Source organism: Streptomyces sp. NPDC043854, assembly GCF_056436005.1.
The window spans coordinates 1-52,971 of the sequence record NZ_JBWKDK010000042.1 but is presented as its reverse complement, the minus strand read 5'-3'; the positions used below and the strand labels follow the sequence as shown (position 1 = coordinate 52,971).

General features: G+C 71.7%; 53 protein-coding genes, 1 rRNA gene and 1 pseudogene. 37 read left to right on the top strand and 18 right to left on the bottom strand.

Annotated features, from left to right (window positions below; translation table 11 throughout):
- Nucleotides 1–70: ribosomal RNA gene (gene rrf / locus AC068A_RS29195) — 5S ribosomal RNA — on the top strand; the annotation flags it as partial.
- A gap of 86 nt (nt 71–156) precedes the next feature.
- Here rrf and AC068A_RS29190 read toward each other — a convergent pair.
- Nucleotides 157–351: a hypothetical protein gene (locus AC068A_RS29190; RefSeq protein ID WP_478589247.1), complete on the bottom strand. Its 195-nt coding sequence runs from the start codon at nt 349–351 to the stop codon at nt 157–159.
- A gap of 79 nt (nt 352–430) precedes the next feature.
- Between AC068A_RS29190 and AC068A_RS29185 the strand changes: the two genes are divergently transcribed.
- The 8 genes from AC068A_RS29185 (at nt 431) to AC068A_RS29150 (ending at nt 7,220) form a co-directional block, all read left to right on the top strand.
- Nucleotides 431–1,084 (top strand): HAD family hydrolase, encoded by a 654-nt coding sequence (locus AC068A_RS29185; protein WP_478589246.1) that lies wholly within the window; start codon nt 431–433, stop codon nt 1,082–1,084.
- Between the two features lie 43 nt (nt 1,085–1,127).
- Complete coding sequence (locus tag AC068A_RS29180; protein WP_478589245.1) at nt 1,128–2,342, top strand: MFS transporter; 1,215 nt, start codon at nt 1,128–1,130, stop codon at nt 2,340–2,342.
- The gene (locus tag AC068A_RS29175; protein WP_478589244.1) at nt 2,293–3,462 is read left to right on the top strand and encodes an acetoin utilization protein AcuC; all 1,170 of its coding nucleotides are present in this window, start codon (nt 2,293–2,295) and stop codon (nt 3,460–3,462) included. Before AC068A_RS29180 ends, AC068A_RS29175 begins: the two co-directional genes overlap by 50 nt.
- Nucleotides 3,463–3,579: 117 nt before the next feature.
- Nucleotides 3,580–4,410: a phosphatase gene (locus tag AC068A_RS29170; RefSeq protein ID WP_478589243.1), complete on the top strand. Its 831-nt coding sequence runs from the start codon at nt 3,580–3,582 to the stop codon at nt 4,408–4,410.
- Nucleotides 4,411–4,524: 114 nt separating this feature from the next.
- Nucleotides 4,525–4,734 carry a helix-turn-helix domain-containing protein gene (locus AC068A_RS29165; protein WP_214940968.1) on the top strand — a complete coding sequence of 70 codons (210 nt, stop codon included), beginning with the start codon at nt 4,525–4,527 and terminating at the stop codon, nt 4,732–4,734.
- Nucleotides 4,735–4,896: 162 nt separating this feature from the next.
- Nucleotides 4,897–4,995 (top strand): 30S ribosomal protein bS22, encoded by a 99-nt coding sequence (locus AC068A_RS29160; protein WP_003948845.1) that lies wholly within the window; start codon nt 4,897–4,899, stop codon nt 4,993–4,995.
- Nucleotides 4,996–5,097: 102 nt separating this feature from the next.
- On the top strand, nt 5,098–6,162 hold the full coding sequence (locus AC068A_RS29155; protein ID WP_478589242.1) for an NAD-dependent epimerase/dehydratase family protein: 1,065 nt from the start codon (nt 5,098–5,100) through the stop codon (nt 6,160–6,162).
- The gene (locus AC068A_RS29150) at nt 6,162–7,220 is read left to right on the top strand and encodes a lysophospholipid acyltransferase family protein (protein WP_478589241.1); all 1,059 of its coding nucleotides are present in this window, start codon (nt 6,162–6,164) and stop codon (nt 7,218–7,220) included. Before AC068A_RS29155 ends, AC068A_RS29150 begins: the two co-directional genes overlap by 1 nt.
- Before the next feature lie 72 nt (nt 7,221–7,292).
- On the opposite strand, the gene AC068A_RS29145 is transcribed toward AC068A_RS29150, so the two are convergent.
- The 3 genes from AC068A_RS29145 to AC068A_RS29135 all read right to left on the bottom strand — a co-directional run bounded on the left by AC068A_RS29145 (nt 7,293) and on the right by AC068A_RS29135 (nt 10,939).
- On the bottom strand, nt 7,293–8,501 hold the full coding sequence (locus tag AC068A_RS29145; protein ID WP_478589240.1) for a DUF5667 domain-containing protein: 1,209 nt from the start codon (nt 8,499–8,501) through the stop codon (nt 7,293–7,295).
- Nucleotides 8,502–8,785: 284 nt separating this feature from the next.
- Complete coding sequence (locus tag AC068A_RS29140) at nt 8,786–9,580, bottom strand: ECF subfamily RNA polymerase sigma factor, BldN family (protein WP_478589239.1); 795 nt, start codon at nt 9,578–9,580, stop codon at nt 8,786–8,788.
- 399 nt (nt 9,581–9,979) lie between these two features.
- Nucleotides 9,980–10,939: an HAD family hydrolase gene (locus tag AC068A_RS29135; RefSeq protein WP_478589238.1), complete on the bottom strand. Its 960-nt coding sequence runs from the start codon at nt 10,937–10,939 to the stop codon at nt 9,980–9,982.
- A 107-nt stretch (nt 10,940–11,046) separates the two neighbouring features.
- Here AC068A_RS29135 and AC068A_RS29130 point away from each other — a divergent pair, with 107 nt between their 5' ends.
- The 9 genes from AC068A_RS29130 (at nt 11,047) to AC068A_RS29090 (ending at nt 21,071) form a co-directional block, all read left to right on the top strand.
- Nucleotides 11,047–11,325, top strand: a complete 279-nt coding sequence (locus AC068A_RS29130; protein ID WP_478589237.1) for a glutaredoxin family protein — start codon at nt 11,047–11,049, stop codon at nt 11,323–11,325.
- Between the two features lie 273 nt (nt 11,326–11,598).
- Nucleotides 11,599–12,438: a redox-sensing transcriptional repressor Rex gene (locus AC068A_RS29125; RefSeq protein ID WP_478589236.1), complete on the top strand. Its 840-nt coding sequence runs from the start codon at nt 11,599–11,601 to the stop codon at nt 12,436–12,438.
- Nucleotides 12,435–14,285 (top strand): glutamyl-tRNA reductase, encoded by a 1,851-nt coding sequence (locus AC068A_RS29120; RefSeq protein WP_478589235.1) that lies wholly within the window; start codon nt 12,435–12,437, stop codon nt 14,283–14,285. Before AC068A_RS29125 ends, AC068A_RS29120 begins: the two co-directional genes overlap by 4 nt.
- Nucleotides 14,282–15,250: a hydroxymethylbilane synthase gene (hemC, locus tag AC068A_RS29115; protein ID WP_478589234.1), complete on the top strand. Its 969-nt coding sequence runs from the start codon at nt 14,282–14,284 to the stop codon at nt 15,248–15,250. The genes AC068A_RS29120 and hemC overlap by 4 nt, the downstream gene beginning before the upstream one ends.
- Nucleotides 15,247–16,920: a bifunctional uroporphyrinogen-III C-methyltransferase/uroporphyrinogen-III synthase gene (locus AC068A_RS29110; RefSeq protein WP_478589233.1), complete on the top strand. Its 1,674-nt coding sequence runs from the start codon at nt 15,247–15,249 to the stop codon at nt 16,918–16,920. The genes hemC and AC068A_RS29110 overlap by 4 nt, the downstream gene beginning before the upstream one ends.
- 299 nt (nt 16,921–17,219) lie before the next feature.
- The gene (gene hemB, locus AC068A_RS29105) at nt 17,220–18,221 is read left to right on the top strand and encodes a porphobilinogen synthase (protein ID WP_478589232.1); all 1,002 of its coding nucleotides are present in this window, start codon (nt 17,220–17,222) and stop codon (nt 18,219–18,221) included.
- Between the two features lie 1,163 nt (nt 18,222–19,384).
- Entirely contained in the window at nt 19,385–20,062 is a 678-nt protein-coding gene (locus AC068A_RS29100) for a hypothetical protein (protein ID WP_478589231.1), read from the top strand.
- A gap of 34 nt (nt 20,063–20,096) precedes the next feature.
- Nucleotides 20,097–20,288 carry a hypothetical protein gene (locus tag AC068A_RS29095; RefSeq protein WP_478589230.1) on the top strand — a complete coding sequence of 64 codons (192 nt, stop codon included), beginning with the start codon at nt 20,097–20,099 and terminating at the stop codon, nt 20,286–20,288.
- A gap of 510 nt (nt 20,289–20,798) precedes the next feature.
- Nucleotides 20,799–21,071: a DUF1876 domain-containing protein gene (locus AC068A_RS29090; protein ID WP_478589229.1), complete on the top strand. Its 273-nt coding sequence runs from the start codon at nt 20,799–20,801 to the stop codon at nt 21,069–21,071.
- 217 nt (nt 21,072–21,288) lie between these two features.
- On the opposite strand, the gene AC068A_RS29085 is transcribed toward AC068A_RS29090, so the two are convergent.
- Nucleotides 21,289–22,095 (bottom strand): VOC family protein, encoded by an 807-nt coding sequence (locus AC068A_RS29085; RefSeq protein ID WP_478589228.1) that lies wholly within the window; start codon nt 22,093–22,095, stop codon nt 21,289–21,291.
- Nucleotides 22,096–22,314: 219 nt separating this feature from the next.
- Nucleotides 22,315–24,084: an arginine--tRNA ligase gene (gene argS, locus AC068A_RS29080; protein WP_478589227.1), complete on the bottom strand. Its 1,770-nt coding sequence runs from the start codon at nt 24,082–24,084 to the stop codon at nt 22,315–22,317.
- Nucleotides 24,085–24,323: 239 nt separating this feature from the next.
- On the opposite strand from argS, the gene lysS reads away from it, so the two are divergent.
- Complete coding sequence (gene lysS, locus AC068A_RS29075) at nt 24,324–26,048, top strand: lysine--tRNA ligase (RefSeq protein ID WP_478589226.1); 1,725 nt, start codon at nt 24,324–24,326, stop codon at nt 26,046–26,048.
- 107 nt (nt 26,049–26,155) lie between these two features.
- On the opposite strand, the gene AC068A_RS29070 is transcribed toward lysS, so the two are convergent.
- From AC068A_RS29070 to AC068A_RS29060, 3 genes are all read right to left on the bottom strand, one after another.
- A complete protein-coding gene (locus AC068A_RS29070) occupies nt 26,156–27,565 on the bottom strand; it encodes a DUF2637 domain-containing protein (protein ID WP_478589225.1) in 1,410 nt (469 codons plus the stop codon).
- A gap of 125 nt (nt 27,566–27,690) precedes the next feature.
- Nucleotides 27,691–28,467 (bottom strand): DUF3558 family protein, encoded by a 777-nt coding sequence (locus AC068A_RS29065; RefSeq protein WP_478589224.1) that lies wholly within the window; start codon nt 28,465–28,467, stop codon nt 27,691–27,693.
- A 128-nt stretch (nt 28,468–28,595) separates the two neighbouring features.
- On the bottom strand, nt 28,596–29,504 hold the full coding sequence (locus tag AC068A_RS29060) for a DUF3558 domain-containing protein (RefSeq protein ID WP_478589223.1): 909 nt from the start codon (nt 29,502–29,504) through the stop codon (nt 28,596–28,598).
- A 192-nt stretch (nt 29,505–29,696) separates the two neighbouring features.
- Here AC068A_RS29060 and AC068A_RS29055 point away from each other — a divergent pair, with 192 nt between their 5' ends.
- Nucleotides 29,697–30,890, top strand: a complete 1,194-nt coding sequence (locus AC068A_RS29055) for an RtcB family protein (RefSeq protein WP_478589222.1) — start codon at nt 29,697–29,699, stop codon at nt 30,888–30,890.
- A 39-nt stretch (nt 30,891–30,929) separates the two neighbouring features.
- On the opposite strand, the gene AC068A_RS29050 is transcribed toward AC068A_RS29055, so the two are convergent.
- The 5 genes and pseudogenes from AC068A_RS29050 to AC068A_RS29030 form a co-directional block, all read right to left on the bottom strand.
- The gene (locus AC068A_RS29050; RefSeq protein ID WP_478589221.1) at nt 30,930–31,685 is read right to left on the bottom strand and encodes an SDR family NAD(P)-dependent oxidoreductase; all 756 of its coding nucleotides are present in this window, start codon (nt 31,683–31,685) and stop codon (nt 30,930–30,932) included.
- 51 nt (nt 31,686–31,736) lie between these two features.
- Nucleotides 31,737–31,865 (bottom strand): annotated as a pseudogene (locus AC068A_RS29045) (YnfA family protein); the annotation flags it as partial.
- A gap of 753 nt (nt 31,866–32,618) precedes the next feature.
- Nucleotides 32,619–33,107 (bottom strand): hypothetical protein, encoded by a 489-nt coding sequence (locus AC068A_RS29040; protein WP_478589220.1) that lies wholly within the window; start codon nt 33,105–33,107, stop codon nt 32,619–32,621.
- A gap of 893 nt (nt 33,108–34,000) precedes the next feature.
- The gene (locus tag AC068A_RS29035) at nt 34,001–34,735 is read right to left on the bottom strand and encodes a Mut7-C RNAse domain-containing protein (RefSeq protein ID WP_478589219.1); all 735 of its coding nucleotides are present in this window, start codon (nt 34,733–34,735) and stop codon (nt 34,001–34,003) included.
- Between the two features lie 196 nt (nt 34,736–34,931).
- Nucleotides 34,932–35,543, bottom strand: a complete 612-nt coding sequence (locus tag AC068A_RS29030; protein ID WP_478589218.1) for a hypothetical protein — start codon at nt 35,541–35,543, stop codon at nt 34,932–34,934.
- Between the two features lie 134 nt (nt 35,544–35,677).
- Here AC068A_RS29030 and hemL point away from each other — a divergent pair, with 134 nt between their 5' ends.
- The 7 genes from hemL (at nt 35,678) to AC068A_RS28995 (ending at nt 42,528) form a co-directional block, all read left to right on the top strand.
- Nucleotides 35,678–37,012 (top strand): glutamate-1-semialdehyde 2,1-aminomutase, encoded by a 1,335-nt coding sequence (hemL, locus tag AC068A_RS29025; protein ID WP_478589217.1) that lies wholly within the window; start codon nt 35,678–35,680, stop codon nt 37,010–37,012.
- Nucleotides 37,009–37,683: a histidine phosphatase family protein gene (locus tag AC068A_RS29020; RefSeq protein ID WP_478589216.1), complete on the top strand. Its 675-nt coding sequence runs from the start codon at nt 37,009–37,011 to the stop codon at nt 37,681–37,683. The genes hemL and AC068A_RS29020 overlap by 4 nt, the downstream gene beginning before the upstream one ends.
- Before the next feature lie 67 nt (nt 37,684–37,750).
- On the top strand, nt 37,751–38,377 hold the full coding sequence (locus tag AC068A_RS29015; RefSeq protein ID WP_478589215.1) for a TlpA family protein disulfide reductase: 627 nt from the start codon (nt 37,751–37,753) through the stop codon (nt 38,375–38,377).
- A gap of 4 nt (nt 38,378–38,381) precedes the next feature.
- Nucleotides 38,382–39,161: a cytochrome c biogenesis CcdA family protein gene (locus AC068A_RS29010; protein ID WP_478589214.1), complete on the top strand. Its 780-nt coding sequence runs from the start codon at nt 38,382–38,384 to the stop codon at nt 39,159–39,161.
- Nucleotides 39,162–39,174: 13 nt separating this feature from the next.
- The gene (gene resB, locus AC068A_RS29005) at nt 39,175–40,917 is read left to right on the top strand and encodes a cytochrome c biogenesis protein ResB (RefSeq protein WP_478589213.1); all 1,743 of its coding nucleotides are present in this window, start codon (nt 39,175–39,177) and stop codon (nt 40,915–40,917) included.
- Nucleotides 40,914–41,999, top strand: coding sequence for a c-type cytochrome biogenesis protein CcsB (gene ccsB / locus AC068A_RS29000; protein ID WP_478589212.1), 1,086 nt, complete (start codon nt 40,914–40,916; stop codon nt 41,997–41,999). The genes resB and ccsB overlap by 4 nt, the downstream gene beginning before the upstream one ends.
- Before the next feature lie 25 nt (nt 42,000–42,024).
- The gene (locus AC068A_RS28995) at nt 42,025–42,528 is read left to right on the top strand and encodes an SRPBCC domain-containing protein (RefSeq protein WP_478589211.1); all 504 of its coding nucleotides are present in this window, start codon (nt 42,025–42,027) and stop codon (nt 42,526–42,528) included.
- 48 nt (nt 42,529–42,576) lie between these two features.
- On the opposite strand, the gene AC068A_RS28990 is transcribed toward AC068A_RS28995, so the two are convergent.
- A complete protein-coding gene (locus AC068A_RS28990; protein WP_478589210.1) occupies nt 42,577–42,930 on the bottom strand; it encodes a PLD nuclease N-terminal domain-containing protein in 354 nt (117 codons plus the stop codon).
- Between the two features lie 90 nt (nt 42,931–43,020).
- On the opposite strand from AC068A_RS28990, the gene AC068A_RS28985 reads away from it, so the two are divergent.
- The 3 genes from AC068A_RS28985 to mqnP are packed head-to-tail and all read left to right on the top strand — an operon-like array spanning nt 43,021 to nt 45,868.
- Nucleotides 43,021–44,478, top strand: a complete 1,458-nt coding sequence (locus AC068A_RS28985) for a menaquinone biosynthesis decarboxylase (RefSeq protein WP_360623981.1) — start codon at nt 43,021–43,023, stop codon at nt 44,476–44,478.
- Entirely contained in the window at nt 44,475–44,945 is a 471-nt protein-coding gene (locus AC068A_RS28980; RefSeq protein ID WP_478589209.1) for a hypothetical protein, read from the top strand. The genes AC068A_RS28985 and AC068A_RS28980 overlap by 4 nt, the downstream gene beginning before the upstream one ends.
- On the top strand, nt 44,945–45,868 hold the full coding sequence (mqnP, locus tag AC068A_RS28975; RefSeq protein WP_478589208.1) for a menaquinone biosynthesis prenyltransferase MqnP: 924 nt from the start codon (nt 44,945–44,947) through the stop codon (nt 45,866–45,868). The genes AC068A_RS28980 and mqnP overlap by 1 nt, the downstream gene beginning before the upstream one ends.
- A 165-nt stretch (nt 45,869–46,033) precedes the next feature.
- Here the strand turns inward: mqnP and AC068A_RS28970 are convergent, their stop codons facing one another.
- Nucleotides 46,034–46,654: a rhomboid family intramembrane serine protease gene (locus AC068A_RS28970; protein WP_478589207.1), complete on the bottom strand. Its 621-nt coding sequence runs from the start codon at nt 46,652–46,654 to the stop codon at nt 46,034–46,036.
- Between the two features lie 97 nt (nt 46,655–46,751).
- On the opposite strand from AC068A_RS28970, the gene AC068A_RS28965 reads away from it, so the two are divergent.
- Nucleotides 46,752–47,462 carry a UbiX family flavin prenyltransferase gene (locus AC068A_RS28965; RefSeq protein WP_478589206.1) on the top strand — a complete coding sequence of 237 codons (711 nt, stop codon included), beginning with the start codon at nt 46,752–46,754 and terminating at the stop codon, nt 47,460–47,462.
- On the opposite strand, the gene AC068A_RS28960 is transcribed toward AC068A_RS28965, so the two are convergent.
- Entirely contained in the window at nt 47,459–47,599 is a 141-nt protein-coding gene (locus tag AC068A_RS28960; protein ID WP_361090989.1) for a hypothetical protein, read from the bottom strand. The genes AC068A_RS28965 and AC068A_RS28960 overlap by 4 nt on opposite strands.
- A gap of 124 nt (nt 47,600–47,723) precedes the next feature.
- Between AC068A_RS28960 and AC068A_RS28955 the strand changes: the two genes are divergently transcribed.
- From AC068A_RS28955 to AC068A_RS28930, 6 genes are all read left to right on the top strand, one after another.
- Nucleotides 47,724–48,179, top strand: coding sequence for an Lrp/AsnC family transcriptional regulator (locus AC068A_RS28955; RefSeq protein ID WP_478589205.1), 456 nt, complete (start codon nt 47,724–47,726; stop codon nt 48,177–48,179).
- Nucleotides 48,180–48,276: 97 nt separating this feature from the next.
- Nucleotides 48,277–49,440, top strand: coding sequence for an aminofutalosine synthase MqnE (gene mqnE / locus AC068A_RS28950; protein ID WP_478589204.1), 1,164 nt, complete (start codon nt 48,277–48,279; stop codon nt 49,438–49,440).
- Nucleotides 49,441–49,603: 163 nt separating this feature from the next.
- Complete coding sequence (locus tag AC068A_RS28945; RefSeq protein ID WP_478589203.1) at nt 49,604–50,128, top strand: N-acetyltransferase family protein; 525 nt, start codon at nt 49,604–49,606, stop codon at nt 50,126–50,128.
- Between the two features lie 141 nt (nt 50,129–50,269).
- Complete coding sequence (locus tag AC068A_RS28940; protein WP_478589202.1) at nt 50,270–50,581, top strand: DUF4229 domain-containing protein; 312 nt, start codon at nt 50,270–50,272, stop codon at nt 50,579–50,581.
- 178 nt (nt 50,582–50,759) lie between these two features.
- A complete protein-coding gene (locus AC068A_RS28935; protein WP_478589248.1) occupies nt 50,760–50,867 on the top strand; it encodes a putative leader peptide in 108 nt (35 codons plus the stop codon).
- Nucleotides 50,868–50,921: 54 nt separating this feature from the next.
- Nucleotides 50,922–52,229, top strand: a complete 1,308-nt coding sequence (locus tag AC068A_RS28930; RefSeq protein ID WP_478589201.1) for a dicarboxylate/amino acid:cation symporter — start codon at nt 50,922–50,924, stop codon at nt 52,227–52,229.
- A gap of 76 nt (nt 52,230–52,305) precedes the next feature.
- Here the strand turns inward: AC068A_RS28930 and AC068A_RS28925 are convergent, their stop codons facing one another.
- Nucleotides 52,306–52,629: a hypothetical protein gene (locus tag AC068A_RS28925; protein ID WP_478589200.1), complete on the bottom strand. Its 324-nt coding sequence runs from the start codon at nt 52,627–52,629 to the stop codon at nt 52,306–52,308.
- Nucleotides 52,630–52,971 lie beyond the last annotated feature (342 nt).

Here is a 52,971-nt window from a genome sequence, read left to right as displayed (position 1 = left end):
GGAAGCTAAGCCTTTCAGCGCCGATGGTACTGCAGGGGGGACCCTGTGGGAGAGTAGGACGCCGCCGAACAATCATTGCGGGAAGCCCCGCACCAGCCCCCTTCGGGGGTTCTGGTGCGGGGCTTTTCTGCGTTCACCGGCAGGGTGCCACCACGCCTACCAATCGGCGGGGTAGCCCTTGAGGCTGCTCGTGTCGAGAGTCCAGCGGCCGGCGGTGACGGTGTCTCCGAACGCGTAGGGGACTTCCTTGCGGTAGCGGATACCGTCGGGTCCCCGTGAGGGGTCACTGTGCACCGTGACCGTCTTCTTGTTCTTGCGGGGGTCCACGACGACATACAGCGGCACCCCCATCTTCGGGTAGTCGTGGAGTCCTGGTTGCTGCCCTCACCAGCGTATCCAGCCTGACTGGGGCGTGTGCTTACGTTGTCGCATGGGCTATGACCTCGTCATCTTCGACAACGACGGCGTGCTGGTGGACAGCGAGCCGGTTGCCAACAGCATCCTCGCCGGGTACCTGACCGAGCTGGGGCATCCGACCGGCTACGAGGACTCGATCCGCGACTACATGGGCGCCGCCGTGCACCGGGTGCACGACCTCGTCCTGGAGCGGACCGGGCAGCGGCTGCCCGACGACTTCGACGAGACGCTGCACGCACGGACGTTCGCCGCGTTCGAGCGCGAACTCCTGCCCGTCACCGGGGTCGTCGACGTCCTCCAGGCGCTTGCCGCGCAGCGCGTCCCCTACTGCCTGGCCTCCTCCGGCAGCCACGAGCGGATCCGCGTCGGGCACCGGGCCGCCGGGCTCACCCGGTGGTTCGGCGACGAGGTCGTCTTCAGCGCCCAGGACGTCGGCCGGGGCAAGCCCGCCCCCGACCTGTTCCTGCACGCCGCCCGCACCATGGGCGCCGACCCGGCGCGCTGTGCCGTCGTCGAGGACAGCCCGCTCGGGGTCCGGGCCGCGGTCGCCGCGGGCATGGACGTGTACGCCTTCACCGGCATGATGCCCGTCGAGCGGCTCGCCGGGGCCACCGCCCACTTCGCCGACATGAAGGAGCTGCCCGGGCTGCTCGAACTGCCGGTGTGAGTTCTCTACCCACCGGTAGGGCCCGCGCCTACGCTGTGCCGCCATGGCGGACGATCTGCGGTTGCGGCGCGGGCGCGGTGCGCTGGGGTTCAGCTTCTTCGTACAGGGCGTCACCTTCGCCCTCCTCGTGACGCGGATCCCCGCCATCCAGGACCGGTACGGGATATCCGACGGCCTGCTGCCCGTGTTCCTGGCCGCCGTGCCGGTCCTGGCCGGTGCCGCCAGCGTCGGCACCGAGCACCTCGTGCGACGCGTCGGGCCGGCCGCCGTCCTGCGGTGGTCGCAGCCGCTGGTCCTGCTGGCCCTCCTCGGCGTCGGCGCCGGGAACTCCCTGTGGCACGTGGCCGCCGCCCTCGGGGCGTTCGGGCTGGCCGTCGGCGCGCTCGACGCCTCGATGAACATGCTCGGTGTCAGCCTCCAGCGGGCGTACGGCCGCAGCATCATGCTCGGCTTCCACGCCGCCTACAGCCTCGGCGGGATCGTCGGGGCCTCCGCCGCCTGGGCCGGGGCGCACTGGCACCTGGGGCTGTTCGCCTCCTACCTGCCCGCCGTCGCCGTGCTGCTGCCGCTCGCCTTCGCCGGCAGCCGCTTCCACGCCACCGGCCAGGAGGTGGCGGCGCCTCCCGAACAGGAGACGGAGGTCCACGGGTTCCGGCCGCTGCTGCCGCTGTGCCTGGTGATGGCGTGCGCATACATAGGGGACTCGACCGTCTCCAACTGGAGCGCCAAGTACCTCCAGGACGTCCTGGGCAGCTCCGAGCAGTTGGCGACCCTCCCCTACAACGTCTACATGGTCACCACGCTGGCCGGGCGGGCCGTCGGCGACCTGGGCGTGCGCCGCTTCGGCGCGGCGGCCGTCGTACGGGCCGGGACGCTGCTCGCCGCCGGCGGGTTCGCGGTCGTCGCTGCGGCGCCCGGCCCGTGGGCGGGGATGGCCGGGTTCACGCTGCTCGGGCTCGGGCTGTGCGTGATCGTGCCGCAGACCTTCGCGGCCGCGGGGCGGATGTTCCCCGGATCCTCCGACACGGCCGTCGCACGGCTGAACATCTTCAACTACGTGGGCTTCCTGATCGGTTCGCCGCTCGTCGGTGCGCTGGGCGACGCCTGGAGCCACCGGGGGGCGATGCTCGTGCCGGCGGCGCTGGTGCTGGGGACGCTTCTGCACGCCCGTTCGTTCGGCGCGGAAGGCGCCCGATACGGTGTTCCGCATGAGCAGCCGCGGGTTGTTGATGTGGGACGAGGCGGTCACGGGGTATGACTTCGGGCCGAGCCATCCGATGGATCCGGTGCGCCTGGCACTGACCATGGGCCTGGTACGGGCCTTCGGGCTGGACCGGGAGGTGGAGGTGCGGTCGGCCCCGGCGGCCGGCGACTCCACGCTGCGGCTCGTGCACCGGGAGGACTACGTCGCCGCCGTGCGCGGGGTGTCCGCCGACCCGGGGACCGCCGACGGCTCGTACGGGCTCGGCACGGTCGACGATCCGGCCTTCCCCGGGATCCACGAGGCGTCCGCGCTGATCGCCGGCCAGTCCGTGGCGGCCGCGGAGGCGATCTGGCGCGGAGAGGCCGAGCACGCGGTGAACTTCGCGGGCGGGCTGCACCACGCGATGCCGGGTGGGGCCTCCGGGTTCTGCGTGTACAACGACGCGGCCCTGGCGATCGCGCGGCTGCTGGAGCTCGGCGCGGAGCGGGTCGCGTACGTGGACGTGGACGTGCACCACGGGGACGGGGTGCAGGAGGCGTTCTGGGACGACCCGCGGGTGCTGACCGTCTCCCTGCACGAGCACCCCGCCACCCTGTTCCCGCAGACCGGCTGGCCGCAGGAGACGGGCGGGCCGGGCGCCGAGGGCTCCGCGGCGAACGTGGCGCTGCCCGCCGGGACCGGGGACGAGGGCTGGCTGCGCGCCTTCCACGCGACGGTGCCCGAGCTGCTGGCCGATTTCCGGCCGCAGGTGCTGGTGACCCAGCACGGGGCGGACACGCACTTCGAGGACCCCCTCGCGCACCTGGCGGTGTCGCTGGACGCGCAGCGGGCCGTGCAGGAGTCCTGCCACCGGCTCGCGCACGAGCACGCCGGCGGGAAGTGGCTGGCGCTGGGCGGCGGCGGGTACGCGGTCGTGGACGTCGTCCCGCGGTCGTGGACCCACCTCGTGGGGATCGCGGCGCACCGGCCGGTGGACCCGGAATCGGCCGTGCCGGCGTCCTGGCGGGGCGAGGTGTACGCGCGGACCCGGCAGCTGGCGCCGGGCCGGATGACGGACGGGCGGACCGTCGCCTGGCGGGACTGGGAGGCGGGCTACGACCCGGCCGACCGGGGCGACCAGGCGGTTCTGGCGACCCGGCGGGCGGTGTTCCCCCTGCGCGGCATGCTCGCGTAGCAGCCCCGGCCCACCCGGGCCCACCCGGGCGCCGTAGTCTGCCGCATCGTTACGCCAACGGTGGGGCCCTCGGTCGGAATTGAGGATCCGGCAGAGGTGTTGCGGCAGCATCGGAGCGTGTTGAGCACCGGCGCGCTGCGTGCGCATCTGCTGGCCGCCCGCCTGGCCGGGCCCGTCGCCACCTCGCGGGAGGAGAGCCTGCGCAGCTACCGGCTGTTCGCGGCCCGGGATCCGCGCGTGCTGCTGGGGCTGGATCCGGAACGCTGCTGGGGCGAGGGTGATCTGCTGGGGCTGATGGCGCAGAAGTGCGGGGTCTCGGCGGATCCCGCGCACGTCAGCGGGCCGGACGTAATTGATCCGGAACGGACGCTGGCCGCGTTACGGGCCTTCGCGGAACGGCTGCGGGCGGCGGCCGCGGCGCGGGCGCCCGTACTGTTCGGCACCGGTCACCCTCACCGTCTCCTGGGGTTCTACGCCAGTTTGGCGCGGGCGATGTCGGCGGCGGGCTGTGATGTCCTCACCCCGGCGCAGGGGGCGAGTGTCGACATGGCGACCCGGTTCGGGGTACGCACGCACAGCCTCGATTACGTACAGGGGGTTGCGCTGGTGCGAGAGCCCGGCGCGCGCCCCCCGGGCAGTGCCACCGGCGCGCACACCCATTCACCGCTGCCGATTCGGATCGCGCTGGGAGCGCTTGCGGAGGCCGGCGGACCGCTGCCGGAACTGGTGGTCGGGGACCACGGGTGGGTCTGCGGCGCAGGTCAGCTGGGTGTGGAGGCCATCGGGCTGGCGGATACGGACGATCCGGCGATGTTCGTCGGCGAGGCCGAGGGACGCGTATCGGTCGCGGTTCCGCTTGATGATGCGGTGCGCGCGGACTACTACCGGCCGCTCACGCGGTATCTACTGGACCGGGCGCGCCTGCCGGGCGCGCAGGAGTGGCCGTAGCTCCTCTTCCCCACTCGTATCACACGCCCCTACTCTGGGGAGTGAGCGTGCGACGACGAGGAGTAACCGGAGGGGAAGCCGGTGCCCGTCATGCGCGGAAGGTCAAGGTGTGTCATGGCTGCTGGCGAGAGGCCTCTCAGTGAGGTTCAGTTCCTGACCGTGGCGGAGGTCGCCTCGGTGATGCGAGTGTCGAAGATGACCGTGTACCGCCTGGTGCACAACCGTCATCTGCCCGCAATCCGGGTGGGCCGGTCCTTCCGGGTCCCCGAGAACGCGGTCCACGAGTACCTCCGAGAGTCCTATGTGGGGGTGGAGTCAGCCTGAGAGTGGGGCCCGCGACACCTTCGGGTCACCTTCGGGACGCCTCGGATTACAAGCTCGGAGCTCGGGCGGGTAGGCTAGGCCGACGTAGGTCGTGTGGGCCCAGACGCCCCGCACCGATCCCCGCGGGCGCGGGGATGTTCCGAGAAGTGAGCGAGGGTAGTCGTGGGCTCTGTTATCAAGAAGCGGCGCAAGCGGATGGCTAAGAAGAAGCACCGCAAGCTGCTCAAGCGCACCCGCGTCCAGCGCCGTAACAAGAAGTAAACGGCAGCTGTACGTGTTCTCCGCAGCCCCTCCACCATCCTTGGGTGGAGGGGCTGCGGTGTAGCCGGGACAGGCGGGGACGACGAGGGAGGCGCTGAGCTCGTGGGGAAGGTCGTGCTCGTGACCGGGGCTGCCCGGCAGTTGGGGGGCCGCTTCGTGCGGCGCATCCAGCGGGACCCCGAGGTCGAACGGGTGATTGCGGTCGACGCGACCCCGCCGCCCCGCAGCCTGGGGTCGGCCGAGTTCGTCGTTGCGGACATCAGGCAGTCCTCGATCGCCCGGGTCCTCGCCGAGCACGCCGTGGACACGGTGGTCCACCTCGCGGTCACCGGGGGCAGCGCCGGCACCGGCGGCATGGGCAGTGCCGTCAAGGAGACCAACGTCATCGGGACGATGCAGCTGCTGGGTGCCTGTCAGAAGTCGCCGACGGTGCGCCGCCTGGTGGTGAAGTCCAGTACGAGCGTGTACGGGGGCGCCCCGCGGGATCCGGCCGTTTTCACGGAGACCACGCAGCCGAAGAGGCATCCGCCGGGCGGCTTCCCGAAGGACGCTGCCGAGGTCGAGTCGTACGTACGGGGCTTCGCGCGCCGGCGGCCCGACGTGGCCGTGTGCGTGCTGCGCTTCGCGAACATCCTGGGCCCGCACGCGGACTCCGCGCTCGCCGAGTACTTCTCCATGTCCGTCCTGCCGACCGTGCTCGGCTACGACCCGCGGCTCCAGTTCGTCCACGAGGAGGACGTGCTGGAGGTGCTGCGGATGGCGGCGCAGGAGCCCCGGCGCGGCACCCTCAACAGCGGGACGTTCAACATCGCCGGGGACGGCGTGCTGCTGCTGTCGCAGTGCGCGCGGCGGCTGGGGCGGCCGACGGTGCCGCTGGTGCTGCCCGCGGTGACCTGGGTGGGGGCGGCCCTGCGGGCGGTGGGTGTCACGGAGTTCTCACCCGAGCAGATCAGACTTCTCACGCACGGGCGGGTCGTGGAGACCACGCAGATGCGGGAGGTGCTGGGATTCAAGCCCGTGTACACGACCGCCGAGACCTTCGCCGACTTCGCGCGCAGCCGCGGGAACGGGCTGCTGCCGCCGGAGCGGGTGGGGCAGGCCGTCGACCGGTTCGCGGAGATGCTGAACGTCGGGGTTGCCGGCGCCGAAGAGGGAGCGCAGCGATAGTGGCGGACGCCAAGGTCATTCCGTTCGACGAGGACCGGCCGCGCCGGCGGGCCGTCGGGACCCGGCGGGTCCGGGCGGTGCCCGCTCCGGCGTCCGCGCCGGAGGCGGCCGTACCGGAGGCCGCCGTACCGGTCGCGGCGGCCGGGGAGCCCGCCGGGGGCGCGACCGGCGTGGACGGTGGGACCGGCGGTCAGGCAGGCCAGGGCGGGGCCGGGCGGCCGGTCTGGGACCGGCGGATCGCGGGCGGGCTGGCGTTCCTGCGGCGGCGCATCACGGGGGAGTACGAGGTCGACGAGTTCGGCTACGACCGGGAGCTGACGGACCAGGTCCTGATGTCCCTGATGCGGCCCCTGTTCGACAAGTACTTCCGTGTCGAGGTCCGGGGCATCGAGAACATCCCGGCCGAGGGCGGCGCGCTGATCGTCGCGAACCATTCCGGGACGCTGCCGCTGGACGGGCTGATGATGCAGGTGGCGGTGCACGACCACCATCCGGCGCGGCGGCACCTGCGGCTGCTGGCGGCGGACCTGGTGTTCATGCTGCCCGTCGTCAACGAGCTGGCCCGCAAGGCCGGGCACACCCTGGCGTGCGCGGAGGACGCCCAGCGGCTCCTGGAGGCCGGGGAGCTGGTCGGGGTCATGCCCGAGGGCTTCAAGGGGATAGGGAAGCCGTTCGGGGACCGGTACCGGCTCCAGCGGTTCGGGCGGGGCGGGTTCGTGTCGACGGCGCTGCGGGCCGGCACGCCGATCGTGCCGTGCTCGATCGTCGGCGCGGAGGAGATCTACCCGATGGTCGGCAACGCGAAGACACTGGCGCGGCTGCTGGGGATCCCGTACTTCCCGATCACGCCGACGTTCCCGTGGCTCGGGCCGCTGGGTGCCGTGCCGCTGCCGACGAAGTGGACGATCCAGTTCGGGGAGCCGATCGCGACGGACGGCTACCCGCCGGAGGCGGTGGAGGACCCGATGCTGATGTTCAACCTCACGGACGAGGTGCGCGAGCAGATCCAGCACACGCTCTACAAGCTGCTGGTGCAGCGCAGATCTGTCTTCTTCTGATCTCTTCCGGTACGACGAGGTGCCCGGCCCCACGGGGCCGGGCACCTCGTCGTACCGGATGCCGGGTGTGCCCTACTCGGCATCCTCCGCCTTCAGGCCCAGGCCCGGGAGGAGGCCGGGGAGCAGGGGCGGGAGGGTGATCTCCGGCTGTGCCGCCTCCGGCGAGGACGACGGGGCAGCGGGGCTCTGGCCCGTCGGCGGGTGCAGCAGGTCGCCTGCGCCGCCGAGGAGGCCGCCCGTGGCCGGAGACGACTTTCCGGCGGCGGGCGGTGCGACCGGTGCCGGGCTGGCCGCGGGCGCGCTGGCGCCCGCGCCGGGCGCGGAGTGCTGCTGCCCGGCCGGTGCGCTCGGCTGCGGGGGCCCACCGCCCGGGCCCCGGCTCGGCTCCGGGGGCTTCGGGAGCAGGCCCTGGAGCGGCGCCACGTTGTCGTCTATGGCCTGGAACACCGACTCGACCTCGCCGCCGACGTCGGTGAGCTGGGCGGGGAGTTGGTCGCGCAGCTTGCCCCACACATCGCGGTGCGAGCGGGAGAACGTGGACAGCGTCTGGATCGGGCCGAGCGAGCCGTCCCTCTCGTAAGCCGCCTGGAGCAGCCGGTGGCCCTCCGCCGCGTCGTGCCTCATGCCGGAAAGGGCACGGCGGATGGCTCCCAGGGATTCGTGGTCGAGCGCGCCCGAGCGGCCGCGCTCCATGAGTCTGCGGGCCTCCGACAGGCGGTTGGACGCCTGGTCGAGGTAGAGCTCGCCCCGGTCGGCGTCCTCGTCGGCCATGCCGAGCTTGAGGTCCTCCATGCCCCGTTTGACGGGGTAGAGGGTGTCACCGGGCAGGGCGTCCGTACTGGCAGCGGCCACGCCGCTGAAGGCCCCCGCGGCCACACCCACGGTGAGGCCGCCTGCTGCGATGCCCTTGGACCAGCGGGAGCGGGGCCGCAGTTTCCGGAGCGGGGTCGCCCGGTGGGCGCCGCGGCCGGCCCGCTGCTCGGGCAGCTGAGGGCCCGAGGCGGCACCGCCTCCCGCCCTCTCCTCCATCACCATGGCCTCCATGGCGGCCACGAGCTGCGCTCGCTGCACCACTTTGACCTCGGGGTCCAACACCGGGCGCGGCATATCGCCGAGCACGCTCGCCAGGGCCAACAACCGTTCGTGGTCGGCAGGTTCGGCAGGTGCCTCGGACTGCTCGGCCGCCGGGTCCCGTTCGGAAAGGTCGGACGCTGGGTTCCGATCCTCCAGAGCCTGGGCGAAGGCGTTCGCCCGCCGGTGCGGAGTCACGTTCGCGATCACTGGCGGCACCTCCTCTCGTCATGACGATCGACTCCCCAAGGTGTCCGGAAGGTTGCCTTCCTTGAGCACATCCACACTTTCGAGTGAGTGGCTTCGGGCGAGGCGTGTCCAAAGGGAGCCTGCATCACGCACAACGAGCGGCGCGGCAGTTGGGTTACGGACGAAGGATGATCGGACCACAGCGTCATCGAGGGGTCACCGGTTGTGTGGATGGTGCGACGGTCGGGGTGGGTGGGGGGAGGGAGCACTGCGGGCGGGGCGGGCGCGGTCTGCGGCGGACGGGGTCAGCGGGCGTCGTCGGGGAGCAGGCGGGCCAGCGTGCGCACCGCCCGGTACTGGAGGGTCTTGATGGCGCCTTCGTTCTTCCCCATCACCCGGGCGGTCTCGGCGACCGACAGGCCCTGGAGGAAGCGGAGGGTCACGCACTCCTGCTGCTGGGGGTTGAGCTTGCGCACGGCTTCCAGCAGGGCCGCGTTGGAGAGGGACTCCAGGACCGATTCCTCGGGGGACCGTTCCACCTCGTTGGCGTCCAGCATCTCGCCCGTGGTCACTTCCAGGCGGAAGCGGCTGGACTTGAAGTGGTCGGCGACCAGGTTGCGGGCGATGGTCACGAGCCAGGCCCCGAAGTCGCGGCCCTGCCAGGTGAAGGTGGAGATGCGGCGCAGCGCGCGCAGGAAGGTCTCACTGGTGAGGTCCTCCGCGGTCGCCTTGCCGCCGACGCGGTAGTAGATGTACCGGTAGACCGTGTCGCTGTACTGGTCGTAGAGCCGCCCGAACGCCTCGGCCTCGCCGGCCTGGGCGCGTTCGACCAGGTCCATCATGCGGGCCTGGTCGCTGTCCGCGGTGGGGCGGCGCGCGGCCGGTGTGCTCGTGCCGGTCGCGGTGCCGCCGCCGGTGCGAGCGCGTCTGCCCACCGTCGCTCCGCCGTCGGCCAGGGCATAGCAAGGGCCGGCCGGGCCGAGGCCGGCGGCGAAGGCGGGGGCGGCGTACGCGGTGGGGACGAAGCCGCGCAGGTGGCCGAGGACCGTTGCGCGCAGCGTAGCCAGGCCCGAGGCGTCAACCCCGACAGGTGGGTACACGGGACTCCCAGAGGCAGAGCTTCCATCACGTGCAGTGCGAGGCCGTTCACCCGTCGTGGCGACAGATGGGCGGCGGCATGCGTCTGAGGAGAATAACGCTTCGTACAGGCGGCACTACACCCAGTTGCTCAAATCATCGATTCCGACACTTCTGTTGCGTGTCGAAGGCGTTTTCGGTCGCAATTGCTGATCGGTTGGCGATCACTTGGCGACCCGGAATGGGCGGTTCCGCGCTGGCTCGCGACCGAGTCGGGCATGCGTGCGTGCCCTCCCGCGGGTGCGGGTAAGGGTGAGGGAATGTCCGCCGGGCGGCGGACAGGGAACCGCCCGGCGGGGCCGCCGCGCGGCCCCGGACCTGCTCCGACGCGGGCGGCGGCCGGGAGTCCGGCCTGCGCCGGCCTACTTGCGGCGGCGGTGCAGGGCGATGGCGGCGGCCGCGCCGCCCGCGATCGCACCGACCCCGGCGGCCGCCGGGACGCCGACCTTCACGGCCTTGCGGCCGGTCCGATAGTCGCGCAGCCGCCAGTCGTGCTCCCGGGCATGCTTGCGCAGTTTTGTGTCGGGATTGATCGCGTACGGGTGCCCGACCAGCGACAGCATCGGAATGTCGTTGTGCGAATCGGAGTACGCCGCGCAGCGCGCGAGGTCGAGGCCCTCGGCGCCGGCCAGGGCGCGGACCGCCTCCGCCTTCGCCGGGCCGTGCAGGGGCTCGCCGACGAGGCGGCCGGTGTAGACGCCGTCGACGGATTCGGCGACGGTGCCCAGCGCCCCGGTCAGGCCGAGCCGGCGGGCGATGATCGTGGCGGTCTCGACCGGGGCGGCCGTGACGAGCCAGACCTTCTGGCCGGCGTCGAGGTGGGCCTGGGCCAGGGCGCGGGTGCCCGGCCAGATCCGCTCGGCCATGTACTCGTCGTAGATCTCCTCGCCGATCGCCATGAGCTCGCTGACCCGGTGGCCCTTGACGATGGACAGGGCGCTGTCGCGGGCGTCCTGCATGTGGTCGGGGTCCTCGACCCCGGCGAGCCGGAACCAGGCCTGCTGCCAGGCGAAGCGGGCCAGTTCGCGGCGGCGGAAGAACTCCCGCTTGTACAGGCCGCGGCCGAAGTGGAAGATCGCCGCGCCCTGCATGACGGTGTTGTCGAGGTCGAAGAAGGCGGCGGCGAGGGAGTCGCCCGCGACCGGGAACTCGGGTTCGACGGCCGGTGGTGCCTCTTCCGCCGCGGCGGCGGGGCCGGGTGCGGCCTCCGCTTCGAGGGCCTGTGCGCCCTTGCGGGCGGCCTCGGCCGAGGCTTCGCCTGCCAGCACGCTCCGCGCGGTGGCGGAGCGCCTACGGGGGGTGAGCCATCCCAGAGCGGCCATGACGCGAGCATAGCCATTGTGTTCGGGAGTTCCCGAACCGCGGCGGTGCCGGGCGCGTGAACTCTTCGGTGCCCGAGTGTGACGGGCGGCCGCGGGAGAATGGGCACATGAGCCCTTTGCTGCGCCGCAAGGAAAAGAAGAGTCCCGCCGAGCGGATGGTCACCCTCGTCGGCAAGCCCGGATGCCACCTGTGCGACGACGCCGAGGCGGTGATCGAGAAGGTGTGCGCCGAAGTCGGGGCGCGGTGGGAGAAGAAGGACATCACGCAGGACGAGGAGCTCTACCGGCGGCACTGGGAGCAGATCCCGGTGGTGCTCGTCGACGGGGAGCAGCACACCTTCTGGAGGGTGAACCCGGACCGGTTGCGGCGGGCGCTGCAGGGCTGACCGTCCGGCCGGTTGCCGTCATGGGCGATTTGCGGGGGCTCGGGGGCGTATTGATGAGGAGTGTGTACCGTTTTGCCCCCGACGGGATGTGAACGGGTTCGGTACGTTGTGCGCCCTCGCCCCCTCTGCCCGGGCCGCGTGACCCCGGTCACTTTGGTCGGACAAAGCGGACACAATCTTTGTGCACGCGTTCACAAAGACATAGCCTGCTGTCGACGGGGCGGTCCAGGGACGAGTGACCGCCTTCAGCCCCGCTCATCCCGCAGGAGCATCGTGGCAACTGGCCGAACTCACCGACCGGCGACCCGCAGCCGAGGTATCCCCGAGGCCACCGTCGCCCGGCTTCCGCTGTACCTGCGCGCCCTCACCGCGCTCTCCGAGCGTTCGGTGCCCACGGTGTCCTCCGAGGAGCTGGCGGCGGCCGCCGGAGTGAACTCCGCGAAGCTGCGCAAGGACTTCTCCTACCTGGGCTCCTACGGCACCCGCGGCGTCGGCTACGACGTCGAGTACCTCGTCTACCAGATTTCCCGCGAACTCGGCCTGACCCAGGACTGGCCCGTCGTCATCGTCGGCATCGGCAACCTCGGCGCGGCCCTCGCCAACTACGGCGGCTTCGCCTCCCGCGGTTTCCGGGTGGCCGCGCTCATCGACGCGGACCCGGCCATGGCCGGCAAGCCGGTCGCCGGCATGCCCGTCCAGCACACCGACGACCTGGAGAAGATCATCCGGGAGAACGGCGTCTCCATCGGCGTCATCGCGACCCCGGCCGGCGCCGCCCAGCAGGTCAGCGAGCGCCTGATCGCCGCCGGTGTCACCTCCATCCTGAACTTCGCGCCGACCGTGCTCTCCGTGCCGGACGGCGTCGACGTGCGCAAGGTCGACCTGTCGATCGAGCTCCAGATCCTCGCCTTCCACGAGCAGCGCAAGGCCGGCGAGGAGCCGGGCACCGGCACGGCCGCCGCGACGGCCACCACGGCCGCCCTTCCGGCCGCTCCCGCCGCCGGCAGCGACCCGGCCGCCGCCGCCCCGGCCCCCCAGACCGGCGCATCCCCCGCCGCCGGCACCCGCAAGAGCGGCCCCGACGGCGACGTCCCGGCGGTGATGCCGGCATGAGTCTGCTCGTCGTAGGCCTGAGCCACCGCAGCGCCCCCGTCAGCGTGCTGGAGCGCGCCGCGCTGTCCGCCGACGCCAAGGTCAAGCTGCTGCACGACACCGTCGCCGCGGAGCCCGCGACGGAGGCGGCCGTCCTCGCCACCTGCAACCGCATCGAGCTGTACGCGGACGTCGACAAGTTCCACGCCGGCGTCGCCGAGCTGTCCACGCTGCTGGCCCAGCACAGCGGGGTCGCGCTGGAGGAGCTCACCCCCTATCTGTACGTGCACTACGAGGACCGCGCCGTCCACCACCTCTTCTCGGTGGCCTGCGGCCTGGACTCGATGGTGGTCGGCGAGGGCCAGATCCTCGGCCAGCTCAAGGACACCCTGGCCCTGGGCCAGGAGCTCCACACGGCCGGCCGCCTCATCAACGACCTGTTCCAGCAGGCGCTGCGGGTCGGCAAGCGGGCCCACTCCGAGACCGGCATCGACCGGGCCGGGCAGTCGCTCGTCACCTTCGGCCTGGAGCAGCTGACCGCCGGACGCGAGACCGTCGAGGCCTGGGCCGCCGGCAAGCGCGCCCTGGTGATCGGCGCCGGCTCGATGTCCTCGCTCGCCGCCGCCACCCTCGCGCGGGCCGGCGTCGCCGAGATCGTCGTGGCGAACAGGACCGCGGAACGCGCGGACCGTTTGGTCGAGATTCTGGTTGCCTCAGGCACTGGGGTGGCCGCCCGCGCCGTGCCCATGGCCGCGGCCACCGGTGAACTGACACGAGTCGACGTCGTCGTCTCCTGCACCGGCGCCACCGGACTCGTCCTGACCGGTGAGGACATCGCCACGGCCGCCGCGGACGGCGGCCCGGCCCGCCTCCTCCCCGAACAGGCCGCCCCGGCCCCGGCCGGCCGGACCGCCCCCGCCGAGGCCGCCCCCGCCGAGGCCGCCCCTGTCGAGGCCGCCCCCGCCGAGGCCGCCCCTGTCGAGGCCGCCCCCGCCGAGGCCGGCACCGCCGAGCCGGCGGTCGCCGGGCTCGACCCCGAGGTCGTGGCCCGCCTCGCCGCCGTCGCCGCAGCCGGCGGCCGCCTCGCCGACGCCGGAGGCGCCCGCACCATCACCACCGCCGGCGCCGCCGGCCCCGGCACGGACCGCGACGGCTGCCCCGTCGACGCCCCGGCCCCCGCCGGCCGCGCCGCGCTCACCGGAGTCGACGCCAACGCCCTCGAACTCCACGGCACCTGGGCCGACCAGGGCGAGGCCGCCGCCCAGCGGCAGCCCCGCCGCGGCACCCGCAGCCACGCCGACGGCGCCCCCGTACGGCTGGCCCTGCTGGACCTGGCCATGCCCCGCGACATCGACGCCGCCGCGCACCGCATCCCCGGCGTCCGCCTCGTCGACATCGAATCCCTCGCGGAGGCCGCCGCCGACGCGCCGATGGCCGCCGACGTCGACGCCGTCCGCGGCATCGTCGCCGACGAGGTCGCCGCGTTCGGCGCCGCACAGCGCGCCGCGCACATCACCCCGACCGTCGTCGCCCTGCGCGCGATGGCCGCCGAGGTCGTGGCCATGGAGGTCGCGCGCCTCGACGGGCGCCTGCCCGAGCTCGACGAACGGCAGCGGGCCGAGGTCACCCAGACCGTCCGCCGCGTCGTCGACAAGCTGCTGCACGCGCCGACCGTGCGCGTCAAACAGCTCGCCAGCGAGCCCGGCGGCGCCGGGTACGCCGAAGCACTACGCGAACTCTTCGACCTCGACCCGCAGACGGTGGCCTCCGTCAGCCGGGCCGACGCGGCCGGCACACCCGGCGCGACCGCCGCAGCAGGCGCAGCCGGCACGGCAGACCAGAACCACGACTCAGGACGGGCATCATGAATTCACGTTCCGACCAGCCCCTCCGGCTCGGCACGCGGCGCAGCAAGCTGGCCATGTCCCAGTCCGGCCACGTCGCCGACGCCGTACGGGAGATCACCGGCCGCCCCGTCGAGCTCGTGGAGATCACCACCTACGGCGACGTGTCCCGCGAGCACCTCGCGCAGATCGGCGGCACCGGCGTGTTCGTCACCGCCCTGCGCGACGCCCTGCTGCGCGGCGAGGTCGACTTCGCCGTCCACTCGCTCAAGGACCTGCCGACCGCACAGCCCGAGGAGCTCGTGATCGCGGCCATGCCGCTGCGCGAGGACCCGCGCGACGCCCTCGTCGCCCGCGACGGCCTGACCTTCGAGCAGCTGCCCGACGGAGCCCGCATCGGCACCGGTTCGCCGCGCCGCGCCGCGCAGCTCAACCACCATGCGCGCGCCCTCGGCAAGCGCATCGAGACCGTCGCCATTCGGGGGAATGTCGACACCCGCATCGGCTACGTCCGCGACGGAGAGCTCGACGCCGTCGTGCTCGCCGCCGCCGGCCTCAACCGGATCGGCCGCAGCGCCGAGGTGACCGAATACCTGTCGGTCGACAGCGTGCTGCCCGCCCCCGGCCAGGGTGCCCTGGCCGTCGAGTGCCTCGCGTCCGACGCGGACCTCATCGCCGCCCTCGGCCGGCTCGACGACCCGCACACCCGGGCCGCCGTGACCGCCGAGCGGTCCCTGCTCGCCGCCCTGGAAGCCGGCTGCAGCGCCCCCGTGGGCGCGCTCGCGGACTTCCCGGCCGACGGGGAGATTGTCAATGAAATGCGCCTGCGCGGCGTCGTCGGCACCCTCGACGGCGCCACGCTCGTGCAGCTGTCCACCACCGGTCCCGTGCCCCAGTCGTACGACGAGGCCATGGCGCTCGGCCGCGAACTCGCGGACGAGATGCTGGCGAAGGGTGCGGCCGGTCTGATGGGGGAGCGATCCCTTTGAACCCCTCACGTCCGACCACCTCCGCTCTTCCGGTCGCCGCCGCAGGCCACGGACACGTCACCTTCCTCGGCGCCGGCCCCGGCGACCCGGGTCTGCTGACGCTCCGAGCCGTCGAGGCGCTCGCCGCCGCCGACGTACTGATCGCGGAGCCCGAGGTGCTCGAGGTCGTACGCACGCACGCGCGCGCCGGAGTGGACACGCCACAGCTGACGATCGCTGACGAGGCGTCAGCAGCCGCCGGTGTACCGGTGATCCGGGACGCGGCCAATCTTGTCATGGAGGCCGCGCGTTCCGGCAGGCGGGTCGTGCGTGCCGTCACCGGCGACCCCGGACTCGACGGCAACGCCGCCTCCGAGATGCTCGCCTGCGCCACCGACGGCATCCCCTTCGAGGTGGTGCCCGGCGTCGCGACCGCCGTCGGCGTGCCCGCCTACGCGGGTGTGCCGCTGCGCGGCGAGCAGGGCGCCGACGTGCGGTTCGTGGACGCGCGCACCGCCTCCGCGCGCTGCTGGAGCGAGGTCGGCGCCAGCACCGGCACCGTGGTCGTCTCCGCGACCCTGGAGACCGTCCCGGCCGCCTGCGCCGAGCTGGTCGCCGCCGGGCGCGGGGCAGACACCCCGCTGACCGTGACCGTCGCCGGTACGACGACCCGGCAGCGGACGTGGAACGCCACGCTCGGCACCATCGCCCAGGTGTTCAAGCAGGGCAAGATCCTCCCCTCGCCCGAGGGCGGCCGCCCCGTGATAGCCGTGGTCGGTGAGCCCGGTGCCGCCGCCGCGCGGCGCGAGGAGCTGGCCTGGTTCGAGTCGAAGCCGCTGTTCGGCTGGCGGGTGCTCGTACCGCGCACCAAGGAGCAGGCCGCTTCGCTCTCCGACCAGCTGCGTTCGTACGGCGCGGTGCCGCACGAGGTGCCGACCATCGCCGTGGAGCCGCCGCGCACCCCGCAGCAGATGGAGCGGGCGGTCAAGGGCCTGGTGACGGGCCGCTACGAGTGGATCGCCTTCACCTCCGTCAACGCGGTCAAGGCGGTACGCGAGAAGTTCGAGGAGTACGGGCTCGACGCCCGCGCCTTCGCGGGCATCAAGGTCGCGGCGGTCGGCGAGCAGACCGCCGCCGCCCTGGTGGAGTTCGGCGTCAAGCCCGACCTGGTGCCGAGCGGGGAGCAGTCCGCGGCCGGGCTGCTGGAGGACTGGCCGCCGTACGACCCGGTCTTCGACCCCATCGACCGCGTCTTCCTGCCGCGCGCCGACATCGCGACGGAGACCCTGGTCGCGGGCCTGATAGAGCTCGGGTGGGAGGTCGACGACGTCACCGCCTACCGGACCGTGCGGGCCTCGCCGCCGCCGGCGGACACCCGCGAGGCGATCAAGGGCGGCGGCTTCGACGCCGTTCTCTTCACGTCCAGCTCGACCGTCCGCAACCTGGTCGGCATCGCGGGCAAGCCGCACAACGTGACCGTGATCGCCTGCATCGGCCCGGCCACCGCGAAGACGGCCGAGGAGCACGGGCTCCGGGTCGACGTCCTCTCGCCGGAGCCGAGCGTCAGCAAACTGGCCGAGGCCCTCGCCGAGTACGGCGCCGCCCGCCGCGAGGCGGCCCGGGAGGCCGGCGAGTCGGTGTCCCGCCCGAGCGAGCGCCGCCCGGGCGCCCGCCGGCGGCGGACCACCTGACGCGGAGCAGGCGGATGTGGCAGGGGCCCGGGTGCATGGCACCCGGGCCCCTTTGCCGTGTGCGGGCCCTTTGCCGTGTGCGGGCCCTTTGCCGTGTCGGGGCCCGGGGGCGGGCGTGTGTCCGGGGCCGGGGGCGTGCCTGCCTCTGGGTCGTGCCTGCCTCTGGGTCGTGCCTGCCTCTGGGTCGTGCCCGCCTCCGGTTTGCGCCCGCCTCCGGTTTGTGCCCGCCTCCGGTTTGCGCCCGGCCAGGGCTCTACGCTTGTGGCGACTGCTGTCGAAGCTCGAAGAGGCGACTGAAGATGAGCGCGTACGGATCCTTCCCCGGCTCGCGGCCCCGCCGGCTGCGCACCACCCCGGCGATGCGGCGGATGGTCGCGGAAACCCGGCTGCACCCCTCGGATCTGATCCTTCCGGCGTTCGTCCGGGAAGGCATCAGCGAGCCGCTGCCGATCTCGGCCATGCCGGGCGTGGTCCAGCACACCCGGGACACGCTGCGGAAGGCCGCCGTCGAGGCGGTCGAGGCCGGCGTCGCCGGGATCATGCTGTTCGGCGTTCCGGCGGACGAGAACAAGGACGCGCTGGGGACCGCCGGCACCGAGCCGGACGGCATCCTCCAGGTCGCCATCCGCGACGTGAAGGCCGAGGTCGGCGACGACCTCGTCATCATGTCCGACCTCTGCCTCGACGAGTACACCGACCACGGGCACTGCGGCGTGCTCGACGCGCAGGGCCGCGTCGACAACGACGCCACGCTGGAGCGGTACGCCGAGATGGCGCAGGTCCAGGCCGACGCCGGCGTGCACGTGGTCGGCCCGAGCGGCATGATGGACGGCCAGGTTGGCGTGATCCGCGACGCGCTCGACGAGACCGGGCACGAGGACGTGTCGATCCTCGCCTACACGGCCAAGTATTCGTCGGCGTTCTACGGGCCGTTCCGCGAGGCCGTCGCCTCCAGCCTCCAGGGCGACCGCAAGACCTACCAGCAGGACCCGGCCAACGCCCGCGAGTCCCTGCGCGAGCTGGCGCTCGATCTGGAGGAGGGCGCCGACATGGTCATGGTCAAGCCGGCCGGCCCCTACCTGGACATCCTGTACCGGGTCGCGCAGGCCGTGGACGTCCCGGTGGCCGCGTACCAGATCAGCGGCGAGTACGCGATGATCGAGGCGGCCGCCGAGAAGGGCTGGGTCGAACGCGACCGGGCCATCCTGGAGACCCTGACCGGCATCAAGCGGGCCGGCGCCGACACGATCCTCACGTACTGGGCCACCGAGGTCGCCGGCCGGCTCCGCGACGAACGCTGACCCGCGGAGCTGCGGACCGGCGGAGCGGCAGAGCGGCTGACCGGCGGAGCGGCGCCCCGCGAGGAAGTTCAGCGTATGCGCGGCTCTGCCCGGGTGAGCCGGCCGCTGTCGGCGCCGGTCGGCGTGAACGTCAGCTGGGGGAGCGGCAGTCGGCGGATGGGTACCGCTTAGCGGAGTGGCCAGACATGGCCGGCGGTGCGGGGCTGCGGCCCGGTGCGCCAGCACCGCCACCAGGCCGCGGCGCGGGCCCAGGGCTTCGCCCTGGGCTGTTCCACTGCTGCTCGCCGCGCTCTGCCCATGCGGTGCACGGTAGGACGGGTGCGCCGGGAGGACACGGGGCGGCGGGGGAGTCCGTCAGCTCGGGGCGAGGTGGGAGTGCGTGGTCGGGCGGGAGACGCGGGGCGGTGCTTCGGCCGGGCGGGGTCGGTGGGGTGTCCGGGGTTTCCCGGCCGCCCATTGTCCTTCCGGTTCGGGCCGGCCCGTCAAGGGCGCTCCCTGCGGTCGCGTCGCTGCGCGATGTCGCTCCGCTCCACCCTTGACGAACCGACCCGCCCCGGAATGCCAACAGACTGCCGGGAAGCCCCGAAGGATGGCCAGGGGGCAGAGGAGCCGGGAACGGCCCTCGTCAGAGCAGCAGGCCCGCGGCTCCGCCTTGCAGCACCCGATGCGCCCGGGACCACCAGAGCCCGACCGATGCCGGGGCGCGGGCACGAAAAACCGCTCCCAAGGCCAACATCAGGGCCGGTTCGGGGCGTTGCGGCCCCAACCTGCACGTAATGTCGACCACAAGCCCATCGGGCACCCAGGGCGCCCCAGATCGCTACACGCTCCTCTCATCTCAGCGACTGACGGGCCGTCTGGGCTGCTGGGCGCGTCAGATCGCTACGCACTGCGGGCTGTTCGGCGGCTGACAGCCGTCGAAGTCGCAGATGAGCGGTACGGGGATCAGCGTTTCTCGCAGGTGTTCGGAGGACTCGCGGCCATGGCCGCGGTCCTGCGGCGGCGGTCATCCTGCTGGTGCTTGCGCTCCGGAGGGGTGAACGTGCGCGCGTGTTCCGTTTTCGGTGGTCTGGAAGCCGCCCACGGTCGCTGTCCTGGTGGTCGTAATGAGGCTGTGACCTGCGCATATTCAATCCCTTGAGGGTGATCACTAGTGTGTCGACGTGAGAGATGCGACGCCGGTAGGCGGATTCCGGAAGAGGGCCTGGGTCCTGAACGTGACCCTGGGCCTGGTGGTCGCCGCGGTGGTCTTCTACGTCCTGCGGTCCGCGGTCGACGAGAGCACTGATGCGCCCACGGCTGCCCTGTCGGCGCAGCCTTCCGTGGCGGACCGGCCCATGATCGGGCTGGCCGACGCGTTCCCGGACCAGGTGGCCGACGGCGCTGGCGGTACGTACACCAAGGTGGGCGCGGTGGCACTGGAGTCGTGCACCGAACCCGACTCGGTCGGACCGCTCCTCGCCGACTACATAGCCCAGAGCAAGGGATGCGTCGGCGAGCAGGTCGCGCTGTACAAGGACGCCAAGAACAACCAGTTCAACCTGGCGGTCTTCACGATGAAGGACCCCGTGGACACCGTGAAGCTGGTGACCCGGCTCGGATCGGCGCCTATGGACTACCAGGTGGGCGCACAGGCCCCGCCGCCGGCCTCGGGTCTGAAGACCCTCCCGGCGGACAGCGGCATGGTGCAGTCGTTCACCGGCCAGGGCCGGGCGATGGTGGTCGGCCTGGGCCAGTGGTCGGACGGCGCCACCCGCGACTACCAGCGCCTCGTGGAGCGCCTCACCCCGCTCCTGAACGCTGTCTCGGACCGCGTCGCCCGCCACGAGACCTCCCTCTGACCGTCGACACGCCGCTTTCGGCGCTTTCACGGCCGTGGACGACCAAGGGCAGGTCTACACCCCGTCGAACGACCCCGCCGCCACCCAGTGGCCGGGCAACACGCCGGCGCGGTCGCTGCCCTTGCCGCAGACGGCCGCCGACGCCGAACAGGCCACACCACGTAGCGATCTGCTGCGCTCCCGGCCACAGACGGTCGTCAGCCGCCGAGACGAGAGGAGCGCGTAGCGGTCTCGTGCGTCTGCCCGGTGGGGATGGGGCTGTGGTCGCTGTTTTCCGCAGGTTGGGGCTGCCTGCTCCTGGGCGGGCCTTCCTTCCTGTTGGCCTTCGGGGGATCTCGGGTGGCCTGGGCACCTACGGTGCCGGTCCAGGGCGCGATTCCGGCCGGGTACGTCCTGCGAGCAAGCCGACGCAGGGCCCTGCTGCTCTGACGAGGGCCGTTCCCGGCTCCTCTGCCCCCTGGCCATCCTTCGGGGCTTCCCGGCAGTCTGTTGGCATTCCGGGGCGGGTCGGTTCGTCAAGGGTGGAGCGGAGCGACATCGCGCAGCGACGCGACCGCAGGGAGCGCCCTTGACGGGCCGGCCCGAACCGGAAGGACAATGGGCGGCCGGGAAACCCCGGACACCCCACCGACCCCGCCCGGCCGAAGCGCCGCCCCGCGTCTCCCGCCCCGCTCGCGTTACCCCCGCCTCAGGCGCACCCTGGAGTGACAAGGGTGAGCCCTGGAGGTGATGCACCATGTCCACACTCGTCGGGTGGCACGTGGAGCTCGAATTCACCGAGGACGGTCACCGCACCACTGCGGCGGCTTTGGTCAGACTCGGTGACGGCTCCGAGATGCGGGCGCGCGGCTACGCCATGCGTCACCCCTCCGACCCGCAGCAGCTGCGGGTCGGTGAAGAGATCGCCGGCGCACGTGCGCTGATGGATCTCGCGTCCCAGATGTTGCAGAAGGCCCACGGAGAGATCGACGAGGCGACGGGCCGGCACTCATACCCGCTGACCCGCTGACCGCTATTGCTGCGCTCCTGCCCACGCGGCCTGCTCGCGCCCTCCGAGGGCGTGAGCAGGCCTTTCCGGTGCCCGGCTCCCAGCAGTTGGTCCAACAGGCCCGCTCCTGCTCGGTGTTGAGGGCCTGAGTCCGCAACATCGCGACGACGGCCTGCGGCTGGAAGTCGCCCAGGTCCGCTACCACTACTGAAGGTGGCGGGCCTCCCGGCCGGGCCCATCACATCGGGTCGGGCTGCTCGGGTGCCTCGCTGGGCTTGATGACGGCGAAGACCGCGCCCTGCGGGTCGGCGAGGACGGCCATCCGGCCGACCGGCATGTCGAAGGCGGGGGCCATGACGCTGCCGCCGGCCCGTTCGCAGGCGGCCTGCGTCGCGTCGGCGTCGGCCACGCGGAAGTACGGCAGCCAGTGCGGCGGCGTGCCCTTCGGGTGCTGGTCGAGGGACATCATCCCGCCGACGGCCCGGTCGTTGACCTTGAGCTCGGTGTAGCCCTCGGCGCCGGGAACCCGGGAGGGGGCGGGCGTGATCGGGAGGATGGTGCTGTAGTACGCGGCGGCCTTCTGCGGGTCGGAGGTGGCCAGCTCGTTCCAGGTCAGGGTGTTGTCCTCGTTGACGATCCCGGCGCCGGGGAAGGTTCCGGCCTGCCAGATGCCGTAGACGGCGCCGGTGGGGTCGGCGAGGACGGCCATCCGGCCGAGGTCCATGACCTCCGTCGGGTCCATGATCGTGCTGCCGCCGGCGGCGGCGCCCGCCCTGACCACCTCGTGCACGTCGTGGACGGCCAGGTACGTGGTCCAGACGGCCGGCGGCATCGGGTCGGGGGTGGACCCGTCGGGGTTCATCGCCTTCATGATCCCGGCGACCGGCTGCTCCTTGTAGTGGCAGACGGAGTACCCGCCGGTCTCGGGCGGGCCGATCTCGCCGGACCAGCCGAAGAGGCCGGTGTAGAAGTCGAGGGCGGCTTGCTGGTCGGGCACCATCAGGTCGATCCAGCACGGGGTGCCGGGTCTGTAGGAGCCGTTCATGAGGGGCACGAGGCCTCCGGGGTCGGTGAGGGGCACGGGGATCGGACGCACCGTCCTGTACCCGGAGACCGCCGGCCGGGATCGGGCCGCACGGGTGAACTGCGGTACCGGCCTCCGGGAGGCGCCGGAGGCCGGAGGCCGGAGGCCTGAGCGCAGAATGCCCCCGCCCCCGCCGGCAGCAGCTGCCGGCAGGGGCGGGGGCATTCGAAGCGGGGAGCGTCAGAGGCGCTCGGGCGTGCGGATCCCGAGCAGGGACATGCCCTTGGTCAGCGTCCGGGCGGTCAGGTCGCACAGGAACAGGCGGTTCTCGACCTGCTCGGGGGTGTCGGCCTTCAGGACCGGGCACTCCGCGTAGAAGGTCGTGTACAGGGACGCCAGCTGGTACAGGTACGCGGCCAGCTTGTGCGGGGCGTACTCGGCGGCCGATTCGGCGATCAGCTCGCCGAAGCCGTCCAGGTGCAGGCCGAGCGCCCGCTCCGACGCGGTCAGCGGCAGTTCGGCGTGCGCGGCCGGCTTCGCGTCGCCCGCCTTCCGCAGGATCGACTGGATACGGGCGTACGCGTACTGGAGGTACACGGACGTGTCCCCGGTCAGCGACACCATCTGGTCCAGGTCGAACTTGTAGTCCCGGGCCGCGGACGTCGAGAGGTCGGCGTACTTCACCGCGCCGATGCCCACCTGGGCACCCCGCTCGGTGATCTCCGCCTCCGTGAGGTCCTGAGCCTTCTCCCGGACGACGGCCGCGGCGCGGTCGATCGCCTCGTCCAGCAGGTCCACCAGCCGCACCGTCTCGCCCTCGCGGGTCTTGAACGGCTTGCCGTCGGCGCCCAGCACCGTGCCGAACGCCAGCTGCACGGCCTTGGTGTCCCCGTTCAGCCAGCCGGCCCGGCGGGCGGTCTCGAAGACCATCTTGAAGTGCAGCGACTGGCGGGCGTCCACCACGTACAGCAGGCTGTTCGCCTTCAGGTTGCCGACGCGGTCGCGGATCGCCGACAGGTCGGTGGCCGCGTAGCCGAAGCCGCCGTCCGACTTCTGGACGATCAGCGGGGTCGGGTTGCCGTCCGGGCCCTTGAACTCCTCGAAGAACACGCACAGCGCGCCCTCCGAGCGGACCGCGACGCCCGACTCCTCCAGCAGCCGGCAGGTCTCCACCAGCATGTCGTTGTAGCCGGACTCGCCGACGATGTCCGAGTCCTGGACGTCCATGTCGAGCTTGTTGAAGACCGAGTAGAAGTAGATCTTCGACTCGTCCACGAACCGCTGCCACAGCGCGAGGGTCTGCTCGTCGCCGGCCTGGAGGTCGACCACCCGGGCCCGGGCGCGGGTCTTGAACTCCTCGTCGGCGTCGAACAGCGCGCGCGAGGCCTTGTACAGGCGGTTGAGGTTGGACATGGCCTCCTCGCCGGACGCCTCCACGTCCGACTCGGCGGCCTTGTGGTCCAGCTCGTGCGGGTGCTCGATCAGGTACTGGATGAGCATGCCGAACTGGGTGCCCCAGTCGCCGATGTGGTGGCGGCGGACCACCTGCTCGCCCGTGAACTCCAGGATCTCGACCATCGCCGCGCCGATGACCGCGGACCGCAGGTGGCCGACGTGCATCTCCTTGGCCACGTTCGGCTGCGCGTAGTCGATCACCGTGGTGCCGGCGTTCTCGTTGACCGGGACGCCCAGCCGGGCGTCCGCGGCGCGTGCCGCCAGCGTCTCGATGATCGCCCGGTCGGAGACGGTGATGTTGAGGAAGCCGGGGCCGGAGACCTCGATCTCCTCGATGACCCCGCCCTTGTCCAGGCCCTCGACCACCGTGGCCGCCAGCTCGCGCGGGTTGGCCTTCGCCTTCTTCGCGAGCGCCAGGATGCCGTTGGCCTGGAAGTCCGCCCGGTCGCTTCGTCGCAGCAGCGGGTCGGCCGCACCGGCCTCCGGCAGGGCGGAGGCGAGGGCGTCGGCGACGCGCTGGTGGACGGAGGAAGCGAGGGAAGGGACCGAGGCCATGGGCTGCCGTTCCTGTGAGGTGTGCGGTGTGCGTGCACTTGGGTGTTCCGACAAGTGCCGAGTATCCCACGTGCCCGCGTCTCATTTCCCGGCATAACTCCGGGCGGCGCCCGCACCCGGAGATCACGACCGCGACCGCAACCGCGGTCACGGCAACCTGCCGCCGCAAGCAACCCCGAACCGCCTGCTTCCGTCTGGGAGAATGGCTGAAGCCAGCATTCGAGATAGAAGGACGTGTCGTGGCTCAGAGCAGCACCGAGACCGACTGGGTCTCCCGTTTCGCGGACGAGGTCATCGCCGAGGCGGAGCGCCGAGCACCCGGCAAACCTGTCGTCGTCGCGTCCGGACTCTCCCCCTCCGGCCCGATCCACCTCGGCAACCTCCGCGAGGTCATGACCCCGCACCTGGTCGCCGACGAGATCCGCCGCCGCGGTTTCGAGGTCCGCCACGTCCTGTCCTGGGACGACTACGACCGCTACCGCAAGGTGCCCAAGGGCATCGTCGGCGTGACCGAGGAGTCCCACGCGCAGCACATCGGCCGCCCGCTGACCTCCGTGCCCGCCCCGGCCGGCTCCGCGTACCCGAACTGGGCCGAGCACTTCAAGGCCGCCATGGTCGAGGCCCTGGCCGAGCTGGGCGTCGAGTACGACCCGATCAGCCAGACCGAGCAGTACACCTCCGGCGCCTACCGCGACCAGGTGCTGTACGCGATGAAGCACCGCGGCGACATCGACGCGATCCTCGCCCAGTACCGCACCAAGCCCAAGGCCGCGAAGAAGTCGCAGAAGCCGGTCGACGAGGCCGAGCTGGAGGCTGCCGAGGGCTCCGGTGCCGCCTCCGAGGACGACGGCAGCGCCGAGGGCGTGGAGTACTTCCCGTACAAGCCGTACTGCGGCGAGTGCGGCAAGGACTTCACGAAGGTCACCTCGTACGACGACGAGACGACCGAGATGACCTACGTCTGCACCGAGGACGAGTTCACCGAGACGGTCAAGCTCAGCGAGTTCAACCGCGGCAAGCTCGTCTGGAAGGTCGACTGGCCGATGCGCTGGGCGTTCGAGGGCGTCGTCTTCGAGCCCTCCGGCGTCGACCACTCCTCGCCCGGCTCCTCCTTCCAGGTCGGCGGCCAGGTCGTGCACATCTTCGGCGGCGAGCAGCCGATCGGCCCGATGTACGCGTTCGTCGGCATCAGCGGCATGGCCAAGATGTCCTCCAGCAAGGGCGGCGTCCCGACGCCGGCCGACGCGCTGAAGATCATGGAGCCGCAGCTGCTGCGCTGGCTGTACGCCCGCCGCAAGCCCAACCAGAGCTTCAAGATCGCCTTCGACCAGGAGATCCAGCGGCTCTACGACGAGTGGGACAAGCTGGAGGCCAAGGTCGCCGACGGCTCCGTGCTGCCCGCCGACGCCGCCGCGCACAGCCGCGCCGTCCGCGTCGCCTCGCACGAGCTGCCGCGCACCCCGCGCCCGATGCCGTACCGGACCCTGGCGTCCGTCGTCGACGTCACCGCCGGCCACGACGAGCAGACCCTCCGCATCCTCTCCGACCTGGACCCGGCCAACCCGCTGGCCTCCCTGGACGAGGTCCGCCCGCGCCTGGACCGCGCCGAGAACTGGATCACCACCCAGGTTCCCGCCGACCAGCGCACCCTCGTCCGCGAGGAGCCCGACACCGAGCTGCTGGCCTCCCTGGACGACGAGGGCCGCCGCTCGCTCCAGCTGCTGCTGGAGGGCCTGGACACGCACTGGTCGCTGGACGGGCTCACCACGCTCGTCTACGGCGTGCCGAAGGTGATGGCCGGCCTCGACCCCGAGGCCAAGCCGACGCCGGAACTGAAGGTGGCCCAGCGCGAGTTCTTCGCCCTGCTCTACCGCCTGCTGGTCACCCGGGAGACCGGGCCGCGCCTGCCCACGCTGCTGCTGGCGGTCGGGTCGGACCGGGTGCGCAAGCTGCTCGCCGCCTGACCCGCCGGGCCCGCCGTACCCGAAGGTCCCGCACCCCACGGGGTGCGGGACCTTCCGCATGTGCGTGCCGCAGTGCGGCGGCCACCGGCTCTACCCGGCGGGCCTCATCAGGCGATGTGCTCGTTCTCCAGGTCGCGCTGGTAGCGCTGCTTCAGCACCGGCATCAGGCGGCGGAGCATCGACGCGCTGCGCGGGTGCACGATCCCGAGGCGGTCGGCGAGGCCCACGTCCACCTGCTCCGGGTCCGGGAAGCCGCCGTTCTCCTCGATGTACGCCCGGAAGACCTCGTACGCGGCCTCCGCGAACTTCACCTCGTCGACGTCCTGCGGCTCCTGGGCCCCGTCCGACGGGGCCGGGAACAGGGCGCCCTGGGCCTCGGCCTGGGCGTCCAGGGCCCGCTGGGCGGCCCGTGCCTGCTGCTGGGCGGCGAGCGCCTGCTGGGCCGCCAGCGCCTGCTCCGCTTCCGGCAGCTCGGGGCCGGCCGGGGCCATCACCGGGATGGGCTCCAGGCCCTCCACGTACTGCGGGTTGTAGCCGCCCTCGTACGCGGCCTGCGGGGCCTTCGGCCCGGCGAACCAGGCGCTGTCGTGGGCCGCGGGCATGGCGGTCGGATCCACCGCGAACGCCGGCTGGGCGTGCTGCTTCGCCACCTGGCCCGGGACCTGGTCCATCACCTGGTCCGGGACCATCTGCTGCGGCTGGGCCGCCGCCTGCACCTGCCCCTGGCCGTACCCCGCCTGCTCCTGCTCCTGCTTCTGCTCCTGCTGCGGCGGGGCCGCCTCCAGGGCCGGCGCCCGGGTCCCCGCGTCCACCGGGGGCAGCAGCACCGGGTCGATGCCGGCCGCCGCCAGCCCCTCCGGGGCCGTCTGCGACAGCGGCACGCCGATCCGGGCCAGCCGCAGCGGCATCAGCGCCTCCACCGGCGCCTTGCGCCGCCACGCGCGCCCGTAGCGGGCCTGGAGCCGCGCCTGGTAGATCAGCCGGTCCTGCTCCATGCCGACCGCCTGCTCGTACGAGCGCAGCTCCCACAGCTTCATCCGGCGCCACAGCTTGAAGGTGGGGATGGGCGAGAGCAGCCAGCGGGTCATGCGGACGCCCTCCATGTGCCGGTCCGCGGTGATGTCCGCGATCCGGCCCACGGCGTGCCGGGCCGCCTCCACGGTGACCACGAACAGCACCGGGATCACGGCGTGCATGCCCACGCCCAGCGGGTCCGGCCAGGCCGCGGCGCCGTTGAAGGCGATCGTCGCCGCGGTCAGCAGCCAGGCCGTCTGCCGCAGCAGCGGGAAGGGGATCCGGATCCACGTCAGCAGCAGGTCCAGCGCCAGCAGCACACAGATGCCCGCGTCGATGCCGATCGGGAACACCAGCGAGAAGCTGCCGAACCCCTTCTTCAGCGCGAGCTCGCGGACCGCGGCGTACGAGCCCGCGAAGCCGATGCCCGCGATGACGACGGCTCCTGCGACCACGACGCCGATGAGTATTCGGTGCGTTCGAGTCAGCTGCATCGCGGCCACCCGCGATCCCCTCCCCTTGTCGAGCTACGGCAGGCACAGCGTACGGCCGACTGTACGGGTGACTGAATGTCAGCCTCCACCGGGTCCCGCCGACCTGCTGCGGATCTCCCGCGAATGGGCCGAGGCTACTGGGCCGACGGGGAAGCCTGCTGGTCAGGCTGCTTCTGCTGCTGGCCGGCGGAGCCGACCGAGGCGACGACCTCCTTGGCCGCGTTGATCGCGTCCTGGAGCAGCTTGGCGTGATCCGGTGCCCCTGCGCCTTCGTACGCGGCACCGTTGTAGTCGACGGTGACGACGACGTTCTGGGTGCGGGCCACGACCGTGGTGTTGAAGAAGTCCACGTCCTTCTTCACGCCGAAGGCGACGGAGGTGGCCTGGTCGCCGACGCCGCCGGCCTGCTCGGCCTTCACGTCGTGCGCGCCCTCGGTGGCCTTCGCGGCCTCGATCTGCTTGTTGTACTGCTCCTCTGCGCGCTTGTTCGCGCTGCCGAGCGAGGCGTGCGATTCGTAGCGGACCAGGGAGACCGACAGCCAGCGGTACTGCGAGCCCTTCAGGCCGTCCTCGTCCAGGCCGTTCCAGGAGCAGCTGGCGCGGGTGGCCAGGTCGTTCGACTTGGTCGCGGTGCCGTTCTTGTCCTTGGCCTCCGGGACCAGGGACTCGATGGTCTTCTCCTGGAAGGTCTTGCAGGGCTCGGGGAGCGTCGCGAACGCCGCCTTCTCCAGGACCGCCGACGGCTTGCCGCTCGGCTTGGCGGAGGCCGAGGCGGAGGACTTCTTGGCGCTGTCGGAGCCCTTGCCCTTGCCCTTGTCCGAGTCGGAGGAGCATCCGGTGGCGGCGAGGATCACCGGTATGACGGCTGCGCAGGCGAGCACGCGGGTGAGACGCGAGGCTGATCGGTGCATGGTTCCTTCAGTACGTTGTGGGCGCGTTGTGGTGAACGCGGTGCGGGCGCGGGACCCGAGCAACGGTAGCCCGATCCGGAGGGCGCCTGCTGTGCGCGCGGTCACCCCCGGGGCGGCCGCGGCCGCGTTCAGTCGTTGAACCGCTCGACGAGGGCCTGGGCCAACTGCCGTGCCTTGTCCTGGGTTTCGGGGCTGGAGGGGATCGTGCCGGGCAGCGCGGGCTGCACGCTGTACTCGACGGTGACGATGACGTTCGCGGTGCGCAACACGATGCGGACGGTCCGCGACTGGACGGCGCTGGCGCCGGCCGCGCTCAGCTTGTCCTCGATGAAGGCCTCGGTGCCGAGCCCTTCGAGGACGCGGGAGCCGAGCTCGGGCGCGGGCGTGGTGGTGCCGGGGCTGCCGCCGGGTGAAGGGGCGCCGGAGGCACCCGCGGGCGGGGCGGCCGGGGCGCCGGACGGCGTCGGGCTCGCCGAGGGGGCGGCACCGGTCGGAGCAGCGCCGTTCGGTGCTGGGGCGGACGGAGCCGCCCCGGACGCAGCCGCTCCGGACGGGGGCGCGGCCGGGCCCGGGAAGGGCAGGTGCGCGTCGGTCAGGCGGCGGACGTAGACCTGCTTGGCCTTGTCGTCGTCACTCGTGGCCGTCCGGTCGTACGAGACGACCCGCTCGAAGCGGACCGCCAGCAGCCGGGTCTCCTCGGGGGTCTGTGCCGTCCACCGGCAGCCGACGTGCCGGTCGGCGTCGTAGGAGGTGTCCGCGGTGCCCGCGTACAGCTGGGTGCGCTGCTCCTCGGTGAGGGCGGCCGCGGCCGGGAGCATGGCCTTCAGGCGCTTGCCGTCGGCGGCCTTGCAGGGGGCGGGCAGGCTGCGGTACTTGCCGGCGGGCGCGGGTGCGGGGGAGCTGTCGCCGGCCTTGGCGTCGGCGGCGCCGCGGCCATCGTTCCCGCTGGTGCACCCGGTCAGGCCGGCCACCCCGGCCACGAGCGCGGTGAGCATCGCGATGCCCGGCAGGACTCCCCGTACCGCCTTGCGCTGCACGTCCTCTGGCTCCCTTCGGCCGGCCGGCCACCCGGCGGTCAGGAAAATGCGTTGCCGCGCTTTGGACACGGCTGGACACAATGTCTATCGCACGCGCCGGTGCCGGCGCCGGTCCCCTATCCGATGTGGGGCCAGAAGCGAGGGTTTTTGCCCAATCCGATTTTTCTGTGGGTTTCGGGGGATTAAGACGTTATGTCGTACGTAGAGGTTCCGGGAGCGAAGGTCCCGATCCGGATATGGGCCGATCCGGCGTCGGTCGAGCAGAGCGCGATGCGCCAGCTGGAGAACGTCGCGACCCTCCCGTGGATCAAGGGCCTGGCCGTCATGCCGGACGTCCACTACGGCAAGGGCGCCACCGTCGGCTCCGTGATCGCCATGAAGGACGCGGTCTGCCCGGCGGCGGTCGGCGTGGACATCGGCTGCGGCATGTCCGCGGTCAGGACCTCCCTCACGGCGAACGACCTCCCCGGGGACCTGTCGGCGCTCCGCTCCAAGATCGAGCGGGCGATCCCGGTGGGTGCGGGCATGCACAAGGAGGCCCTGGACCCGGCGCGCCTGTACGGCTTCCGGGACGCGGGCTTCGGCGACCTGTGGGAGCGCTTCGACTACATCGCGGACGCGGTGAAGTACCGGCGGGACCGGGCGCTGCGGCAGATGGGCACCCTGGGCAGCGGCAACCACTTCTGCGAGGTGTGCATCGACACGTCCGGCTCCGTGTGGCTCATGCTGCACTCCGGCTCCCGGAACATCGGCAACCAGCTGGCCGACTTCCACATCAACGTGGCCCGCGGCCTCGACCACAACCAGAACCTGGTCGACCGGGACCTCGCGGTCTTCCTCGCGGCCACGCCCGAGATGGACGCCTACCGCAACGACCTCTTCTGGGCGCAGGAGTACGCGAAGTACAACCGGGCCGTGATGATGAGCCTCCTCAAGGAGGTCTTCCGCAAGGAGTTCCGCAAGGCGAAGGTCTCCTTCGACCGGGAGATCAGCTGCCACCACAACTACGTGGCGGAGGAGCGGTACGAGGGCATGGACCTGCTGGTCACCCGCAAGGGCGCGATCCGCGCCGGCAGCGGAGACTACGGGATCATCCCGGGCTCGATGGGCACCGGCTCGTACATCGTGAAGGGCCTCGGCAACGAGAAGTCCTTCAACTCGGCCTCGCACGGAGCGGGCCGGAAGATGAGCCGCACGGCGGCGAAGAAGCGGTTCTCGGCGCGTGACCTGGCGGAACAGACCAGGGGCGTCGAGTGCCGCAAGGACGTGGGCGTGGTCGACGAGATCCCGGGCGCGTACAAGTCGATCGAGCAGGTCATCGACCAGCAGACCGACCTGGTCGAGGTCGTCGCCAAGCTCAAGCAGGTCATCTGCGTCAAGGGCTGAACCCGGACCGGGGGCCCGGACTAACGGCCCGGAACCCCCTCAGAGCTCCCGGTGCACCTTGGTGTTCGAAGCCTGGGCGCGGGGCCGGACCACCAGCAGGTCGATGTTGACGTGGCTGGGCCGGGTCACCGCCCAGGTGACCGTCTCGGCCACGTCCTCCGCAGTCAGCGGCTCGGCAACACCCGCGTACACCTTCGCGGCCTTCTCGGCGTCGCCGCGGAAGCGCGTGGTGGCGAACTCCTCGGTCTTGACCATGCCCGGCGCGATCTCGATGACCCGCACGGGCTGGCCCACGATCTCCAGACGAAGCGTCTCGGCCAGCACCCGGGCCCCGTTCTTCGCGGCGACGTACCCGGCACCGCCCTCGTACGTGCCGTGCCCGGCCGTGGAGGACAGCACCACGACCGTCCCGTCGCCGGACGCGGTCAGGGCCGGCAGCAGTGCCTGGGTCATGTGCAGCGTGCCGATCACATTGACCTCGTACATGGTGCGCCAGTCACCGGGATCGCCGGTGGCGACCGGATCGGCCCCGAGCGCCCCGCCGGCGTTGTTCACCAGCACATCGCACCGCTCGAGGGACGCCGCAAAGGCGTCGACGGCATCCCGGTCGGTGACATCCAGCGCATACGCCACAGCAGACCCGCCGCCGGCGGTGATCTCGGCGGCGAGGGCCTCGATGCGGTCCTTGCGGCGCGCGGTGAGAACGACGTGGTAGCCGGCCTCGGCGAGCTGCCGGGCGGTGGCCGCGCCGATGCCGCTGCTGGCGCCGGTGACGACGGCGGTCCGGGTGCTCATGTACGGGCTCCTCGTTCGTACGGGCGAATACCCGCCAGCATAAGCACGAGCTCAGCGCCCCCGCGGGACGCACATGATCACGGCCGTCCCGGCCAGGCCCGCGCCCCCACGACGCCACCGGTCGGGCCGATACCCGTCGGCAACAACACCCCGGGCCGGCAACCCCGCAACGAAGACCCCGCTGTCGCGCTCGTCGGCCCCAGACGGGGGCCAGCCGCCGAGGAATGGGGAGCACGTAGCGATCCGTTGCGCCCATCAACACAGGACGACGTCTGGCCGCCAAGCCGCGGAGAGCACGTAGCGATCTGTTGCGCTCCTCGGCCCGGACGGCGGCCAGCCGCCGAGGAATGGGGAGCGTGTAGCGATCTGTTGCGCTCATCGGCCCCGGACGGCGGTCAGCCGCCGAGGAATGGGGAGCGTGTAGCGATCTGTTGCGCTCCTCGGCCCCGGACGGCGGTCAGTCGCCGAGAAGACGGGAGCGCGTAGCGATCTGGGGCTCCCGGGGTGCCGGATGGGCTTGTGGTCGACATTTCGTGCAGGTTGGGGGCGGCTCTCGGCGGCTCAGTGGCTTCCGGCGGCTGTGGTGGTCCTGGGCGCACGACGCCCTGGCAAGGCGGAGCCTCTGGCCTGCTGCTCTGGCGAGGGCCGTTTCTGCCTCTTATGCCCCCTGGCCATCCTTCGGGGCTTCCCGGCAGTCTGTTGGCATTCCGGGGCGGGTCGGTTTGTCAAGGGTGGAGCGGAGCGACATCGCGCAGCGACGCGACCGCAGGGAGCGCCCTTGACGGGCCGGCCCGAACCGGAAGGACAATGGGCGGCCGGGAAACCCCGGACACCCCACCGACCCCGCCCGGCCGAAGCACCGCCCCTTGGCTCCCGTCCCGAGTCTTCCCACCCCGCGTCTGCCGCCCCGCGTCTCCCGCCCAGCAGTCCGCCTCAGAACGCGTAAGCGTCGCCCGTGTCCAGCGCCAGCACCAGGTGCTCGTTGTTCGAGAGGTTCCGGTCGGCTGCCCCGCCGTTCCACCTCGTGTCGACCCAGACCACCACCTCCGGCACCTGTTCCCGCAGGTCCAGCAGGAGCCCGATGTGGCGTCCGTGCCCGTGCAGCGGCAGCGGCCCGGTTTCGCACACCACCTCGCGCAGTCCTGCGCGTACGCAGCCGTCTGCGAGTTCTTGCAGGTCCGCGAGCTCGGCCGACAGGCGCAACCGAACGGTTGCGTTGGGGAGCGTGGCAGGCCCTTCGTTCTCGGGGACCATCCACACCCGCAGGTGCCCCTGCGACAGGGCCACCTGCCCGTGGTAGGCCACGTCGGCCTCGGGGCCGCTGCCTTGGGCCTGCGCGGCCCCGGCAACACCGAGCACCAGCAACCCCGCAACCACCACACTCCGTACGGCACCAGGGCGCACCGTTACCACCTCCTCCACGCGCGAAGGCTAAACAGCAGCGGCCACGACCAGTCGGACCATCGCACGAACGAGGGCGAGCCGTGCTCCGACCGGCGGGCGGTGGAGGTGTTGATCGAGATACACGCAGGACGGCGGGGAGATGCGGGGCGGGAGATGCGGGGCGGGAGACGCGGGCCGGGAGACGCGGGGCGGCAGACGCGGGGTGGGAAGACGCTTGGCGGGAGCCAAGGGGCGGTGCTTCGTCCGACCGGGGTCGGAGGAGCATCCGGGGTTTCCCGGCCGCCCATTGTCCTTCCGGTTCGGGCCGGCCCGTCAAGGGCGCTCCCTGCGGTCGCGTCGCTGCGCGATGTCGCTCCGCTCCACCCTTGACAAACCGACCCGCCCCGGAATGCCAACAGACTGCCGGGAAGCCCCGAAGGATGGCCAGGGGGCACAAGAGCCAGAAACGGCCCTCGCCAGAGCAGCAGGCCAGAGGCTCCGCCTTGCCAGGGCGTCGTGCGCCCAGGACCACCACAGCCAGGAGCCGCCGGAAGTCCGCCGGAAGCCGCCGGAACCCACTGAGAGCCGCCGGGAGCCGCCCCCCAGACCAGCCCCGGCCCCCAACCTGCACGAAATGTCGACCACAAGCCCATCCGGCACCCCGGGCGCCCCAGATCGCTACGCGCTCCCGTCTTCTCGGCGACTGACCGCCGTCCGGGGCCGATGAGCGCAACAGATCGCTACACGCTCCCCATTCCTCGGCGGCTGGCCGCCGTCCGGGCCGAGGAGCGCAACAGATCGCTACGTGCTCTCCGCGGCTTGGCGGCCAGACGTCGTCCTGTGTTGATGGGCGCAACGGATCGCTACGTGCTCCCCCTGGAGCGGCGTCCAACCGTTGGGAGCGGGGCGGGGTTGGAGCGGGGCGGGGCGGGTCAGGGGGTGGCCGGGCTGCCGAATTCCTCGACGGCGTTCGTGACGATGCGTTCCAGGCGGGTGTGGTGGGCGCCGCGCCAGTAGACGCGCTCGCACTCCGTGCACTGCGCGAAGACGTCGTACGAGCGGTGCGTGCCCCTTTCCAGGCGGTCGCCGACGCTTTCCTTGTCGGCCTCCCGCAGGGGGCCGTTGCACGCCGTGCAGCGGGTCCACGGGGCCAGGGCCGGGGCGAATCGGCCGAGGACGTCGCGCAGTTGCTCGTCGGGGTTGTCGCTGTAGATGTACGCTCCGGCGAAAATCTCGCGGCGCCGCAGCAGTCCGCGGTCGCGGGAGAGCAGGACACGCTGCTCGCCGGCGGAGCGGGTGGCGAGGGCGGGGTCGCCGATGTCCTCGTTCTCGTACGCGGCGTCCACGCCGAGCAGGCGCAGGCGGCGGGCGAGGGTGCCGAGGTGTACGTCGAGGAGGAAGCGGAGGGGGCCCTGGACCTGCTGGGGGCGGTCCACGCCGAACACCTCGACGGACTGCCCGGCCTGCGGCACGTACGAGACGGGCACTTCGTGGCCGTCGACGAGGAGCCGGCCGACTTCGGTGAGCGGGACTCCGGCGGATTCGACGACGTGGCCGAGGCTGGAGGCGCCGTCGGTGGGGGTCGCTACGCGGTCGGCCCGCCGGCTGGGCGGGGCGAACAGGCGCAGTTCGGGGGCGAGGGTGAGGTGAATGCCGGGTCCGTTCACGCTGCCAGGATGCCATCGGGGGGCGGCACGGCGCGGCGGAATTACGAGGTCTCGGCGGCGTGCTGACCTCGTCGAAGCGGTTCTCGCCTGCAGCTTCACGGAGGGCGGCAGCCGTGGCCGGCGCCGGGGGCCGTCGGCCGGGGAGCGGCCCGGGTGCCGGTTTCGGTCGGCCCCGGACCCGTCCCGGCACCGTTGGTCAGGGCCAGACCAGGCAGTACGGCTGGTGTCCCGCCTCGTGGAGACGCTGGCTGAAATCCTGCCATTCGTGGAGCAGCTGGTAGACGTTGAACGCGTCCCGCGGGCCGCCGCGGTCCGGGACCGTCGACCAGATGAACGCGGCCGCGCCGACCGATTCCTCGCCGATGTCGCGCAGCGGGTCGACGACCGTCATCGGCAGCTTCACCACCGCGTAGTCGGGGTGGAGCACGACCAGCTCCAGCGGCGGCACCTTGTGCAGGGGTATCCCCTGGATGCCGGTCAGGACCATGGCGGCCATGGTCTCCGGCTTGATCTTGGTGAACATGCCGCCCATGCCGAGCTCGTCGCCGCCGAGTTCCTCCGGGCGCATCGTGACCGGGACGCGGGCGGCCGTGGCTCCGTCCGGGGCGCCGAAGTACTTGTACGTCACGCCCATGCCGCGGCCCTTGGGCAGGCCGCCGTCCGGGTCCTCCGGCGGCGCCGGCACGGGTTCGGCCGCGTCCGCGGCCCGGCGGCGGTGCCTGCCCCTGCGGCGGGCTTCGCGGGCCTCGCGGGCGCGCTTCGGGTCGAGGTCGTCCGTACCCTCGCCCGGTCCACCACCGCGTTGCATATCTCCACCCGACTGGTCTTGCCTGTCACGGCCCCGCGGCTCTCGCCACGCAGCCCGATCATCATGGCAGTGACCTCCCCCCGGGCGGCGTGGTGAAACGCCCGTCCGCAAGTCGGTCGCGGCCTGATGAGACCATGGCTGGTGTGAGCTACCCGTACCCGTATGAAGCCAAAGTCTCGCAGACTCTCTTTGACCGTGCGTCCCTCGTGACGCCTGGCGGCGTGAACTCTCCGGTGCGTGCCTTCCGCGCCGTGGGTGGAACGCCCAGGTTCATGGTGTCCGGTACCGGTCCGTACCTGACCGATGCCGACGGGCGCGAGTACGTCGACCTCGTCTGTTCGTGGGGGCCGATGATTCTCGGCCACGCCCACCCGGCCGTCGTCGAGGCGATCCAGGCCGCCGTCGCCCGCGGTACCTCCTTCGGTACGCCGGGCGAGGGCGAGGTCGCGCTCGCCGAGGAGATCGTCGCCCGCATCGAGCCCGTCGAGCAGGTCCGCCTGGTCTCCTCCGGTACGGAGGCGACCATGTCGGCGATCCGGCTGGCCCGCGGGTTCACGGGCCGCTCGAAGGTCGTGAAGTTCGCCGGCTGCTACCACGGGCACGTGGACGCTCTGCTGGCCGCCGCCGGTTCCGGTCTGGCCACTTTCGCGCTGCCGGACACCCCCGGTGTCACCGGTGCCCAGGCCGGCGACACCATCGTGCTCCCCTACAACGACCTCGAAGCGGTCCGGGCGGCGTTCGCCGCGCACCCCGGCGAGATCGCCTGCGTGATCACCGAGGCCGCGCCCGGCAACATGGGCGTGGTGACGCCCGCCGAGGGCTTCAACCAGGGGCTCGCCGACCTGTGCCGGGAGAACGGCGCCCTGTACGTCTCCGACGAGGTCATGACGGGCTTCCGCACCTCGCGGGCCGGCTGGTACGGGGTCGACGGCGTCAAGCCCGACCTGATGACGTTCGGCAAGGTCATGGGCGGCGGCTTCCCGGCCGCGGCGTTCGGCGGCCGCGCCGACGTGATGGGCCACCTGGCCCCGGCCGGCCCGGTCTACCAGGCGGGCACGCTCTCCGGGAACCCGGTCGCCACCGCCGCCGGCCTGGCGCAGCTGCGCCTGCTCGACGAGGCGGCGTACGACAAGGTCAACGCGGTGTCCGCGGAGATCCAGGGCCTGGTCACGGATGCGCTCGCGAAGGAGGGCGTCGCGCACCGGCTGCAGACGGCGTCCAACATGTTCTCCGTCTTCTTCACCGAGGAGCCGGTCCGCAATTACGACGACGCGAAGACGCAGGAAGCGTTCCGCTTCAACGCGTTCTTCCACTCGATGCTGTCGCAGGGCGTCTACCTGCCGCCGTCGGCGTTCGAGTCGTGGTTCGTCTCCACCGCCCACGACGAGGCGGCCGTCGAGCGGATCGCGGCCGCGCTGCCCGCCGCCGCCCGTGCCGCCGCGCAGGCGCAGCCGGAGGCCGGCGCATGAGCGACATCACCGTCGTCCACCTGATGCGCCACGGCGAGGTGCACAACCCGGACGGTGTCCTCTACGGCCGCCGTCCCGGCTACCACCTCTCCGAGCTGGGCCGCCGCATGGCGGAGCGGGTCGCCGATCACCTGAAGGAGCGGGACATCGCGTACGTCGTGTCCTCCCCGCTGGAGCGGGCGCGGGAGACGGCGACGCCGGTCGCCGAGAGCCACGGCCTGGAGCTGGCGACCGACGCGCGGCTGCTGGAGGCGGAGAACGTCTTCGAGGGCAAGACCTTCGGCGTCGGCGACGGCGCGCTGCGCAAGCCGGGCAACTGGAAGCACCTGACGAACCCGTTCAAGCCGTCCTGGGGCGAGCCGTACGTGGAGCAGGTCGTGCGGATGATGAGCGCGATCGAGGCGGCGCGGGACGCGGCGCGCGGCCACGAGGCCGTCGCGGTCTCCCACCAGCTGCCGATCTGGATCGTGCGCAGCTTCGCGGAGAAGCGCCGGCTGTGGCACGACCCGCGGCGCCGGCAGTGCACGCTGGCCTCGCTGACGTCGTTCACGTTCCAGGGCGACCAGCTGGTGTCGGTGGGCTACAGCGAGCCGGCCCGGGACCTGGTTCCGCCGCACCTGCTGGCGGGGGCGAAGCCGGTGAAGGGGAAGTCGAAGGCGTTCGGCGCCTGACCAGCGGCTCCGTACGGGCCGCGGGGGGCGCGGAAGATCGGCAAATCGCTCATGCGAAACTTTTCACATGAGAATTGGCCGCGCCCCCCGCCGCCGCTCGACCAGCGGCCGCGCCCTCCTGCTGACCGCGGTGACCGCTGTCGGCGCCCTGACCCTCACGGCGTGCACCGACTCCGACGGCAAGCCGTCCGGATCCGGCGGCGGCAACTACGTGACGGGCCCGAGCGGCATCTCCACCGTCGCCCGGGGCGAGCGGGTGGCCGCGCCGAAGCTCGACGGGGAGACCGTCGACGGGGAGGGCCTCGACACCACCGCCCTCAAGGGCAAGGTCGTCGTCCTCAACGTGTGGGGCTCCTGGTGCCCGCCCTGCCGGGCGGAGGCCCCGTACTTCGCGAAGGTGTCCAAGGAGCTCGCCGACGCCGGCAAGCCGGTCGCCTTCGTCGGGATCAACACCCGCGACAACAGCAAGCAGAACGCGGCCGCGTTCGAGGAGAACTTCGGGATCACCTTCCCGAGCCTGTACGACCCGGACGGCAAGCTGATGCTCCGCTTCCCCGCGGGGACCCTCAACGCGCAGGCCATCCCCTCCACGATCGTCCTCGACAAGGAGGGCAGGATCGCCGCCCGCACGCTGGCCCCGGTCAACGAGGAGCAGCTGCGTTCGATGATCGACCCGCTGCTCGCGGAGCAGTGACCTCGTGGTCCCCCCTGTCCTGACGCTGGCCGCCGAGCAGGCCGGTGTGAACACCACGGTCCTCAGCGGCGCCCTGCTGCTGGCCCTGCCCATCGCGGTGCTGGCCGGCCTGGTCTCGTTCTTCTCGCCGTGCGTGCTGCCGCTGGTGCCGGGCTACCTCTCGTACGTGACCGGGGTCAGCGGCGCCGACCTCGCCGAGGCGCGGCGCGGGCGCATGGTCGCCGGGGCGAGCCTGTTCATCCTCGGGTTCACGGCGGTGTTCGTCTCGTCGGGTGCGCTCTTCGGTCAGTTCGGCAACGTCCTGCTCGGCAACAAGGAGATCATCTCCCGGGTCATGGGCGGGCTGGTGATCGTGCTCGGCCTGTTCTTCATGGGGGCGATCCCGGGCCTGACGATGCGGGAGTTCCGGTTCCACCGGAAGCCGGCGAGCGGCCTGCTGGGCGCGCCCCTGCTGGGGGTGCTGTTCGGGGTCGGCTGGACGCCGTGCATGGGGCCGACGCTGGCCGCCGTCAACACGCTCTCCCTGGACCAGGCGAGTGCCGGCCGGGGTGCGCTGCTGACGGTCGCGTACTGCCTGGGCCTGGGCCTGCCGTTCATCCTGGCCGCGGTCGCGTTCCGCAGGGCGCTCGGCGCGTTCGGCTGGGTGAAGAAGCACTACGCCTGGGTGATGCGCATCGGCGGCGGCATGCTGATCGTGACCGGTCTGCTGCTCGTCACAGGTTTGTGGGACAGCATCGTCAGCGACATGCAGAGCTGGACCCAAGGCTTCACGGTGGGGATCTGAGGACTACACGCATATGAGTACGACCGACAAGGCGTCCACGGAGGCGCCGAACCCGTCCGCGGACACCCCGGACTCCGCCGACGCCTCCCCGGACTCGGCCGAGGCCGCCGCCGGCGCGCAGCTGTCCACCGCGCCCGCGGAGGAGTCCGGCGGCCCCGTCGGCATCGGCGCGTTCGGCTGGATCCGCTGGTTCTGGCGGCAGCTCACCTCGATGCGGGTGGCGCTGATCCTGCTCTTCATGCTGTCCCTGGGCTCCATCCCGGGCTCCCTCATCCCGCAGACGCAGGTCGACGCGATGAAGGTGGCCGAGTGGAAGCGGAACAACGAGTTCTGGGTGCCGGTCGCCGAGAAGCTCCAGCTGTTCGACGTCTACAGCTCGGTCTGGTTCTCCGCGATCTACCTGCTGCTGTTCATCTCGCTGATCGGCTGCATCGTCCCGCGCAGCTGGCAGTTCGTCGGCCAGCTCACCGGCCGCCCGCCGGGCGCGCCCCGCCGTCTGGACCGGATGCCCGCGTACGCGACCTGGCGGACCGAGGCGTCCCCCGACGAGGTCCTGGCGCACGCCCGGAAGCTGCTGGGCGGGCGGCGGTTCCGTACCGAGGCCGGCTCGTCCTCGGTCGCCGCGGAGAAGGGCTACCTGCGGGAGGCCGGCAACCTGGTCTTCCACGTCGCGCTGATCGTGATGCTGGTGGCCTTCGCCTGGGGGCAGCTGTTCAAGTCCGAGGGCGGCAAGCTCGTGCTGCGCGGCAAGGGCTTCGCGAACACGCTCACCCAGTACGACGACTTCAAGTCGGGCAGCTTCTTCACCCCCGACGACCTGCCGCCGTTCTCCTTCACCCTCGACAGGTTCGACGCCTCGTTCGAGAGGTCCGGCCCGCAGAAGGGCACGGCCCGCGACTTCAAGGCGTACGTCACCTTCAGCAAGGGTGCCGACGGCGCGCCGGAGAAGCGCGAGATCCAGGTCAACAAGCCGCTGGAAGTCGACGGCGCCAAGGTCTACCTCCTCGGCCACGGCTACGCGCCGGTCATCTCGGTCACCGACCCGACCGGAAAGGTGATCTTCCGGGACGCCGTGCCGATGCTGCCGTTCGACAACAACCTCAGCTCCTCCGGCGCCGTCAAGGTCACCGACGGCTACCGCGACAAGGACGGCAAGAAGGAGCAGCTCGGCTTCAACGCCATGTTCGTGCCGACCTTCGCCGGCGAGGGCAAGGGCACGATGCTCTCCCAGTTCCCGGAACTGGACTTCCCCGTCCTCGCGCTGAGCGCCTACCACGGCAGCCTGGGCGTGGACTCGGGCCTGCCGCAGAACGTGTACCAGCTGAACACCTCCAAGCTGCAGGAGTTCAAGGACGAGAACGGGCAGCTGTTCAAGAAGCGGCTGCTGCCCGGGGAGACCATGGAGCTGCCCGGCGGGGCGGGCGTCGTGAAGTTCGAGGGCATCGAGCGCTGGGCGACCTTCTCCGTCACCCGCCAGCCCGGCAGCGCACTCGCGCTCGCCGGCGCCGTCGCCGCCATCGGCGGCCTGGCCGCGTCGCTGTTCATCCAGCGCCGCCGCGTCTGGGTCCGCGCCGTGCGCGGGGAGGACGGCACCACCGTCGTCGAGATGGCCGGCCTCGGCCGCAGCGAGTCGGCGAAGGTCCCGGAGGAGCTGGGCCAGCTGGCCGCCGCCCTGCACGACCAGGCGCCCACCGCGCCCGACCGACCCGTCCCCGACCGACCCGTCAAGGAAACCGTCGAAGGAGAGCGCGGATGACGCCGCTCGCAGCCGAAGTCAACGAGAACCTGGCGCAGATCAGCAACTACCTGATCTATTCGTCCATGGCGGTCTACACGCTCGCCTTCCTCGCGCACATCGCCGAGTGGACGTTCGGCAGCCGCAGCAAGGTGGCCCGTACGGCCGCCGCGCTGACCGCCGGGGCGGGCGGCACCGCCGCCGCGCCCGCCGTGCAGGTCCGCTCCAAGGGCGGCACCGCGGTCCTCGACAAGCCGAAGGTCGTCACCCGGTCCGCGCCCGGCACCCGCGACGTCCCCGACGGCCCCGGCGCCGCCGGCGGCACCGCCGAGGGCGACCTGTACGGCCGGATCGCGGTCTCGCTGACCGTGCTCGGCTTCCTCATCGAGGCGGCCGGCGTGGTCGCCCGCGCGCTGTCCGTGCAGCGGGCCCCCTGGGGCAACATGTACGAGTTCTCGATCACCTTCTCCACGGTGGCCGTCGGCGCGTACCTGCTGCTCCTCGCGCTGAAGAAGAACGTGCGCTGGCTCGGTCTGATCCTGGTCACCACCGTCCTGCTCGATCTCGGCATCGCCACCACCTGGCTGTACACCGACAGCGACCAGCTGGTCCCCGCCCTGCACTCGTACTGGCTGTGGATCCACGTCTCCACCGCGATCTTCTGCGGCGCGGTCTTCTACATCGGCGCCGCCGGCGCGGCCCTGTACCTGCTGCGCGACTTCTACGAGGCCAAGCTCGCCGGCGGCGGCACCCCCTCGAAGATCGCCACGTCGATCCTGGAGCGGTTCCCGTCGGCGGCCTCGCTGGACAAGTTCTCGTACCGCATCAACGCGGCCGTCTTCCCGCTGTGGACGTTCACGATCATCGCGGGCGCCATCTGGGCGGGCGACGCGTGGGGCCGCTACTGGGGCTGGGACCCCAAGGAGGTCTGGTCCTTCGTCACCTGGGTGGCGTACGCCTGCTACCTGCACGCGCGCGCGACCGCCGGCTGGAAGGGCCGCAAGGCCGCCTACCTGGCCCTTTTCGCCTTCGCCTGCTGGATCTGGAACTACTACGGCGTGAACATCCTGCTCAGCGGCAAGCACTCGTACGCGGGCGTCTGAGCCCCGACGGTGGCACGCTGGTGGCATGACCCCTGTGACTCATGCCACCAGCGAGAGCCGGGGCGAGAACCACTGGCTCCTGCGTTTCGAGGTGCACCTGCCCTGCGCGTACGAGGACCTGTGGCCCGCGCTGAGCACCGCGGACGGACTGCGCGGCTGGCTGGCCGCGGCGGACGTCCTGGAACGCCGGCTCGGCGGGGCCGTCACGCTGCGCTGGCTGAACACCGGCACCACCGTCTCCGGCCGGGTCACGGCCTGGGACGTCGAACGGGTCGTGGAGTACACCGTCGCCGAACAGGGCCGGATCCGCTTCCACCTGGACCCGGTCGGCACGGATTCCACGGTGATCCGCTTCCAGGCGGAGCGCAGCGGCACCGAGGAGGACCGGCTCGACGCCCTGGCCGGCTGGCACCACCACTTCGAGCTGCTGGAGGCCGCGCTCCACGGCCACCCGGCCGACTGGTCGCACTGGACCGACGCCCGCTGGGCGGAGCTCCGCGCCTCGTACGCGGCCTTCTCCCACACGTAGCCGACCCCTGTCCGGCCGGACCCGGCGCCGCGCACGGTATGCGCCCGGTCAGTCCTTGTCCGGGTCCTTGCCGGTGTCCTTGTTCTTGTCCGCGTCCTTGCGCGCGTCGTTGTCCCCGTCCCGGTTCTTCTTCTGCTGCTCCTCACCGAGCGACCGCAGGAACTCCGGGTTGTCGTCGGGCGCCACCCACTGCGTCCGGCGCACCCGGCCGCCGCCCACCGCGGACCGCTGCTTGCCGGCAGCCAGCCACACGACGGGGCCGACGATCGAGAACAGCAGGATGATGATCACCCAGACCGGCTTGGGGAGGTGCTTGACCTCCTCCTCGGGGGTGTTCAGGCAGTCGATGAAGGCGTAGATGGTCAGCGCGATGATCAGCAGGAACGGCAGATAGCGCAGCACGGTGTGGGACCGACTCCCCGACGTTGACGGGGGACCCGCGCGGGGCCCCGGTGACAGGTCCAGGTTAGTCGGTGACGGATACTGGCCCCTATGGCTTACGACGATCTCCGCTCGCTGCTCCGGGCTCTGGAGCGGGAGGGCGACCTCAAGCGCATCAAGGCCGAAGTCGACCCGTACCTGGAAGTCGGGGAGATCGTCGACAGAGTGAACAAGGCGGGCGGGCCGGCCCTGCTGTTCGAGAACGTCAAGGGCTCGGACATGCCCCTGGCGATGAACGTCTTCGGCACCGACCGCCGCCTGCTCAAGGCCCTCGGCCTGAAGTCGTACGGCGAGATCAGCGACAAGATCGGCGGCCTGCTGAAGCCGGAGCTGCCGCAGGGGTTCATCGGCGTCCGCGAGGCCTTCGGCAAGCTCGGCTCGATGGTGCACGTCCCGCCGAAGAAGGTGAAGGGCGACGCCGCCCCCGTCCAGGAGGTCGTCCTCACCGGCGACGACGTCGACCTGGACCGGCTGCCGGCGCTGTTCACCTGGCCCAAGGACGGCGGGTCCTTCTTCAACCTCGGCCTGACGCACACCAAGCACCCGGAGACGGGCGTGCGCAACCTGGGCCTCTACCGCCTCCAGCGCCACGACAAGCGCACCATCGGCATGCACTGGCAGATCCACAAGGACAGCCGCAACCACTACGCCGTCGCCGCCAAGCGCGGCGAGCGGCTTCCGGTCGCGATCGCGTTCGGCTGCCCGCCGGCCGTGACGTACGCGTCGACCGCGCCGCTGCCGGGCGACATCGACGAGTACCTCTTCGCGGGCTTCGTCGCCGGCAAGCGGATCGAGATGGTGGACTGCAAGACGGTCCCGCTCCAGGTCCCGGCCAACGCGGAGGTCGTGATCGAGGGCTGGCTGGAGCCGGGGGAGATGCTCCCGGAGGGCCCGTTCGGCGACCACACCGGCTTCTACACGCCGCAGGAGCCGTTCCCCGCACTGAAGATCGACTGCATCACGATGCGGAAGCGGCCGCTGCTCCAGTCGATCGTGGTCGGCCGGCCGCCGACGGAGGACGGGCCGCTGGGGCGGGCGACCGAGCGGTTCTTCCTGCCGCTGCTGAAGATCATCGTGCCGGACATCGTGGACTACCACCTGCCCGAGTCGGGCGGCTTCCACAACTGCGCGATCGTGTCGATCGACAAGAAGTACCCCAAGCACGCCCAGAAGGTCATGCACGCCATCTGGGGCGCCCACATGATGTCGCTGACCAAGCTGATCATCGTGGTCGACGCCGACTGCGACGTCCACGACCTGCACGAGGTGTCCTGGCGGGCGCTCGGCAACACCGACTACTCCCGCGACCTCACGGTCGTCGAGGGCCCCGTCGACCACCTGGACCACGCCTCGTACCAGCAGTTCTGGGGCGGCAAGGCCGGCATCGACGCCACGAAGAAGCTGCCCGAGGAGGGCTACACCCGCGACGGCGGCTGGCCCGACATGGTCGAGTCCGACCCGGCCACCGCGGCCCTGGTGGACCGCCGCTGGAAGGAGTACGGCCTGTGAGCCCCGTCGGCGTGGGTGGCCCCGCCCTCTTCATCGGCGACGACACGTACGTCGCCCTCGTACGCCCGGAGCTGGACCCCGCCGACCCGGGCGTCCGGCAGGCCGCCGAGCAGGCGGGCGTGAGCCCCGAGGAGTTCGCGGGTCCCGGGAACCTCTGGGCGCTGATGCTGGATCAGGAGGACGGCGAGGGCGGCGGCTTCGAGCTGCCCGGGCTGCGCGACACCGAGGCGGAGGGCTTCGCCGAGCGGCTGCTGGCGGCCGTGGGCACCGGCGAGCCGTTCACCGTCGAAGCGGGCGCCGTCCTGACGCTGGAAGCCCGCCCCTCCGGCGACGCGGCCTACGCCTTCACGGCCCACGTGACCCCGCCGGAGGGCGAGGAGGCACCCCCTGTCACCCTGGAGATCGCCCCCGTGGCCACCGCGACCCTGACGGCCGACCTCGAAGACTTCCGCAGGAGCCTGGCGTGATGACCACCGCCGACGGGGTGGTCGGCCCCGGTCCCGCCGCGCCGCAGGCCCCGGGCAAGGTGCGGGCGTTCCTGCGGCTCGTGATGATCGAGCACTCGGTGTTCGCGCTGCCCTTCGCCTACATCGCCGCGCTCACCGCGATGTTCCAGGCCGACCGGCGGATCCACTGGACCGAGCTGCTGCTCGTCACCGTCTGCATGGTGGGGCTGCGGACCTTCGCGATGGCCGCGAACCGGATCATCGACCGCGAGATCGACGCCCGCAACCCGCGCACCGCGAACCGGGAGCTCGTCACCGGCGCGGTCTCCGTCCGGTCCGCCTGGACCGGGGCCGGGATCGCGCTCGTGGTGTTCCTCGGGGCGGCGGCGCTGCTGAACCCGCTGTGCCTGATGCTGGCGCCGGTCGCGGTGGTACCGATGGTGGTCTACCCGTACGGCAAGCGGTTCACGAACTTCCCGCACGCCATCCTGGGCCTGGCCCAGGCGATGGGCCCGGTCGGGGCCTGGCTCGCGGTCACCGGGACCTGGTCCTGGGACGCGGTGGTCCTCGGCCTCGCGGTCGGCGTGTGGATCGGCGGCTTCGACCTGATCTTCGCCTGCCAGGACGTGGCCGCCGACCGGGCGGAGGGCGTCAAGTCCGTCCCGGCCCGCTTCGGCGTCCCGGCCGCGCTGTGGGGCGCCCGCGGCGCCCACGTGGTCACCACGGCCCTGCTGGCCTGGTACGCGGTGGCCACCGGCGCGGGCCTGCTGTTCTGGATCGGGCTGGTGGTCGTGGTGGCGGCGTTCCTCTACGAGCACACCATCGTCACCCCGCACGACCTGTCCCGCCTGAACCGCGCCTTCTTCACCGTGAACGGCGTGATCGGCATCTGCCTCTTCGTCGCGACGCTCGCAGACCTCTTCGCCCGTGGATTCAGCTTGTAGCCCCAACAGGTGGGATCACCCGGACCGCATGTCGGTCCCGCCAAGGATCCGGGTTCGGAAGCGGACGACTACGAGGTCAAGGACGAGGCGTACGCGCGGCGCGGCATCCCGCACCACCTGATCTTCGATCCGTACCCTCGGGGCTGCCCGTGGGCCCCTCCGCCGTCAGCTGATCAGCTGAGGACCCGTCGGGCGGGTCGGGGCCGGGCGGCGGTGGTAGACCGCCGTGGCGATGCCTGCCGCGAGGCCGCACAGGTGGCCCTGCCAGCTGATGCCCTCGTGGATCGGGAGGATGCCGGTGAGCATGGTGCTGCCCCAGATGGCGGCCACGCCCAGGGACACGGCGATGCCGAGCACCTTGCGCTCCACGAAGCCGCGTATCAGCAGGTAGCCGAAGAGGCCGAAGACGAGCCCGGAGGCGCCCAGGGTCATGGTGTTCGGCGGGGAGATCAGCCAGGTGCCGAGGCCCTCGGCCAGGATGATGATCCCGCACACCGCGAGGAAGCGGCGGATCCCGGACAGGGCCGCGATGAAGCCGAGGACCAGCAGCGGGACGCTGTTGGAGGCGACGTGGTCGAAGCCGAAGTGGAGGAAGGACCCGGTGGCGATGCCGGCCAGGCCGTCCGGGTCGCGGGCCACGATCCCGTACTGGTCGAGGGCGTGCCCGGTGGCGTAGTCGACCGCCTCCAGGACCCACAGCAGCGCCACCCAGCCCAGCATCAGCTTGGCCGCGGCCCTGGCCCGGTCGGCCCGGCTCCATTCCGGCTCGATCGTGCTGCTGCTCATCCGCTCCGCCCCCTGTGTGTCGTGCACCGTTCCCCCGGGGAACGTCCGGCACACCTTAGCGAGTGCCCGCCCGGTGTGGCCGGATAGTCTCGGAGCTATGACAGAGCGCAAGCGCACCCCGTGGGTGGTGGGGGTTTCCGGGGCTTCCGGGACGCCGTACGCGGCCTCGGTGATCCGAGGGCTGCTGGCGGCGGGCGAGAGTGTGGACCTCGTGGTGAGCCGCGCCTCCCGGCTCACCCTGTTGGACGAGACCGGGATCGCCTTCCGCGACGCGCACTGGCGCGAGGACCTGCGGGAGTGGCTGGCCCGCGGGGCCGACGGGAAGCCGGGCACGTTCGAGGTGCCGGAGGGCGACGTCCGGTACTGGTCCGCCGGTGACCTGGCGGCCGGCCCGAGCTCGGGCTCGTACCCCGCCAAGGGGATGCTGATCGTGCCGGCGTCCACGGCCTGTGTGGCGGGAGTGGCGCTCGGGCTGTCGAAAGACCTGCTGCAGCGGGCCGCGAGCGTGATGCTCAAGGAGCGGCGGCGGCTGGTGCTCGCGGTGCGGGAGACCCCGCTGAACGGGCAGACGCTCAAGGCCCTGGTGGCGCTGGACGAGGCGGGCGCGATCGTCCTGCCCGCCTCTCCGGCGTTCTATGCGGGTGCGACGCACATCCAAGACCTGGTGGACTTCGTCGCGGGGCGGGTGCTGGATGCGGCAGGGGTGCCGCACCGGCTGTACCGCCGGTGGGAGGGGGAGCTCGGCAAGGGGCACCGCCCGGCGGTGGCCGGGGAAGGCTCCCGCCCCCGGGAGGCAAGCGGTGACTAGCGCTTCTTCGCGGCGCGGGTGTGCGGCTTGCGGGTCTGGTCGACGCGGTAGGCGGCGGCGGGCTGGTCGGTGCGGGATCGGTTGGCCAGCTCCTGGAGCTGTCGCATGTGCGCGTAGGCCATCTCGATCGTGTACACGGGTGAACCACTCCTGAAGATCGTCATTGATCTGTTGAAAGATTCACAGGGTGTTGACCCCTGTGCGCCTTTGATTCTATACGTAAACTCGCAAGATCGCCGAACAATGGAAGGCTTCAGGTATATGGACGCGGTGGACAGGCAGCTCATCCAGGCACTCCGGGAGAACGGACGCGCCTCGTACGCGGAGCTGGGCCGGCTCGTCGGCCTGTCCGGCCCGAGCGTCACCGACCGGATCAACCGGCTGGAGTCGGCCGGTGTCATCACCGGCTACCGCGCGACCGTCGACGCGGCCTCCCTCGGCCTCGGCGTCACCGCGCTCATCGGCATCTCGCTCTCGGACGCCGCCGACCACGAGGACGTGGCCCGGCGGCTGCGCGACTTCGCGGAGATCGAGGACTGCTGGTTCATCGCCGGCGACGACTCGTACATGCTCAAGGTGCGCGCCAGCGACGTGGACGGCCTGGAGAAGATCATCCGGAAGCTCTCGGGCACCAAGGGCGTCTCGCGGACCCGCACCACGATCGTGCTCTCCACGAAGTGGGAGAACCGGGTCGGGGAACTGCCCGAAGAGCGCTGAGAGTACGGTTGCGGGGTTGGGCAAGGAGCGCTCGCGTACGGGGCGAAAGTACGCAGAGCGCTACAGGGCACAGGACACACAAGGAGGCGACCGGCCGATGGACGCTGGGCTCAAGCGTGAGCTGGAGGAGAAGGTTCGCTCCGGCGAGCGGCTGACCCGTGAGGACGGCATCGCCCTCTACGAGTCCGACGACCTGGCCTGGCTCGGGGCGCTCGCCCACGAGGTGCGCACGCGGAAGAACGGCGACGTCGTCCACTTCAACGTTAACCGCCACCTCAACATGACGAACGTGTGCACCGCCTCGTGCGCCTACTGCTCGTTCCAGCGCAAGCCGGGCGAGAAGGACGCGTACACGATGCGCATCGAGGAGGCCGTGCGCCTGGCCAAGGCCATGGAGAGCGACAACCTCACCGAGCTGCACATCGTCAACGGCCTGCACCCGAGCCTGCCGTGGCGGTACTACCCGCGCTCGCTGTCCGCGCTGAAGGAGGCGCTGCCGAACGTCTCGCTGAAGGCGTTCACGGCGACCGAGATCCACCACTTCGAGACGATCTCCGGGCTGTCGGCCTCCGACATCCTGGACGAGCTGATCGAGGCCGGCCTGGAGTCCCTCACCGGCGGCGGCGCGGAGATCTTCGACTGGGAGGTCCGCCAGCACATCGTCGACCACCGCACCCACTGGGAGGACTGGTCGCGCATCCACCGGCTCGCGCACGAGAAGGGCCTGAAGACCCCGAGCACGATGCTGTACGGGCACATCGAGGAGCCGCGCCACCGCGTGGACCACGTGCTGCGGCTGCGCGAGCTCCAGGACGAGACCGGCGGCTTCCAGGTCTTCATCCCGCTGCGGTACCAGCACGACTTCGTGGACATGAAGGACGGCAAGATCCGCAACACCCTCCAGGCGCGGACGACGATGGCCACGGGGGCCGAGGCGCTGAAGACCTTCGCGGTCTCGCGGCTGCTCTTCGACAACGTGCAGCACGTGAAGGTCTTCTGGGTGATGCACGGCGTGCAGACCGCCCAGCTCGCACTCCAGCACGGCGCGGACGACATGGACGGCTCGGTCGTCGAGTACAAGATCACGCATGACGCGGACAACTACGGCACCCCGAACAAGCTCAGCCGTGACGACCTGCTGGAGCTGATCCGCGAGGCGGGCTTCCGGCCGGTCGAGCGCAACACCCGCTACGAGGTCATCCGGGAGTACCCCGGCCCGGACGCGAACCTGCGCGAGACGCCGCAGGCGATGCGCGTCTGACGCCCGAGGCGCCCGGCTTGACGGTGGAGGCTCCGGTCCCGGTGAGGGGCCGGGGCCTTCCGCGTTGCCGGGCGTGGTTGTGGATGTGGCGGGCGCGGCGGGTGTGGCGGGTGGGGTGTGGTTCTTCATTGCCCGGGGTGACGGTAATAGATAGTCTGCGGCTGTGGCTCTTACCTTTACCTTCGATCCGGTCGTCGACCCCACCCTGCGCAACGGCATCGCCGAGCTCTGGGCCGACGTGTCCAACGCCGGCGGCGCCGTCGGATTCGTACCGCCCGTCACGCTGGACGACATCCGCCCCGAGCTGGTCAAGCACCTCGTCGCCATGGCCGAGGGACGCCACCGCCTGGTCGTCGGCCGCGATGCGGACGGGAGGGTCGGCGCCTGCGCCTTCCTCGCGCTCAACACCCACCGGCTGATGACCCACTGGGTCTGGGCCTACACCGTCATGGTCGCCCCCGACCTCCAGGGGCAGGGCGCCGGGCGCGCCCTGATGGAGGCCGTCGCCGACGCCGCGCGCACCCTCGACGGCATCGAGGCCATCCGGCTCGCCTGCCGGGGCGGCCTGGGGCTGGAGCACTTCTACGCGGCCTGCGGCTACAAGGAGGTCGGCCGGGTCCCGGACGCCGTCCGGGTGGCCCCCGGCGACGACCGCGACGACATCACGATGCTGCTGCCGCTGCACTGAGCACCCGGGCGGTGCGGGTGCCGGCGTGTCCGATCTGCGGCTCGTGCCCGCTGATGACCCCGACGGCGCAGCCCCCGTCGGGGTCGTGCTTCACTGGACGGGCACGCTGACGACGTACCGACGACAGAAGAAGGGGTCACCGTGTCCTTCAAGCCGAGCGCGACGATCCGCTACACCGCGATGCGCCTGGGCGTCTTCGTCGGATGCCTCGTCCTCGTGGCCGTCCTGGTCAACCTGGGCTGGGTGCCCGCGGGTCTGGGGGACGCCAACGCCGCCTGGGTCGTCCTGCTCGCCCTGGTGATCTCCGCGCCGCTGTCCTTCGTCCTGCTGCGCAGGCAGCGCGACGAGATGTCCGCGCAGATCGCCGGCCGCGTCGCGGGTGCGAAGGAGCGGCTCGCCGCGAACCGCTCGCAGGAGGACGCGGCCGACGACGCCGCGCGTGTCGGCTCGTAGCCCCGCGGACCGGCCCCGCCGGTTACCTTCCTCACACGCCTAAGCGCCCCTGTACCGGGAACACCCCCGAGTGCAGGGGCGCTTGGCGTTTTCCGGAGGCGCGGGGAGGGGCTGGGTGCAACCCTGTCTCAAAGTGCATCTTTGAGGTTCTCAAAGGGAAGGTGTTAGCGTGCTGAACATGTTGACCACAGTTGCGCCTCACCTGACCGCGAGCATCCCGCTCGTGGCGCGCCTGCACGTCGACCTCTGCCGCCGCGCGTCCGCGGTCTGTTGCGGCTGTCGCTGAGTCCAGCACCCCCTCATTTCCCCACTTCTTTTGCGCGTTACCCCCACCCGGAGAGTGTCCGTGTCCGCGACCCCTCAGGCCCCCGCCAAGGCCTCCTTCACGTTCCCGTTCTGGGCCCAGATCGTCACCGGTCTCGTGCTCGGCGTCCTGTTCGGCTGGCTCGCCCGCACCCAGGACGTCAGCTGGCTCGCCACCACCCTGGAGAAGGTCGGCGACATCTTCGTCCAGCTGCTGAAGCTGGCCGTCGCCCCGCTCGTGTTCTTCGCGATCCTGGTGTCCATCACCAACCTGCGGAAGGTGAACAACGCCGCCCGCCTCGCCTCGCGCACGCTGCTGTGGTTCATGATCACCTCGCTGATCGCCGTCGGCATCGGCCTCGCGATCGGCCTGCTCACCAACCCCGGCGCAGGCACCGGCCTGACGCCGCAGGACGGCAAGCTGCCCAAGCGCACCGGCTCCTGGGTCGACTTCCTGACCGGCATCGTGCCGAAGGACATCGTCACCCCGTTCACCGAGCTGAACGTCCTTCAGATCGTCTTCCTCGCCGCCGTCGCCGGCATCGCCGCCCTCCAGCTGGGTGACAAGGCCGCGCCGGTCCTGAACGTTGCCGAATCGGTTCTTCAGCTGCTTCAGAAGGCCCTGTGGTGGGTCATCCGCCTCGCCCCCCTCGGCACCGTCGGCCTCATCGGCACCGCGATCGCCTCGTACGGCTGGGAGCTCATCGGCAAGTACGCGACCTTCACCGCCGACGTCTACATCGGCTCCGCGCTCGTGATGTTCGGCGTCTACCCGCTGCTCCTCGCCACCGTCGCCAAGGTCAACCCGATCCAGTTCTTCAAGGGCGCCTGGCCCGCGATCCAGCTGGCCTTCGTCTCCCGCTCCTCCGTCGGCACCATGCCGGTCACCCAGAAGGTCACCGAGCGCCTCGGCGTCCCCCGCGAGTACGCCTCCTTCGCCGTCCCGTTCGGCGCGACCACCAAGATGGACGGCTGCGCCGCCATCTACCCGGCGCTCGCCGCGATCTTCATCGCGCAGATTTTCGACGTCCAGCTGACGATCACCGACTACCTGCTCATCGCCTTCGTCTCGGTCGTCGGCTCGGCCGCCACCGCCGGCCTCACCGGCGCGACCGTCATGCTGACGCTGACCCTCTCCACCCTGGGCCTGCCCCTGGAGGGTGTCGGCCTGCTCATGGCCATCGACCCGATCCTGGACATGATGCGCACCGCCACCAACGTCGCCGGCCAGTCCCTGGTCCCGGTCCTGGTCGCGGCCCGCGAGGGAATCCTCGACAAGAAGGCCTACGACAGCGCCTCGTCCTCGCCTCTGGACGAGCGCGCCCCGGTGGTGGCCGCCGCCTGACAGGCGCCACCGCCGCACACACCGCAGCCCCCGCCCCGGTCCGACGTCCGGGGCGGGGGCTGCGGTCTTGCCGGTCCTACGGCTCCAGGGTCGCCATGCGGGCGTACGCGACCACCCCGAGCAGCAGCGGCGGGGCGAACCACCAGGGCCCCATGGCCCGCCGCACCGACGGCACGGCGGTGATCAGCAGCCCGATTGCGCTCAGGCACAGGGCGAGGAAGCAGGCCGCGGCGATCCGGGTGTACCCCCGGTCGTCCCACTCGCCCTGCGGGCCGAACGCCACCGCCGAGAACACGCAGAAGGCGTTCAGCAGGTGCACGATCCCGAGCGGGACCCCCAATACCCAGCGCAGGCACCCCCGGTCCTCGGGCAGGTCGATGCTCTCGCGCCCGTACGTCATCGTGTGTGTCCTCCTCCGTCGCGACCGTGCGTGCCGCTGCCCGCATCCTCGCCGACTCCCGCCGGGCGCGAAGCCGGCGGCCCGGAGCGGCCGGGACCGCGATGCCCTGTTCGTCCTCGGGATCGATGTCCCCACCGGTGTCTTCCGGACCGGATCGCGGTTCTCCGGGATCCGGTGTTCCGGGACGCATAAACACCAAGGACCCGGGAGAAGAACCAACCAACCGACCCACCCCACCCCACCCGACCCCGGGGGGGGGGGGGGGGGGGGGGGGGGGGGGGGGGGGGGGGGGGGGGGGGGGGGGGGGGGGGGGGGGGGGGGGGGGGGGGGGGGGGGGGGGGG

Coding starts and splice junctions, on each gene's coding strand:
- AC068A_RS29190 (WP_478589247.1), bottom strand. CDS start 351: ATGGGGGTGCCGCTGTATGTCGTCGTGGACCCCCGCAAGAACAAGAAG.
- AC068A_RS29185 (WP_478589246.1), top strand. CDS start 431: ATGGGCTATGACCTCGTCATCTTCGACAACGACGGCGTGCTGGTGGAC.
- AC068A_RS29180 (WP_478589245.1), top strand. CDS start 1,128: ATGGCGGACGATCTGCGGTTGCGGCGCGGGCGCGGTGCGCTGGGGTTC.
- AC068A_RS29175 (WP_478589244.1), top strand. CDS start 2,293: ATGAGCAGCCGCGGGTTGTTGATGTGGGACGAGGCGGTCACGGGGTAT.
- AC068A_RS29165 (WP_214940968.1), top strand. CDS start 4,525: ATGGCTGCTGGCGAGAGGCCTCTCAGTGAGGTTCAGTTCCTGACCGTG.
- AC068A_RS29135 (WP_478589238.1), bottom strand. CDS start 10,939: ATGGCCGCTCTGGGATGGCTCACCCCCCGTAGGCGCTCCGCCACCGCG.
- AC068A_RS29130 (WP_478589237.1), top strand. CDS start 11,047: ATGAGCCCTTTGCTGCGCCGCAAGGAAAAGAAGAGTCCCGCCGAGCGG.
- AC068A_RS29120 (WP_478589235.1), top strand. CDS start 12,435: ATGAGTCTGCTCGTCGTAGGCCTGAGCCACCGCAGCGCCCCCGTCAGC.
- hemC (WP_478589234.1), top strand. CDS start 14,282: ATGAATTCACGTTCCGACCAGCCCCTCCGGCTCGGCACGCGGCGCAGC.
- hemB (WP_478589232.1), top strand. CDS start 17,220: ATGAGCGCGTACGGATCCTTCCCCGGCTCGCGGCCCCGCCGGCTGCGC.
- AC068A_RS29090 (WP_478589229.1), top strand. CDS start 20,799: ATGTCCACACTCGTCGGGTGGCACGTGGAGCTCGAATTCACCGAGGAC.
- AC068A_RS29085 (WP_478589228.1), bottom strand. CDS start 22,095: ATGAACGGCTCCTACAGACCCGGCACCCCGTGCTGGATCGACCTGATG.
- argS (WP_478589227.1), bottom strand. CDS start 24,084: ATGGCCTCGGTCCCTTCCCTCGCTTCCTCCGTCCACCAGCGCGTCGCC.
- AC068A_RS29065 (WP_478589224.1), bottom strand. CDS start 28,467: ATGCACCGATCAGCCTCGCGTCTCACCCGCGTGCTCGCCTGCGCAGCC.
- AC068A_RS29055 (WP_478589222.1), top strand. CDS start 29,697: ATGTCGTACGTAGAGGTTCCGGGAGCGAAGGTCCCGATCCGGATATGG.
- AC068A_RS29050 (WP_478589221.1), bottom strand. CDS start 31,685: ATGAGCACCCGGACCGCCGTCGTCACCGGCGCCAGCAGCGGCATCGGC.
- AC068A_RS29030 (WP_478589218.1), bottom strand. CDS start 35,543: ATGCAACGCGGTGGTGGACCGGGCGAGGGTACGGACGACCTCGACCCG.
- hemL (WP_478589217.1), top strand. CDS start 35,678: ATGGCTGGTGTGAGCTACCCGTACCCGTATGAAGCCAAAGTCTCGCAG.
- AC068A_RS29020 (WP_478589216.1), top strand. CDS start 37,009: ATGAGCGACATCACCGTCGTCCACCTGATGCGCCACGGCGAGGTGCAC.
- AC068A_RS29015 (WP_478589215.1), top strand. CDS start 37,751: ATGAGAATTGGCCGCGCCCCCCGCCGCCGCTCGACCAGCGGCCGCGCC.
- resB (WP_478589213.1), top strand. CDS start 39,175: ATGAGTACGACCGACAAGGCGTCCACGGAGGCGCCGAACCCGTCCGCG.
- ccsB (WP_478589212.1), top strand. CDS start 40,914: ATGACGCCGCTCGCAGCCGAAGTCAACGAGAACCTGGCGCAGATCAGC.
- AC068A_RS28995 (WP_478589211.1), top strand. CDS start 42,025: ATGACCCCTGTGACTCATGCCACCAGCGAGAGCCGGGGCGAGAACCAC.
- AC068A_RS28985 (WP_360623981.1), top strand. CDS start 43,021: ATGGCTTACGACGATCTCCGCTCGCTGCTCCGGGCTCTGGAGCGGGAG.
- mqnP (WP_478589208.1), top strand. CDS start 44,945: ATGACCACCGCCGACGGGGTGGTCGGCCCCGGTCCCGCCGCGCCGCAG.
- AC068A_RS28970 (WP_478589207.1), bottom strand. CDS start 46,654: ATGAGCAGCAGCACGATCGAGCCGGAATGGAGCCGGGCCGACCGGGCC.
- AC068A_RS28965 (WP_478589206.1), top strand. CDS start 46,752: ATGACAGAGCGCAAGCGCACCCCGTGGGTGGTGGGGGTTTCCGGGGCT.
- AC068A_RS28955 (WP_478589205.1), top strand. CDS start 47,724: ATGGACGCGGTGGACAGGCAGCTCATCCAGGCACTCCGGGAGAACGGA.
- mqnE (WP_478589204.1), top strand. CDS start 48,277: ATGGACGCTGGGCTCAAGCGTGAGCTGGAGGAGAAGGTTCGCTCCGGC.
- AC068A_RS28935 (WP_478589248.1), top strand. CDS start 50,760: ATGTTGACCACAGTTGCGCCTCACCTGACCGCGAGCATCCCGCTCGTG.
- AC068A_RS28925 (WP_478589200.1), bottom strand. CDS start 52,629: ATGACGTACGGGCGCGAGAGCATCGACCTGCCCGAGGACCGGGGGTGC.